Annotated in this window: 63 protein-coding genes and 4 pseudogenes (2 of these 67 only partly in view); 35 read left to right on the top strand and 32 right to left on the bottom strand. The window is 30.9% G+C overall.

The window, feature by feature from the left end:
* The 3 genes in view from MOV50_RS11425 to MOV50_RS11415 are tightly spaced (at most 36 nt apart) and all read left to right on the top strand, a layout consistent with a single transcriptional unit that may run on beyond the window.
* A protein-coding gene (locus tag MOV50_RS11425; RefSeq protein WP_321778028.1) for an anthranilate synthase component I family protein crosses the window boundary here: on the top strand, window positions 1–753 show its 3' portion. It extends 657 nt beyond the left edge of the window; 753 of the gene's 1,410 nt are visible here — the last part of the coding sequence; its start codon lies beyond the left edge, outside the window; the stop codon is at window positions 751–753.
* A 10-nt stretch (window positions 754–763) separates the two neighbouring features.
* On the top strand, window positions 764–1,558 hold the full coding sequence (locus tag MOV50_RS11420; RefSeq protein WP_321778027.1) for a shikimate dehydrogenase: 795 nt from the start codon (window positions 764–766) through the stop codon (window positions 1,556–1,558).
* 36 nt (window positions 1,559–1,594) lie between these two features.
* A complete protein-coding gene (locus tag MOV50_RS11415) occupies window positions 1,595–2,986 on the top strand; it encodes a chloride channel protein (RefSeq protein ID WP_321778026.1) in 1,392 nt (463 codons plus the stop codon).
* 10 nt (window positions 2,987–2,996) lie between these two features.
* Here MOV50_RS11415 and MOV50_RS11410 read toward each other — a convergent pair whose 3' ends face one another.
* Genes MOV50_RS11410 through MOV50_RS11385 form a run of 6 tightly spaced genes read right to left on the bottom strand, consistent with a single transcriptional unit; the run spans window position 2,997 to window position 5,976 of the window.
* Window positions 2,997–3,458 carry a phospholipase A gene (locus tag MOV50_RS11410; protein ID WP_321778025.1) on the bottom strand — a complete coding sequence of 154 codons (462 nt, stop codon included), beginning with the start codon at window positions 3,456–3,458 and terminating at the stop codon, window positions 2,997–2,999.
* 22 nt (window positions 3,459–3,480) lie between these two features.
* Window positions 3,481–3,879, bottom strand: coding sequence for a phospholipase A (locus tag MOV50_RS11405; protein ID WP_321778024.1), 399 nt, complete (start codon window positions 3,877–3,879; stop codon window positions 3,481–3,483).
* A gap of 1 nt (window position 3,880) precedes the next feature.
* The gene (recR, locus tag MOV50_RS11400) at window positions 3,881–4,450 is read right to left on the bottom strand and encodes a recombination mediator RecR (RefSeq protein ID WP_321778023.1); all 570 of its coding nucleotides are present in this window, start codon (window positions 4,448–4,450) and stop codon (window positions 3,881–3,883) included.
* On the bottom strand, window positions 4,447–5,514 hold the full coding sequence (locus tag MOV50_RS11395) for a murein transglycosylase A (protein WP_321778022.1): 1,068 nt from the start codon (window positions 5,512–5,514) through the stop codon (window positions 4,447–4,449). Before MOV50_RS11395 ends, recR begins: the two co-directional genes overlap by 4 nt.
* A 41-nt stretch (window positions 5,515–5,555) precedes the next feature.
* A complete protein-coding gene (locus MOV50_RS11390) occupies window positions 5,556–5,798 on the bottom strand; it encodes a type II toxin-antitoxin system RelE/ParE family toxin (protein WP_321778021.1) in 243 nt (80 codons plus the stop codon).
* The gene (locus tag MOV50_RS11385) at window positions 5,788–5,976 is read right to left on the bottom strand and encodes a hypothetical protein (protein WP_321778020.1); all 189 of its coding nucleotides are present in this window, start codon (window positions 5,974–5,976) and stop codon (window positions 5,788–5,790) included. The genes MOV50_RS11390 and MOV50_RS11385 overlap by 11 nt, the downstream gene beginning before the upstream one ends.
* A gap of 335 nt (window positions 5,977–6,311) precedes the next feature.
* On the opposite strand from MOV50_RS11385, the gene MOV50_RS11380 reads away from it, so the two are divergent.
* From MOV50_RS11380 to MOV50_RS11360, 5 genes are all read left to right on the top strand, one after another.
* Window positions 6,312–6,758: a tetratricopeptide repeat protein gene (locus MOV50_RS11380; RefSeq protein WP_321778019.1), complete on the top strand. Its 447-nt coding sequence runs from the start codon at window positions 6,312–6,314 to the stop codon at window positions 6,756–6,758.
* 36 nt (window positions 6,759–6,794) lie between these two features.
* Window positions 6,795–7,031 carry a hypothetical protein gene (locus MOV50_RS11375; RefSeq protein ID WP_321778018.1) on the top strand — a complete coding sequence of 79 codons (237 nt, stop codon included), beginning with the start codon at window positions 6,795–6,797 and terminating at the stop codon, window positions 7,029–7,031.
* A gap of 216 nt (window positions 7,032–7,247) precedes the next feature.
* A complete protein-coding gene (gene dnaJ, locus MOV50_RS11370; RefSeq protein ID WP_321778017.1) occupies window positions 7,248–8,378 on the top strand; it encodes a molecular chaperone DnaJ in 1,131 nt (376 codons plus the stop codon).
* Between the two features lie 15 nt (window positions 8,379–8,393).
* Window positions 8,394–8,984, top strand: a complete 591-nt coding sequence (locus MOV50_RS11365; protein ID WP_321778016.1) for a class II aldolase and adducin N-terminal domain-containing protein — start codon at window positions 8,394–8,396, stop codon at window positions 8,982–8,984.
* A 16-nt stretch (window positions 8,985–9,000) separates the two neighbouring features.
* Window positions 9,001–9,330 (top strand): thioredoxin family protein, encoded by a 330-nt coding sequence (locus tag MOV50_RS11360; RefSeq protein ID WP_321778015.1) that lies wholly within the window; start codon window positions 9,001–9,003, stop codon window positions 9,328–9,330.
* Here MOV50_RS11360 and MOV50_RS11355 read toward each other — a convergent pair.
* Window positions 9,325–10,622, bottom strand: a pseudogene (locus MOV50_RS11355) (adenosylmethionine--8-amino-7-oxononanoate transaminase). The gene MOV50_RS11360 and the pseudogene MOV50_RS11355 overlap by 6 nt on opposite strands.
* A 72-nt stretch (window positions 10,623–10,694) precedes the next feature.
* Between MOV50_RS11355 and MOV50_RS11350 the strand changes: the two are divergent.
* The 20 genes and pseudogenes from MOV50_RS11350 (at window position 10,695) to MOV50_RS11255 (ending at window position 28,688) form a co-directional block, all read left to right on the top strand.
* Window positions 10,695–12,161 carry a peptidylprolyl isomerase gene (locus MOV50_RS11350; protein ID WP_321778014.1) on the top strand — a complete coding sequence of 489 codons (1,467 nt, stop codon included), beginning with the start codon at window positions 10,695–10,697 and terminating at the stop codon, window positions 12,159–12,161.
* 1 nt (window position 12,162) lies between these two features.
* Complete coding sequence (ftsA, locus tag MOV50_RS11345) at window positions 12,163–13,518, top strand: cell division protein FtsA (RefSeq protein ID WP_321778013.1); 1,356 nt, start codon at window positions 12,163–12,165, stop codon at window positions 13,516–13,518.
* A 12-nt stretch (window positions 13,519–13,530) separates the two neighbouring features.
* A pseudogene (gene ftsZ / locus MOV50_RS11340) lies at window positions 13,531–14,650 on the top strand (cell division protein FtsZ).
* Window positions 14,651–14,753: 103 nt separating this feature from the next.
* Window positions 14,754–15,191 (top strand): hypothetical protein, encoded by a 438-nt coding sequence (locus MOV50_RS11335; RefSeq protein ID WP_321778012.1) that lies wholly within the window; start codon window positions 14,754–14,756, stop codon window positions 15,189–15,191.
* 7 nt (window positions 15,192–15,198) lie between these two features.
* Complete coding sequence (locus tag MOV50_RS11330; RefSeq protein WP_321778011.1) at window positions 15,199–15,855, top strand: Crp/Fnr family transcriptional regulator; 657 nt, start codon at window positions 15,199–15,201, stop codon at window positions 15,853–15,855.
* Window positions 15,848–16,837, top strand: a complete 990-nt coding sequence (locus MOV50_RS11325; RefSeq protein ID WP_321778010.1) for a hypothetical protein — start codon at window positions 15,848–15,850, stop codon at window positions 16,835–16,837. The genes MOV50_RS11330 and MOV50_RS11325 overlap by 8 nt, the downstream gene beginning before the upstream one ends.
* Window positions 16,838–16,942: 105 nt before the next feature.
* Window positions 16,943–19,540, top strand: a complete 2,598-nt coding sequence (gene nosZ, locus MOV50_RS11320; RefSeq protein ID WP_321778009.1) for a Sec-dependent nitrous-oxide reductase — start codon at window positions 16,943–16,945, stop codon at window positions 19,538–19,540.
* A gap of 176 nt (window positions 19,541–19,716) precedes the next feature.
* A pseudogene (locus MOV50_RS11315) lies at window positions 19,717–20,500 on the top strand (cytochrome C).
* A gap of 13 nt (window positions 20,501–20,513) precedes the next feature.
* On the top strand, window positions 20,514–21,425 hold the full coding sequence (gene nosD, locus MOV50_RS11310) for a nitrous oxide reductase family maturation protein NosD (protein ID WP_415846385.1): 912 nt from the start codon (window positions 20,514–20,516) through the stop codon (window positions 21,423–21,425).
* Window positions 21,426–21,740: 315 nt separating this feature from the next.
* A complete protein-coding gene (locus tag MOV50_RS11305; protein ID WP_321778008.1) occupies window positions 21,741–22,478 on the top strand; it encodes a 4Fe-4S dicluster domain-containing protein in 738 nt (245 codons plus the stop codon).
* Between the two features lie 8 nt (window positions 22,479–22,486).
* Window positions 22,487–23,098, top strand: coding sequence for a hypothetical protein (locus MOV50_RS11300; protein WP_321778007.1), 612 nt, complete (start codon window positions 22,487–22,489; stop codon window positions 23,096–23,098).
* A gap of 3 nt (window positions 23,099–23,101) precedes the next feature.
* Window positions 23,102–23,593 (top strand): c-type cytochrome, encoded by a 492-nt coding sequence (locus MOV50_RS11295; RefSeq protein ID WP_321778006.1) that lies wholly within the window; start codon window positions 23,102–23,104, stop codon window positions 23,591–23,593.
* A gap of 3 nt (window positions 23,594–23,596) precedes the next feature.
* The gene (locus MOV50_RS11290) at window positions 23,597–24,502 is read left to right on the top strand and encodes a NapH/MauN family ferredoxin-type protein (protein WP_321778005.1); all 906 of its coding nucleotides are present in this window, start codon (window positions 23,597–23,599) and stop codon (window positions 24,500–24,502) included.
* A 2-nt stretch (window positions 24,503–24,504) separates the two neighbouring features.
* Window positions 24,505–25,143 carry an ABC transporter ATP-binding protein gene (locus MOV50_RS11285; RefSeq protein WP_321778004.1) on the top strand — a complete coding sequence of 213 codons (639 nt, stop codon included), beginning with the start codon at window positions 24,505–24,507 and terminating at the stop codon, window positions 25,141–25,143.
* Complete coding sequence (locus MOV50_RS11280) at window positions 25,130–25,582, top strand: hypothetical protein (RefSeq protein WP_321778003.1); 453 nt, start codon at window positions 25,130–25,132, stop codon at window positions 25,580–25,582. The genes MOV50_RS11285 and MOV50_RS11280 overlap by 14 nt, the downstream gene beginning before the upstream one ends.
* Complete coding sequence (locus MOV50_RS11275; RefSeq protein ID WP_321778002.1) at window positions 25,579–26,406, top strand: ABC transporter permease; 828 nt, start codon at window positions 25,579–25,581, stop codon at window positions 26,404–26,406. The genes MOV50_RS11280 and MOV50_RS11275 overlap by 4 nt, the downstream gene beginning before the upstream one ends.
* A 60-nt stretch (window positions 26,407–26,466) precedes the next feature.
* Window positions 26,467–26,937 (top strand): nitrous oxide reductase accessory protein NosL, encoded by a 471-nt coding sequence (locus MOV50_RS11270; protein ID WP_321778001.1) that lies wholly within the window; start codon window positions 26,467–26,469, stop codon window positions 26,935–26,937.
* Window positions 26,924–27,463 (top strand): PAS domain-containing protein, encoded by a 540-nt coding sequence (locus MOV50_RS11265; protein ID WP_321778000.1) that lies wholly within the window; start codon window positions 26,924–26,926, stop codon window positions 27,461–27,463. Before MOV50_RS11270 ends, MOV50_RS11265 begins: the two co-directional genes overlap by 14 nt.
* 2 nt (window positions 27,464–27,465) lie before the next feature.
* A complete protein-coding gene (locus tag MOV50_RS11260) occupies window positions 27,466–27,954 on the top strand; it encodes a right-handed parallel beta-helix repeat-containing protein (protein WP_321777999.1) in 489 nt (162 codons plus the stop codon).
* Window positions 27,915–28,688, top strand: coding sequence for a NosD domain-containing protein (locus tag MOV50_RS11255; RefSeq protein ID WP_321779671.1), 774 nt, complete (start codon window positions 27,915–27,917; stop codon window positions 28,686–28,688). Before MOV50_RS11260 ends, MOV50_RS11255 begins: the two co-directional genes overlap by 40 nt.
* Here MOV50_RS11255 and MOV50_RS11250 read toward each other — a convergent pair.
* From MOV50_RS11250 to MOV50_RS11145, 22 genes and pseudogenes are all read right to left on the bottom strand, one after another.
* Complete coding sequence (locus tag MOV50_RS11250) at window positions 28,651–28,953, bottom strand: Dabb family protein (protein ID WP_321777998.1); 303 nt, start codon at window positions 28,951–28,953, stop codon at window positions 28,651–28,653. The two genes, MOV50_RS11255 and MOV50_RS11250, sit on opposite strands and share 38 nt — an antisense overlap.
* On the bottom strand, window positions 28,950–29,510 hold the full coding sequence (locus MOV50_RS11245; protein ID WP_321777997.1) for an SLC13 family permease: 561 nt from the start codon (window positions 29,508–29,510) through the stop codon (window positions 28,950–28,952). Before MOV50_RS11245 ends, MOV50_RS11250 begins: the two co-directional genes overlap by 4 nt.
* A 29-nt stretch (window positions 29,511–29,539) precedes the next feature.
* A pseudogene (locus tag MOV50_RS11240) lies at window positions 29,540–30,228 on the bottom strand (SLC13 family permease); the annotation flags it as partial.
* An 82-nt stretch (window positions 30,229–30,310) separates the two neighbouring features.
* A complete protein-coding gene (locus MOV50_RS11235; RefSeq protein WP_321777996.1) occupies window positions 30,311–31,201 on the bottom strand; it encodes an NAD(P)H-dependent glycerol-3-phosphate dehydrogenase in 891 nt (296 codons plus the stop codon).
* On the bottom strand, window positions 31,194–31,865 hold the full coding sequence (locus MOV50_RS11230) for a TrkA C-terminal domain-containing protein (RefSeq protein WP_321777995.1): 672 nt from the start codon (window positions 31,863–31,865) through the stop codon (window positions 31,194–31,196). The genes MOV50_RS11235 and MOV50_RS11230 overlap by 8 nt, the downstream gene beginning before the upstream one ends.
* Before the next feature lie 35 nt (window positions 31,866–31,900).
* Window positions 31,901–33,421, bottom strand: coding sequence for an ion transporter (locus tag MOV50_RS11225; RefSeq protein ID WP_321777994.1), 1,521 nt, complete (start codon window positions 33,419–33,421; stop codon window positions 31,901–31,903).
* A 7-nt stretch (window positions 33,422–33,428) separates the two neighbouring features.
* The gene (gene gatB, locus MOV50_RS11220) at window positions 33,429–34,853 is read right to left on the bottom strand and encodes an Asp-tRNA(Asn)/Glu-tRNA(Gln) amidotransferase subunit GatB (protein WP_321777993.1); all 1,425 of its coding nucleotides are present in this window, start codon (window positions 34,851–34,853) and stop codon (window positions 33,429–33,431) included.
* A 51-nt stretch (window positions 34,854–34,904) separates the two neighbouring features.
* The gene (gene mnmH / locus MOV50_RS11215; RefSeq protein WP_321777992.1) at window positions 34,905–35,975 is read right to left on the bottom strand and encodes a tRNA 2-selenouridine(34) synthase MnmH; all 1,071 of its coding nucleotides are present in this window, start codon (window positions 35,973–35,975) and stop codon (window positions 34,905–34,907) included.
* Between the two features lie 70 nt (window positions 35,976–36,045).
* Window positions 36,046–36,168 (bottom strand): hypothetical protein, encoded by a 123-nt coding sequence (locus tag MOV50_RS11210; RefSeq protein ID WP_321777991.1) that lies wholly within the window; start codon window positions 36,166–36,168, stop codon window positions 36,046–36,048.
* Window positions 36,169–36,256: 88 nt separating this feature from the next.
* Window positions 36,257–36,442, bottom strand: coding sequence for a hypothetical protein (locus MOV50_RS11205; protein WP_321777990.1), 186 nt, complete (start codon window positions 36,440–36,442; stop codon window positions 36,257–36,259).
* A 137-nt stretch (window positions 36,443–36,579) separates the two neighbouring features.
* On the bottom strand, window positions 36,580–37,233 hold the full coding sequence (locus MOV50_RS11200) for an SHOCT domain-containing protein (RefSeq protein WP_321777989.1): 654 nt from the start codon (window positions 37,231–37,233) through the stop codon (window positions 36,580–36,582).
* Between the two features lie 109 nt (window positions 37,234–37,342).
* Window positions 37,343–38,878 (bottom strand): SulP family inorganic anion transporter, encoded by a 1,536-nt coding sequence (locus MOV50_RS11195; protein WP_321777988.1) that lies wholly within the window; start codon window positions 38,876–38,878, stop codon window positions 37,343–37,345.
* Entirely contained in the window at window positions 38,871–39,134 is a 264-nt protein-coding gene (locus MOV50_RS11190) for a hypothetical protein (RefSeq protein ID WP_321777987.1), read from the bottom strand. Before MOV50_RS11190 ends, MOV50_RS11195 begins: the two co-directional genes overlap by 8 nt.
* A 16-nt stretch (window positions 39,135–39,150) precedes the next feature.
* Window positions 39,151–39,825, bottom strand: coding sequence for a F0F1 ATP synthase subunit A (locus MOV50_RS11185; RefSeq protein ID WP_321777986.1), 675 nt, complete (start codon window positions 39,823–39,825; stop codon window positions 39,151–39,153).
* 69 nt (window positions 39,826–39,894) lie between these two features.
* A complete protein-coding gene (locus MOV50_RS11180; protein ID WP_321777985.1) occupies window positions 39,895–40,923 on the bottom strand; it encodes a tRNA pseudouridine(13) synthase TruD in 1,029 nt (342 codons plus the stop codon).
* Entirely contained in the window at window positions 40,920–41,741 is an 822-nt protein-coding gene (locus MOV50_RS11175; protein WP_321779670.1) for a bifunctional riboflavin kinase/FAD synthetase, read from the bottom strand. The genes MOV50_RS11180 and MOV50_RS11175 overlap by 4 nt, the downstream gene beginning before the upstream one ends.
* Entirely contained in the window at window positions 41,731–42,438 is a 708-nt protein-coding gene (locus tag MOV50_RS11170; RefSeq protein ID WP_321779669.1) for a TlyA family RNA methyltransferase, read from the bottom strand. Before MOV50_RS11170 ends, MOV50_RS11175 begins: the two co-directional genes overlap by 11 nt.
* Window positions 42,438–42,980: an outer membrane beta-barrel protein gene (locus tag MOV50_RS11165; protein ID WP_321777984.1), complete on the bottom strand. Its 543-nt coding sequence runs from the start codon at window positions 42,978–42,980 to the stop codon at window positions 42,438–42,440. Before MOV50_RS11165 ends, MOV50_RS11170 begins: the two co-directional genes overlap by 1 nt.
* On the bottom strand, window positions 42,977–44,941 hold the full coding sequence (ligA, locus tag MOV50_RS11160; RefSeq protein WP_321777983.1) for an NAD-dependent DNA ligase LigA: 1,965 nt from the start codon (window positions 44,939–44,941) through the stop codon (window positions 42,977–42,979). The genes MOV50_RS11165 and ligA overlap by 4 nt, the downstream gene beginning before the upstream one ends.
* 1 nt (window position 44,942) lies before the next feature.
* On the bottom strand, window positions 44,943–46,163 hold the full coding sequence (locus tag MOV50_RS11155) for a hypothetical protein (RefSeq protein WP_321777982.1): 1,221 nt from the start codon (window positions 46,161–46,163) through the stop codon (window positions 44,943–44,945).
* Entirely contained in the window at window positions 46,163–48,322 is a 2,160-nt protein-coding gene (locus MOV50_RS11150; protein WP_321777981.1) for an EAL domain-containing protein, read from the bottom strand. Before MOV50_RS11150 ends, MOV50_RS11155 begins: the two co-directional genes overlap by 1 nt.
* Window positions 48,323–48,371: 49 nt before the next feature.
* Window positions 48,372–49,655 (bottom strand): MATE family efflux transporter, encoded by a 1,284-nt coding sequence (locus tag MOV50_RS11145; RefSeq protein WP_321779668.1) that lies wholly within the window; start codon window positions 49,653–49,655, stop codon window positions 48,372–48,374.
* Between the two features lie 146 nt (window positions 49,656–49,801).
* Here MOV50_RS11145 and MOV50_RS11140 point away from each other — a divergent pair, with 146 nt between their 5' ends.
* Window positions 49,802–51,217, top strand: coding sequence for a hypothetical protein (locus MOV50_RS11140; protein WP_321777980.1), 1,416 nt, complete (start codon window positions 49,802–49,804; stop codon window positions 51,215–51,217).
* A gap of 14 nt (window positions 51,218–51,231) precedes the next feature.
* Here the strand turns inward: MOV50_RS11140 and MOV50_RS11135 are convergent, their stop codons facing one another.
* Genes MOV50_RS11135 through MOV50_RS11125 form a run of 3 tightly spaced genes read right to left on the bottom strand, consistent with a single transcriptional unit; the run spans window position 51,232 to window position 52,947 of the window.
* Window positions 51,232–51,501, bottom strand: a complete 270-nt coding sequence (locus MOV50_RS11135; protein WP_321777979.1) for a hypothetical protein — start codon at window positions 51,499–51,501, stop codon at window positions 51,232–51,234.
* Window positions 51,491–51,742 (bottom strand): hypothetical protein, encoded by a 252-nt coding sequence (locus tag MOV50_RS11130; protein ID WP_321777978.1) that lies wholly within the window; start codon window positions 51,740–51,742, stop codon window positions 51,491–51,493. The genes MOV50_RS11135 and MOV50_RS11130 overlap by 11 nt, the downstream gene beginning before the upstream one ends.
* The gene (locus tag MOV50_RS11125; protein WP_321777977.1) at window positions 51,739–52,947 is read right to left on the bottom strand and encodes an MFS transporter; all 1,209 of its coding nucleotides are present in this window, start codon (window positions 52,945–52,947) and stop codon (window positions 51,739–51,741) included. The genes MOV50_RS11130 and MOV50_RS11125 overlap by 4 nt, the downstream gene beginning before the upstream one ends.
* A 98-nt stretch (window positions 52,948–53,045) precedes the next feature.
* On the opposite strand from MOV50_RS11125, the gene MOV50_RS11120 reads away from it, so the two are divergent.
* The 6 genes from MOV50_RS11120 to hslU all read left to right on the top strand — a co-directional run.
* A complete protein-coding gene (locus tag MOV50_RS11120; protein WP_321777976.1) occupies window positions 53,046–53,432 on the top strand; it encodes a flagellar protein FlaG in 387 nt (128 codons plus the stop codon).
* A gap of 104 nt (window positions 53,433–53,536) precedes the next feature.
* Window positions 53,537–54,754 carry an argininosuccinate synthase gene (locus MOV50_RS11115; protein WP_321777975.1) on the top strand — a complete coding sequence of 406 codons (1,218 nt, stop codon included), beginning with the start codon at window positions 53,537–53,539 and terminating at the stop codon, window positions 54,752–54,754.
* The gene (locus MOV50_RS11110; RefSeq protein ID WP_321777974.1) at window positions 54,754–55,491 is read left to right on the top strand and encodes a ferredoxin-thioredoxin reductase catalytic domain-containing protein; all 738 of its coding nucleotides are present in this window, start codon (window positions 54,754–54,756) and stop codon (window positions 55,489–55,491) included. The genes MOV50_RS11115 and MOV50_RS11110 overlap by 1 nt, the downstream gene beginning before the upstream one ends.
* 21 nt (window positions 55,492–55,512) lie before the next feature.
* Complete coding sequence (rplI, locus tag MOV50_RS11105) at window positions 55,513–55,959, top strand: 50S ribosomal protein L9 (protein WP_321777973.1); 447 nt, start codon at window positions 55,513–55,515, stop codon at window positions 55,957–55,959.
* Window positions 55,960–55,965: 6 nt separating this feature from the next.
* Entirely contained in the window at window positions 55,966–56,508 is a 543-nt protein-coding gene (gene hslV / locus MOV50_RS11100) for an ATP-dependent protease subunit HslV (protein ID WP_321777972.1), read from the top strand.
* A protein-coding gene (gene hslU, locus MOV50_RS11095) for an HslU--HslV peptidase ATPase subunit (protein WP_321777971.1) crosses the window boundary here: on the top strand, window positions 56,508–57,671 show its 5' portion. The gene runs 165 nt beyond the window's last position; only the first 1,164 of its 1,329 coding nucleotides appear in the window; it begins with the start codon at window positions 56,508–56,510; its stop codon lies off the right edge, out of view. The genes hslV and hslU overlap by 1 nt, the downstream gene beginning before the upstream one ends.

Genomic DNA, 57,671 nt, shown 5'->3' with positions numbered 1-57,671 from the left:
GATGTTTTTCAGATTTTAATGACTAACCGTTTTACAAGAAACATAAAAGTTGACCCTTTTAGTTTTTACAGAATTCTAAGAACAAAAAATCCCTCTCCATATATGTTTTTACTAGAATACGATGAGTTCAATATAGTAGGAAGTTCACCAGAAGTCATGGTTAGACTAACAAATGGAGAACTTCTTCTTCGCCCTATCGCAGGAACTAGAAAAAGAGGTGCTACAAAACTTGAAGATAAAGAGATGGAAGATGAACTTCTAGCAGATCCAAAAGAGTTAGCAGAGCATCTAATGCTCATAGATTTAGGTAGAAATGATGTAAGTCGTGTTGCAAAAACTGGAAGTGTAAAAGTTCAAGATATGATGCATATTGAACGATTTTCTCATGTTATGCATATAGTTTCAGATGTTACCGCCGAGCTTGAAGAAGGCAAAGATATGTTTGATTTGTTTATGGCAACTTTTACAGCAGGAACAATGACTGGAGCACCAAAGATTAGAGCGATGGAATTAATAGCTCAATATGAAGGTCTTAAAAGAGGTTTTTACAGTGGAAGCATCGGTTATTTTGGTTTTGATGGAAATATGGACAGTGCAATAACTATACGAACAGCGATGGTAAAAGAAGATAAAGTAATTCTTCAAGCTGGAGCTGGTATTGTTGCAGATAGTCAAAATGAGTTAGAATATTTAGAAGTTAAAAATAAGCTCGGTGCTCTCATTCATTCCCTAGAAGACCTAGACAAAGATTAAAAAAAATTATATGAAAAAACTATTTGCTATCTTTGGTAATCCCGTATCACATTCTCGTTCTCCACTTATGCACAATAGTGTTTTTAAAGGCTTAAACTATAAAGCTTGCTATACTCGTGTGCATCTACTAGATGGAACAAAATTAAGAGAAACCTTTTTCAACTTAAAACTATCTGGTGCAAATGTCACAGTTCCACATAAAGAAGCAGCTTTTAAAGCTTGTGATGAAGTTAGAGGTTTTGCGAAAAAAGTTGGTGTTGTAAATACACTCATAAATGAAAATGGTAAACTCATCGGTTATAACACAGATGCAGATGGATTTATGTTTGCAATTGAAGAGTTTGGAAAGATTAATAATGTTCTTGTTATTGGCGCAGGCGGAACTGCAAAAGCATTAGCATCTAGACTTATTCAAAACAATATAAAAGTTAGTGTTTTAAACAGAAGTGCTTCAAGATTAGAATATTTTAAAGATATTGCACATAGATGCTATACTTGGGATAATTTTGAGTTAGAAAAGTATGACCTAGTAGTAAATACAACAAGTGCTGGACTAAAAGATGATGAATTACCAGCTCCAAAAGATATGATTGATGATATTTTAGACAATACTTTGTTTGTAGCAGATGCTATCTATGGTAACCTAACACCATTCCTAAAACAAGCGAATGAAAAGGCTATAACCTACAAAGATGGAGCAGATATGCTTTTGGGTCAAGGTGTTTTAGCAAACGAATTGTTTGTAAATAAAGAACTAAAACTCAAAAAAATAAAATTTTTTATGCAAAAGAGCTTTAATCTGTAGTAATTAATAATAAATAAGAGTACAATATATTTACAGATGAAAAAACATACAATTGAACAAACAACTATTTTTTTTAGTGTCGCTAAATGGCTGCTTCTCTCCTCTTTTATTGGTATAATTATTGGAGCAACAGTTACCCTCTTTTTAAATATTTTGCAATTCTCTGAAAACAATCAACATGTAGTTGGTTTTCCACACTACTATCTTCTTCCCTTTGGTTTAGTTACAACTGTTTGGTTAGTAAAAACATTTGCTCCAGATGCGCAAGGTCATGGTACTGAAAAAGTTATAGAAGCAGTACATAAAAAAAGTGGGAAAATTGAAATTGCCGTTATTCCCATAAAGCTTCTAACAACTGTTGTAACCATATTTACTGGGGGTTCTGTTGGGAAGGAAGGTCCAGGTGCGCAAATTGGTGCGGGTATGGCTTCTTTTATTTCTGACCTATTTCACTTTTCAAAAGAAGATAGAAAAAAACTTGTTATTTGTGGAATTGGGGCAGGTTTTGCTTCTGTATTTGGAACACCAATAGCAGGTGCAATATTTGGAGTTGAAGTTTTAATAGTTGGACTAATTCGTTATGATGTTCTTCTTCCATCTTTCATTGCAGGTTTTGCAGCCTTTTCAACTGCTCAATACCTTGGTATTGACTACACTTATTTTGATATAAATTTTCATCAAACAGTTACTTTAAATCTACCGCTTATTCTTAAAGTTATTCTTGCTGGATTATTTTTTGGTTTGATTTCTGATATAACGATAACTTTTTTAAAACGAATAGAAAGAGCTATCACTAAAATACCTTTAAATGTTTATATAAAAGCATTTGGTGGTGGTCTTTTTCTTGTTGGATTATCATTTGTTTTTGGAGATGAGTATTTTGGATTAGGTATTGAAACGATTGATCAAGCCCTACGACCAGATGCTACTCTTAACGCAAATATACCTTGGTACGCTTTTATTTTAAAAACAATTTTTACTGCTATTACTCTAGGTTCTGGAGGAAGTGGTGGAATAGTTACACCAATCTTTTATATAGGAGCAACAAGCGGTAATTTATTTGGTACACTTATGGGTGACCATATAACATTTTTCGCAGCCATTGGTTTTGTTAGTGTTCTTGCTGGAACTACAAATGCACCAATTGCCGCGACCATTATGGCTATGGAACTTTTTGGGATTGAAGTTGCACATTATGCCGCCATATCAGTTGTTATAAGCTTTTTTATGACAGGACACAGAAGCGTTTTTCCATCTCAAATTTTAGCCATGAGTAAATCAGACATGCTAGATATAAAACATGGTGAAATCATAGGTAATGCTGATGTTAAAATGAACACTGCCGAAATAGATAGGCTAAAGAACTTTCGTGAACGACTTCAAAACAAACGAAAAAAAAGAAACGAACCTCATAATTCTAAAAAATAGTAACTACCTCTTATCTTGAAAAACTAAATCCAATAGAAAATTTTGTTACATAGTTATTGTAATCAATCAAACTCTCACCATATCCTGTAAAGGCTTTTGTATAAAAATAGGTATCTTTTATGAGTGGATAAGAGTAAGTGGCTTCAACTGCACCATTTCCTGTTTCTATATTCCCTCTTCCCATTAAAGTAAACATATGTTTTTGTAAAAAATAGTTGAATTTCAATGAGGTATATCCAATATACTCCATTATATCAGGGTTATCAGTTCCATGTATTGTTTCATAAAATGGTATCCAAATTTTAAATTCAGTAACTAAAGTATCGTGTTGAAATGAAAATTCTGTATAAAAGGTATTCATACTCCTAGATTGATTTCCTGTGTTATAGTTTTGATTTGTTACTATAACTTTACCTTCATTTGTTCCTTGTCCATTTGAGCGATGAGCCAAGGCTACTTTTATAGACTTCATATTTAAAAAAGAATCTTTATCTTTAACGGGAAAAAACTACAAAAGCTTCTGGATTATATGTTGTTTCTCTAAAAGGAGAAGATTCCATATATATTTGCCAAAAGGCTTTGTGAGTATAAGATAAATAATATTTTTCATCTAATCCAAAAAGTCCACTTCCAACATTCAATTTCAAACTAATTTGTAGCTCTGCTTCCATTTTTTTATAATCACCCGTAGGAGAATAATTATCATATGTACCATTTGTTCTATAACCAAAGGGTAAGAGATAGTTAGTTCTATATGGCTTTAAACCAAAACCACCATCTATCCATGTTTTCATACTATTTTTAGCATCTTTATCTTCTATCTCTTTCGTTTGTATATTTTCTAAAGCATAGATGCTAGTAAAAAAAATAAAAAATAAATATATATATCGCACTTTAAACCTTTACTCTATCTTCTAATGCTCTTGTAAGAGATAGTATATCGACATTTTCTAAACTTACTCCAGTTGGAACACCTTGTGCAATTCTTGAAAAATTTATATCAAAAGAATTTAGTTTTTCTTCTATATATAAAATCACAGCATCGTTTGAGATAGATGGAGTAATAGCAAAAACAACTTCTTTAACTCCATTTTCTACCATTTTCACAAGATGTGAAACAGTTATCTCTTCTAGAGAATCTAGTACAAAATATTTACCATCAAATAGACCATTTTCTTCTAGTAAAAGTACATCTTTTGCATTTTCTATTATACATAGTAGAGTTTGGTCCCGCCTTTCATCACTACAAATCGAGCAAAGTTCATCTTCACTCATTCCACCACATACTCTACATTTTCTCAAACTTCCTAATGCATCCTCTATTGCTTGAGATATTTTCATACCAACAAAGGTATCATTTATTGCCATATGATATGCTAATCTTGTTGCAGACTTTTTTCCTATTGTTGGAAGTTCTTGCAGAGCATCTACTAAACGGTTAAACTTATCTAATGAACCTCTCAATTATCTTCCTTTGGTAGTAATATCCATAATTTTAAATCTGATTTTAATTCTCCAGCAACTCTACTAGCTCTCTTTGAAGAACCAAAAAACATATCTACTCTTACTTCGCCTTTTATTGCCCCACCTGTATCTTCTGCCATCACTATTTTATCTACCTTCTTTCCATCTATCATAGCATCTAAGAACAATATGCTTCCTAATTTTATGATATTTTTATCTACTGCAACAGAACGCTCTGGTGTTAAAACCAGACCAAGGGAACCAGATGCAGAGTGCTTTTTTTCTTTAAAAAAGACTACTGATTTGTTATAGTTTAAAACTTCATCAATTCTACTAGGATTTTTTTTAAACCACTTTTTAATACTTTGTAAAGATATAAGTTGTTGCTCTATCTCACCCTTTTCTACCAAATATTTACCAATAGAACTATATTTATGTCCATTTTGATTTGCAAAACCTACAAAAATACTTTCTTCATTTTCAAAACTTACCATTCCAGAACCTTGAACTTCTAAAAAGAAAAGGTCTATCTTTGAGTCTGTATAACAAATAACTTTAGCATCTATCTCTTGGTTTTCAATTTGTTCTCTTGTGTAATATGGAACTAATTTATTACCTACAACTCTTCCTCGAAGTCTATAATTTTTTAAATCTGCATAGATGCTAGTTAAATCAACACTTATCAAATCATTTGGTTCATTATAAAGTGGGTAAATATATGGTTCTTTTTTTATAAAAGAGCCTCTAATAGTAGGTTCATAATAACCTGTCAAAAGTCCTTTTTTGTTGGCATCTAGACTTTGGATTTTAAAAACATCAAATTCTGTTTCAAAAAAAGTTTTTGGATTTTGACTTAAAGTTGCTTTTTGACATAGATGCGAGTAGAGTTTTTGAGTTTTTTTACTTTTACAACTGTTTATAAATGAGTTAAGAGCTTTTTTATGATTTTCATCTTGCCATCTTGGAAGTTCTTCAAAGCTACTGCTTGAAAATATTGATTTTTCTTCTTTCGCACACCCTAAAAAAAGTATAATTATAACAAATAGCATCAATGTATTTTTCATAAAAAGAATTATACTCATATTAAATTTAAAATAAGTACAAATCAATAACTATTTTGTCTATGTAAAACTCTACCAATTGTTATAATATCATCTAATACATCAAATAAAACTCTATAATTTCCAACTCTTAATCTGTATGCTGGTTCAAAATTTGTTAATTTTTTAATATTTTGTATATTTGGAAAATCTTTTAACTCTAAAATTTTATTATGTATATTATCTTTAAAAGGCTGGGAAATATGCTTTAAATCTTTTATAGCACTTTTTCTAATTTCAATCTTCATTTTTTAAATAATTTTCAAAAGATACAGTTTCTTCTTTTTTTGTAGATTTTAAAAGCTTTAAATCTTCAATATCTTCTCTTGAAGTAATTTCTAATCCATCATTTTTGAAATGTTCCAATAACCAAACAACTTTTTCAACTAAAGTATCATTTTGTATATTTACTGTTAATGTTTGCATTTTAATCTCCACTATTTAAAATATAAGTCATTTTATCAAAATGATATATACTTTTTAATTAAACTAATAAATTACTTTATATTCTCACAATATTTTACACCGTCGGAATCATACTTTTAAATCAAAACAACTAGTTTCAGCATATAAAGACATAAAATAAATGTAAAAGATGATTTGTCATGAAATTAGCTATATTTTCAATTTTATGGTATCTTTTAAGTGTTCCTTGAATATTAAAATTAATAGTTCTTTGTGCTATACTGTTCTTTAAATAAATAGTTGTATTTTCACTAAAAATTATGAAAAATACAATAAAAAAAATCAAAGGTTGAAATGTGAATAAAATATTTATTGGTGTAGTAATCTTAATTATTGGAACAATACTTTTTAAATTTTATTATAACGATTACAATAGAGCAAATAGTGCCTATGAGAATGGAGATTTTCATAAAGCAATACAATTATATGAGAAAGCTTGTGATGATAACAATATGGATGCTTGTCGAATAGCAGGATACTGCTACGATGAGGGTTTAGGTAAAAGGCTAAATTTACAAAAAGCAATACAGTTATATAGCAAAGCTTGTGATGGTGAAGATATGGTAGCCTGTCATAATTTAGCAATGATGTACTTAGAGGGAAGAGGAGTGAAAAAAGATGGAAAAAGAGCATTTGAAATGTTTGGAACTCTTTGTGATAATGGATTAGATATAGGATGCTATTCATACAATGAGCTTAAAGAAAGAATAATGCTTATGAGAAAAATAAGAAACAAGAAATAAAAACAATAAAATATTGTAATAAATTAAGGATATAATTTGGTAAATTGTAAGTATAGTAAATATAACAGAAGTGTAGAAATCATTATAAATGAAATATACAAAGTTGAACCTTTAAATCCATTGAAAAAGAAATATAGAGATGAAAAAGTTAAATTAATTAAGTATGAGCCATTTGGAGAAGGAACATTTGTTTTACGACTTGATTCAAAATGGCATGTGTCAAGAAATAGTTATACAGAGATAGATGTTTGCGATTTAGTACTTATTAGGTAGCACAAACCTAACAAAATTTTGGAGAGAAATAAGAAACCAAAGCGCGGCTTCGTATTTCTCAAAACAGCCGTTATTAAGTATTCAAAAAAATTGAGTTTTTTTATTCTCTCAGCCTCGAATTCATTCTAGGAAAAGAGCTTATGCAGAACACTTATACTCATATTAAATTTAAAACGATATAATTGCAAAAATTTATTTGTAGGATATTAATATAGTATGCAAGAACTAAGCTATTATGAGATATTAGAAGTAACACAAAGTGCTGATAAAACAACTATTAAAAAAGCGTATAGAAAAATGGCTAAGATGTATCACCCTGATAAAAATCAAGGTAATGAAGATGCTGAACATAAGTTTAAACTATGTAATGAAGCCTATCAATGCTTAAGTGATGAAAAACAAAAAAGCATCTATGACCGTTACGGTAAAGAAGGACTTCAAGGCATGGGTGGCGGAGGTCGTCGTTCATCTGGTGGTTTTGATGATTTAGGCTCTATGTTTGAAGATATGTTTAATGGTTTTGGTGGTGGTGGAGGCAGAAGTCGCCGTCAAAACCCAGAGGATATGGAAAAATATCAACTAGATTTAGAAGTAGAGATGTACTTAACTTTTAATGAGGCTATTTTTGGCTGTGAAAAAGAAGTAGAATTTACATATAAAAAAGCTTGTAAACCATGTAAGGGTACAGGTGCTAAAAACGCAAAACTTTCAACTTGTAAACAGTGTAAAGGTCAAGGTCAGGTTTTTATAAAACAAGGTTTTATGACTTTTTCTCAAACTTGTCCAGTTTGTAATGGTGCTGGAAATGCTCCTTCAGATGCTTGTACAAGTTGTCATGGGAATGGTTATGAAGAAACAAGAGAATCTGTAACTATAAAAATTCCCCAAGGTATCGATGAGGGTAATCGCTTAAGAGTATCTGGCAAAGGAAATATTGGTAAACGCGCTTCAAGAGGGGACTTATATGTTACCTTTGGGGTAAAACCTGATAAACACTTTCAAAGAGAAGGAAATGATGTTTATATAGCTATACCTGTATTTTTCACTCAAGCAGTTGCTGGAGAAACTTTAACTATTCCATCTTTAAGAGGAGAGTTAGCGTTAAAACTAGATGTTGGTACAAAAGACAAGCAACATTTCACTTTTAGAAATGAAGGTATAGAAGATGTTCACGGACACGGTAAAGGAAACTTAATCGCTCAAGTAAACATAACTTATCCTAAAAAACTAAATGATGAACAAAAAGAACTTTTGACAAAACTTCAAGACTCTTTTGGCATAGAATCAAAACCTCATGAAGGTGTTTTAGACTCTGCCATCGATAAAATGAAAAGTTGGTTTAAATAGTATAAAGGTTGAAACATGAATAGAGGGCACTTAAAAAGTAACTTATCGATATTGGCATTATCTATGTTTAGAAAAGATTTTTTTGGCATCTATCATGGTTCTATTTCTGCTAAAACAGAGTCAAACCGTTTTATTATTAACACTAAAGAAGCCATCTTTGATGCTTTAGATGACAACTCCTTGATTGAGCTTTATTTTAAAAAAGATTATAGATGGAATAGAGCAAGTATTGACTCAAGTATTCACTTTAGCATCTACTCTCAAATCTCAGATGCTAAGTTTGTTTCCTTTAGTATGCCTCCATTTACAACTGCTTACTCTCTAGAACACAATATTATAACGCCTAAGGATTACTTTGGATTTAAAGAGTTAGGCTCCATAGAAATAATAGACCCTAAACAGTTTGAAGATTGGTATGAGAGAGCTCAAAGTGAAATCGCTTACTATTTTCAAACAAAAAAAATAAATATCATGGTTATTCGCGGTTATGGAGTTTACTCATTTAACCGAGATTTACATGAGATGGCAAAACAGTTAGCAATACTAGAAAAAAGTTGTAGACTTTTACTACTTGACAGTTCTAGAAGTGATTATAATTTTGATTAAAATAAGGAAGGTATAAATGGCAATATTTGAAGTAGATGAGAATAGTTTTCAAGATACACTAGATGCCGAGTTTCAAAAGAACAACATAGTTATTTTAAAGTTTGGTTCTGATTTTTGTGATGCTTGTATGGCGCTTGACACTGAGCTTGAACAAGTCGATGAAGAAGAGTTAAACATTTCAATAATCTTAGTAAATACAGATGACTTACCAGAGATTGCTGAAGCTTACAATGTATATCAACTACCAACCATGATAATATTTACAAATAAAAATCATATCTTACACGAGGGTCAAGGAGTTATACTCTCCGATGATATATTAAAAATCATAAACCCTTCTTTATAAGGTTTTGATAGCCTCATAAGCAACTTCCATTACTTTATCTATCTCTTTGTTTGTTATAACATAAGGTGGCATAAAGTATATAACATGTCCAAGTGGTCTAAGTAAAACTTCATGTTTAAGAGCATACTGGTAAACCTTTAAACCTATACGCTGTGATGAATCATAACCTTTTAGCTCAATCGCACAAATCATACCTGTTTGTCTTACAGATGCAACATTTTGTAACTCTAAAAATTTTCTAATTTTTTACCTATATATTTTGAAGTAATTTTATTTTTTTCTATAATATTTTCATTTTCAAAAATGTCTAATGTTGCGTTTGCGGCAGCACAAGCAAGTGCGTTGCCTGTGTATGAGTGAGAATGTAAGAATGCTTTATGTTCATCATAGTCACAGTAAAATTTTGCATAAATTTCATTTGTTGTTAGTACGACTGAAAGAGGTAAATAACCTCCCGTTAAACCTTTTGAGAGAACTATAAAATCAGGTGTTATGTTTGCTTTTTGACAAGCAAAAAGTTCTCCTGTTCTCCCAAAACCAACCATTACTTCATCAGCGATTAAATGCACATTGTATTTATCACAAATTTGGCGAACTAAGACTAAGAACTCCTCATGATACATATGCATATACCCTGCCCCTTGAACTAAAGGTTCTAAGATTATTGCACTTAGCTCATCTGATCTTTTTTTACATAACTCTTCAAATTTTTGGGCAGCTATTTTTGCAGACTCTATACTCATGTCAGAAGGAACAGGCGTTTGTATTGTTTTTAACAAAAGTGGCTCATAAGTTTGTTTGTATAACTCAACATCACCAACACTAAGTGCTCCGATAGTTTCACCGTGATAAGAGTTTGTTAGTGAAACGAAAATATTTTTACCATCGATGCCATCATTTAGATGCGCATGATAACTCATCTTTAAAGCAACTTCTACCGCACTTGAGCCATTATCTGAGTAAAAACATTTCTCAAGTCCTTCTGGTGTTAGTTTTACTAAACGCTCAGACAACTCAACAACACCCTTATGTGTAAAACCTGCTAATATCACATGTTCTAATGTGTCTAACTGCTCTTTTATTTTCTCATTTATATATTTGTTTGTATGTCCAAATATATTTACCCACCAGCTACTAACAGCATCTATAAACTTATTTCCCTCAAAATCTTCAAGCCAAACGCCATGAGCTTTTTTTATAGGAATAAGAGGTAATGTTTCATGGTCTTTCATCTGGGTACATGGATGCCAAAGGACTTTTAAATCCCTATTTTTAAGTTCTTCATTTTTCATATCGAGATTTTATCAAGTTTTAATGCGAATTTACCTAAAATTACGAAAATAACGCATATAAGGTAATATTAAATGATTCAATGGATGCAAAGACATAAAAAATATCTCATAATTACTATCTGGATTTCAACTATCGCTTTCGTTGGCGCAGGTTTTGTGGGCTGGGGACAATACAGCTATGGAGATAAAGCAGGTTCAGTAGCAAAAGTTGGTAATGTAACTATAACAATGGGAGAACTACAAAAAACTTACTCAGATTTATATTCTCAATATAACAAGATGTTTCAAGGTAATTTTGATGAAGAAAAAGCAAAAAGTTTTGGTTTACAAAAACAAGCACTAAAACAGCTACTAAATCAAGCACTTGTTTTAAACCTCGCTTTATCTTACGACTTAGAAATCAGTGATGCTGAGGTACTTGCCGAGATAAAAAGTCAAGACTTCTTTTATAAAGATGGAGTTTTTAACAAAGAAATCTATAAAGAAGTTCTTCTAAGAAACAATAGAAACATTAAAGAATACGAAACAGATGTAAGAAAAGAGTTACTAATACAAAAAACACTCAAACTACTTCCTGTTGGCGTTAGTAAAAATGAAGAAATAATAATAGATACTATCGTTAGTATTGCCGATAAGATTGACTATAAAGTTTTAAATGACAAACAACTAAAGATTGACACTTCAGATGCTGCACTTAAACCATATTGGGAAACTAGTCAACAAAATTTTATGAGTGAAGTTGAATATGAAGTTGCGTATATAAAACAAAAACGCATATCAAGCAAGTACGAAGAGGGTAAAATACTTGAGCATTACAACGCAAATAAAACTCATTTTAAAGATGTTGATTCAAAACTTCTTCCACTCGAGGGGGCAAGAGCTTCTGTTATCATAGAGTTAAATGACAAAGCAACAAAAGATGCTGCACTAAGAGGATATATAGCTTACAAAAAAGACAAACTTAGAGATGATGTAGAAGTATTAAGTACTACTATCTCAGCATCTAATAATACTTTTGGTTTAGAGGCATTTGATAAAATCACTAAACTATCTCTTTCTTCTCCATATTTAAAACCTGTTATAGTTAATGATGAATATTTTACATTCAAATTAATTAAAGTAAATCCTTCAAAAATCAAGTCATTCGAAGAAGCGAAAAAAGACATCTTATCTATTTATATAAATGAGCAAAAAAGAGTTAAACTAATAGAGTTAGCAAAAAGCTCTATTGCTACATTTAAGGGGACTACAACGGACTTTATAACTAACTCAGATGCTATAAAATTAACACAACTAAAAACAGCACAAGCAAATGAATTTCTTATCTCTTTATTCTCATCGAAAGAAAAAAGAGGTTTTGTTACATTAAAAGATGGAAATGTAGTTTTATATAATATTTTGGAACAAAAACTGCTTAGTAATACTAACACTAATCCAAACAATTCTATTGTTAGATTAAAGAGTGCTTTGTTTAATGAAGGTTTAATTAAAAACCTACAAAACAAGTACAAAACAGAGATATTTATAGAAGGACTCTAAGTTGAGTAGAACTGTTTTAGCCATAGATATTGGCTCTACAAAGATATGTGCAATCATCGCCGAAATAGCTGACGATGGTTCCATAGCTATAACAGGTGCAGGAATTTCTAAAGCACAAGGCTTAAAGAAAGGAAGTATCACTAACATTGAGTTAGCTTCTAAATCTATAAAAGTCGCTCTTTTAGATGCTAAAAGAGTTTCTGGAAGTGATGTAAAAACTGCTATCGTTTCCATCTCTGGAGCATACACAAAAAGTTTAAATTCAAATGGAATAGTCAATATTCAAAACAAAGAAATAAGTTTTAAAGAAATAGAAAGAGTTATGCAAACTTCTTTGTATAACGCTAATATACCAAATGAGTATGATGTTCTTCATGCTTTACCTTTTAACTTCAAAGTAGATGATCAAGACTATATAGAAGACCCATTAGGAATGAACGCATCTAGACTTGAAGTAGAAACTCACATTATTACCACTCAAAAATCAAATCTTAGCAATTTCAAAAAAGCTGTTCGTGGAGCTGGCGTAGAAGTAGAAAATATCGTCTTGAATGGTTATGCTTCTTCTATCGCAACTCTAAATACAGATGAAAAAGAGTTAGGAGTAGCTGTTATAGATATGGGTGGAAACACAAGTAATATTACTATTCATTCTGGTAATTCCATAAGATATAATGACTTCTTAGGAGTTGGCTCAAACCATGTGACAAGTGACTTATCAATGGCCCTTCATACTCCACTAAATATTGCAGACAGTGTAAAACTAAGTTATGGCTCACTTTTAACACCAAGCAATGAACTTATAGAGCTTCCAATTATCGGTGATGAAACAACTTCTCATGAAGTATCTCTTGAAGTAGTACATAATGTTGTTTATGCAAGAGTTGAAGAAACTCTTATGATTTTAGCTCAGTTTATTGAAAATAGTGGTCTTAAAGATCAACTTGGTGCTGGTATTGTACTAACTGGTGGATTTTCAAAAATGGAAGGAATCAGAGATTTAGCCATAGCTACTTTTGGCTCAGTACCTGTTCGTCTTGCTCGTCCCATAGAAATGGACGGACTTTTTGATAGTCTAAGAAGTGCTGAGTATTCAAGTGCAGTTGGACTCATCATGTATAGTTCAAACTCATTTACTCCTTATGAGATAGATGTAAATAAGCGTGTTCGACATTCAAACGAAACACCAATGGCACAAAGTAGTATAAACTTCTCAGAAGAGCCAGAGATTCCTGTTGCTCCTTCAGAAGATGAGAAAATAGATAAAATGGTTACTCTACCATCTAAAAAAGAGAAAAAAAGTGATGAAGCTGGAGCTTTAGCTAAGTTTTGGAACTGGGCTACCCAGTTATTTTAAAGGAGTGAGATAATGGAACCATTTAATATACAAGAAGCAAAAAATTTAAACGGTGCAAGAATTATTGCTGTTGGCGTTGGTGGCGGTGGCGGAAATATGATTGGGCACATGATTAAAGAAGGTGTTACTGGCATTGAGATGATTATGATAAATACTGATGCACAAGTATTACAAGAAGCAGAAAGTGCTTCTAAAATTCAAATCGGAACAAAACTTACCAAAGGTCTTGGAGCTGGGATGAAGCCAAATATTGGTAAAGACTCAGCATTAGAAAATTATGATGAAATTAGAAGTGCCCTTGAAGGTGCTGACATAGTTTTCATCTCTGCTGGACTTGGTGGAGGAACTGGAACGGGGGCTGCTCCTATTGTTGCCAAAATAGCAAAAGAAATTGGTGCTCTAACTATCTCAATAGTTACTAAACCTTTTGGTTTTGAAGGAAAAAAAACGTCTTAAGATTGCTGAAGCTGGACTTGATGAGTTAAAAAAAGAAAGTGATTCTATAGTTGTTATTCCAAATGATAAACTACTTTCTATTATTGATAGACGACTTGGACTAAAAGATAGCTTTAAAATTGTAGATAGTGTTTTAGCCCAAGCTGTGAGTGGCACATCTGGTGTTATTTTATCAAGTGGAGAAAATGATATCAATCTTGACTTCGCAGATTTACAAACAGTAATGAGTCATAAAGGTATGGCGCTTATGGGTGTTGGCGAATTTGAAGGTGAAAATGCTGCTTATGAAGCTATAAAAGCAGCGATAGAATCTCCTTTACTTGACAATATGACTATAAATGGTGCTATGGGTGTTTTAGTTCACTTTAAAATGCATCCTGAATTTCCACTTATGGAAATTTCAGATGCTATGAATGTTGTACATGAAAGTGCACATGAAGATGCAGAAGTTCTTTTTGGAACTTCAACTGATGAAACAATAGAACCAAACTATGTAAAAATCACCATAGTAGCAACAGGTTTTGAAAAAGACTTAAACACTGGAACAAATGACCCTGACTTTGTTGGAGAAACTCCAGCACCAAGAGCTATTCTTCGTCCAAAAATAGTTGTTGGTGGGAATTTTGATGATAACTATCTAGATATTCCATCTTATATGCGACAGCAACAAGACTAAATCTCTTTGAGACCTTTTTGGTCTCACTCCTATGCTAAAATACTAACAATTTAAATACTTATCAACTTTACTTGTGTATAATACATTAAAAAAGAGTCAATAAATGAAAAAAATACTTCTAAGCCTAGTCTCAATCTTTATTTTAACTTTGGCATCTGATATACCAACAAGAACAGGTACTTTTCCAGATAAAGAAATGAAATCACAAAACAAAAAAATAGCTAAATTAGTTGCAGAAGAAATCTCTTCAACTCTTCCACAAGTTGTTGATAAATATACAACATTAGTATCTATAAAAGCAAACAATTCAACTCTTGTTTATAAATTTGAAATTAAGACTGGCTCAAAAAGTGATGAAACTATCAGAAAAGAAGATCATAGCCGAATGAAAAAAGCTATAACAATAGGCATATGTCAATCATCAAGTAAATTTTTAGAAGCTGGAATAAATACCTCTTATATTTATATAAGTGCAAAAACATCTGCACAATTATTTAAGTTTGAAATTTCTCAAAAAGATTGTATAAAAAGTAAAAAGTAGGATTCTTGTGTCACTTAAAAATACTCTAAACTCTTTAGAATTTTTTAAAACTCTTAATGAAAAAGATATTGACTTATTATGCTCGATTTCTACTATCCAGTCATTAAATGCCAATTATATACTTCATTATGAAAAACAAAAAAGCAGTTCCTTACTCTTTTTAGTAGAGGGTCTTGCAAAAGCATATAAAATAGATAAACATTCAAATGAAATATTTTTATATTATATTTATGAGAAATCTCTTCTTTCTGATATAACTGATATAAATAACAAAGATATAACTGCTTATTCAAATATCGAACTTGTTGAAAATTCTACAATACTAAGTATTGAGTACAATCAATTTAAAAATCTTTTTTTACAAAAAAACCTTTTATGCCTAGAACTACTACAAGAGGTTGCTATCAAGTCACAAAAATTAGACTCTTTAGTTAATCGTGAATTTATTTTTGATGCAGTACAAAAAGTTGCACAAATGCTTGAATCTGACTTAGAAATGTTCAATAAGCTAAAACGACATGATATTTCACTAATATTACATATTCAACCTGCAACGCTATCTCGTGTTTTAAATAGACTAAAGAGAAATAATATTATCGATATAATACAAGGCAAAGTAAATATACTAAATAAAGATGAACTTAAGGAGATAGGAAATGACTAAGATTAAAATAGTAGGAGTTTTTATATTTTTATCTTCAATCGCTTTAACATTTATATCAAATTACATCTATCATGAAAATAAAATCAATAATAATCTTCTAGATGTTATAAACAATCAAAAAGCCTTTACTCAGGAAATATCAAAAAATATTTTTTATATTTACAAAAATAAAAAGAACAACAATCAAATATCAATAAAACAATTAGATGACTCTATAAATAAATTTTTAAATAACCTTCATAACAAAAATGAAGTATTAAAAGAGATTGATTCCTTAACAATCAAAAATAAAAGTGAAGAGATTGTTCTTTTATGGAATCAATTTTACCTTGAAGTGCAACATTTTAGAAATAATTCTAAAATAATTACCCCATATTCTAGTATATTACTTGAAAAGTGTGTAAATGACCTATATAAAGTAAATATAAATTTAGTAATAAAATTCAATGAATTAATACATATACATAATTTATATTTTAATAAAACTATAAATAATTATAAAAACTTGCAATATACACTTTTTGCTTTTTTAGTGTTTTTACTTTTATATCTTTTTACTCAACTTCAAAGTACTATGGAGTTTATTCAACAGTTTAGAAAAACTTCAAAAAATATTATTAACAATTCCAGTATCAAAGAGCTTAAACCTATTAAAATTAAGAATAGTTCTCAAGAGCTAACTGAGGCATCTGATAACTTTAATTTTTTAGTAGATAAAGTAAATAGTTCACTTAATTATTCAAGTGACTCTATTAAAAATTCTTATGAATCGTTAGAACTTGTAGAAAATAATATTGAAGATATACTCACCTTACTTTATGCAATGGACAATAGTGATTCAATAGACAAAGAACTGACAAAGAAAGAAGATATAATTATCCAATCTTTAGAAGAATTAACTACTTCAACACAAAAATTAGAAAATCTAAAAATTAATTTAGATAATTTAATTTCTCATCATAAACTTAAAAAACAAAATTAATCTTATATTTTGACCTTAGTCAAATTATCTACTTCTTGAATGTAATAATATTACATATCATTTGGGTGTATTTTTATATTCAAAAGAATTTTAAGGAGAAGAATTATGAGCAAAACTTTTAATAAGCTTACTTCACTTCTTGTAGGAACTGCATTAGCTGCAACAGTTGCATCTGCTGGTGGTGGTGAACTACAAAAAGTTATGAAGGCTAGAGGCTTAACGGAAAACGATGTTATCCGAGCTGCTAAAACTTATCTACCTACTGGTGGAAGAGATGAGTTTTTAGTATTTAGTTCTGGTGGACAAAGTGGACAAATAATAGTTTACGGTGTTCCATCTATGAAAATATTAAAATACATCGCTGTATTTACACCTGAACCTTGGCAAGGTTATGGATTTGATGAAGATTCATTAAAAGTGTTAAGAGAAGGTAATATTCGTGGTCGTGAAATAAATTGGGGAGATACTCATCACCCTGCACTATCTGAAATAGATGGTAAATATGATGGTAGATGGTTAGCTATAAATGATAAAGCCAACCCTCGTATCGCTATTATTGATTTAGAAGATTTTGAAACTAAACAAATTACTGTTAATCCAGTATTTAAATCAGCTCACGGTGGTGCTTTCTTTACTCAAAATAGTGAGTATATTATTGAAGCTGCACAATATGCTGCTCCATTTGATAATAGCTATCACCCAATAGAAGAGTATAAAGAATCATACCGTGGTGGTGTGACAATGTGGAAATTCAACCATAAAAAGGGTAGAATTATTCCTAAAGACTCATTCACTATTGAAATGCCTCCATATATGCAAGATTTAAGTGACGCTGGTAAAGGTGTTAGTCATGGTTGGGGTTTTACAAACTCATTTAACACTGAAATGTATACTGGTGGAATCGAAGTTGGTATGCCACCAAATGAAGCTGGTATGAGTAGATATGATACTGACTTCTTACATGTTTATAACTGGAAAAAATTAGCAAAACTTGCTAAAAACAAGAAAAACTATAAAAAAGTTAATGGAATGAAAATTATTCCTATGAGTGTTGCTGTTGCGAATAATGCTCTATTCTTAATTCCAGAACCTAAATCACCTCACGGTGTTGATGTTTCTCCTGATGGTGAATATATCACAGTTTGTGGTAAGTTAGACACTCACGCTTCTGTTTTTAAATGGAGTAAGATCAAAAAACTTATCAAAAACAAAAAATATGTTGGTAAAGACCCGTATGGTATTCCTATCTTAGATATGAAATCATCTCTACATGGTCAAATAGAATTAGGACTTGGGCCTTTACATAATCAATATTCAAATGTAAAAGGTGAGATTTATACCTCTCTTTATGTTGATTCACAAATTGTTAAATGGAACTATTTAACTCTAAAAGTTCTTGACAAAGAAAATGTTCATTATAATGTTGGACACCTTTGTGGTATGGAAGGAAAATCTGCTGACCCACAAGGTAAGTATATTATCTCTCTTAATAAACTTGCGATTGATAGATTCCAAAATGTTGGTCCTCTACACCCACAAAATCATCAGTTAATTGATATTAGTGGTAAAACAATGGATTTACTTTATGATATGCCAATCCCTTTAGGTGAACCTCACCAAGCGGTAGCTATTAGAGTTGAAAAGTTACATCCTCTTGTAAGATACCCAATGGGTACAAACTCTAAAACTGGTAAGATTCATAAAGGAAAAACTCTTGCTGGTCAAGAAAAAATTGTAAGAAAAGGTAATGTAGTAACTGTTTATGGAACTATGGTTAGATCTCACATCAATCCAGAAAGAATTACAGTTAACAAAGGTGATACAGTAATTATGCACCTTACAAACCTTGAACGTGCTCAAGATGAAACTCATGGTTTTACAGTTGACCACTTTGATGTACACATGTCATTAGAGCCAGGTGAAACTGCAACTATTAAGTTTGTCGCTGATATTGAGGGAGTATTTCCTTACTATTGTACAGAATTTTGTTCTGCGCTTCACTTAGAAATGATGGGTTACCTAATGGTTAAAGACCCTAAGAAAACATATGTTTCTGCTAAAAAACTTAAAATGAAAACTATGACTACTGCTGAGTTAAAAGCTGAATACAAAAAAACTATTGCAGTTAATGATGCTACTGACGCTGTAATCCAATCAGTTGTTGCTTTCTTAAAAGAAAACAAATTTGGTGAGCATAAAGTTGTTGCTGACCTTGTAACTGATGCATTTGACCAATATGGACAAATCCCAGCACAGAAAAAACTAGCTGATGCTGAATACAAAAAAGGTAATATTGAAAAAGCTATCCTTTTTGAAAATATGATTTGGCAACTAATGGTTAAAACAGCAGATGTTGGAATCAGAGCAAAAGATACACTAGTTAGTTTAATAGCTACTAAAAAAAGCAACTCAGCTCTTAGAGGCGAAAGAGCATTTGACGAAGGCGGATGTTCAGGTTGTCATGTTATTGGTAAAGTATCTTCAGGTCCAGACCTTACAGGTGTACTTTTAAGACATGAAAATGGCGAAAAATGGGTAAGTAATTTTATTATGAATCCAGAAAAAATGATGCACGATCCATATGTTAAAGCAATGATAGATGTATATAATCTAAAAATGCCTAATCAACATATGAATAAAAAAGAAACTAAAGATATCATCGAATACCTTAAATGGATAGATGTAAATGCAAACTTATTTTAAAAAATAAGTATCTTTTTTCTTAAACAGTAAAGAGCTTTTCAGCTCTTTACTACCTCTCGTTAACCCAACATTTATAAGTTTTTAGTATAATTTTCTTAATCAATTGATATAAATCAACTATATTATCTATAATTAATATTATAATAATTTAAATTTATCTTTATAAGGTTTTTTGTATGCATCCAAGTATAATAAAAGCAAGAGTCTTTGCTACTTTAGCTCTACTTATTTTAACTTTCTCTTTCACTTTTCCAATGTTAGCTTTCAATGGTGTTTTAACTCAAATTGATAAACAAGAGAATGATAAAATATCTTCTTTTAGTGCTAAAGTTTGGAATGTTTATAGTAATGGAAGATACAAAAGTGTTTCCACACCACAAGAAGCTCATAACAATTTAAAAGAAATGATAAACTCTTCATCAGAAATTGGTCCAGCATCTCTACCTATATGGGCAGTATCATTAGAAGCACCTAACTATCCGAAAGAAGCTTTTCCTGAAGGCATTCCTGTATATTTTCACTTTGACGGATATAGTGGAGAAGTTCATGAAATGAACACAATTAATCACTATGTTGGTATGGACCCTATGTGGGTTGGTGGTACTTTTGAAAGAGAAATTGGCATCTATGCATTACTTTCACTATCTTTGGGTATGATATATTTTATTGCTTTTAACAATAGGATTTTTAAATTATTTTATGTTAATACCAGCCTCTTTACCTATACTTTTTATGGCTGATTATTCATATTGGCTATATTGGTTTGGTCATAACTTACATGATTGGGGAGCATTTAAGATAAAACCTTTTATGCCAACTGTTTTTGGCGATGGAAAAATCGCTCAGTTTGTAACTCATTCATATCCATCTATTGGTTTTTATATGATTGTTGCTATTGGATTTCTTAGTTTGTTAGCATTCTTTGCAAAACAAAAAGCATTCAAAGAGATGCGACTATAAATTAAATGCTTAAATTCTTTGTCTTTTTTATTTTATTTTTTCTAGCTTCTTAGATGCTAATATACTCCAAGATGCAATAGACAATGCTCCTGAAGGTTCTATCTTAAGACTTCCAGCTGGCATATACAAAGGAAATATAAGTATTACAAAACCTTTAACAATTATAGGAAAAGAAGACGGTGTGGTTATAGATGCTGAAGGAAAAGGCACTGTAATTACCATTAAAAGTTCTTATGTGACTATCAAAAACTTAAGAATCACTAATAGTGGCGATAGACATGAAAATTTGGATTCTGCAATATCTATAGCAGAAGGAAAACATTGTGAAATAAGTAATTGTGTTATTGATGATTGTCTTTTTGGTATAGATATGCAAATGGTAAGTAACTCCATCATTTCAAATAATAAAATAACTTCAAAAGATTTGGATTTAGGGCTTCGTGGAGATGGGCTAAGGCTTTGGTATTCAAATGATAATATTATAAAAAACAACTCTTTAGTGAAATCTAGAGATATGGTCGTTTGGTATTCTCATGGAAATGAAATAGTTGACAATAGTGGTGAACATGGAAGATACTCTCTACATTTTATGCACGCTGGAAAAAATATAGTAAAAAATAATCATTATAAATTTAATAGTGTTGGTATATTTTTTATGTATTCAAAAGACACTATTGCAACTGGAAATACTGTTAGAAGTTCACTTGGTGCAACAGGAATGGGCATAGGCTTAAAAGATGTTTCAAACTTTACTCTAAAAGACAACAGTATTATTTACTGTGCGCAAGGCATCTACATAGACAGATCACCTTTTGAACCAGATGCGAAAAACTGGTTAATTGGAAACAAGTTTTTATACAATGCAGAAGCTATACATTTTCATTCATTAAGTGAAAATAATATTCTTAAAATAATGTTATTTTAGGAAATATTGAAGATGTTGTAAATGATAGCAGAGGTGCGAAGACTGATAAAAATGATATATCAGAGAATTATTGGGACAACTATGCTGGATTTGACAGAGATGGAGATAATATAGGAGATACTCCTCATAGAGTATATCAATATGCAGACCAACTTTGGGTCTATAATCCTAATGTAAAATTTTTTTATGGAAGTCCTGTTATATCTTTATTAAATTTTTTAGCAAAATTAGCTCCATTTACAAAACCAATCTTTTTGTTTGAAGATGAAAAACCATTGGTAAATTTACAATAAAACTATTGAGAAAAGGATAGATATGGCAAAACTACAAACAGACAGAAGAAAGTTTGTTAAATATTCTACGCTCGGAGTATTGGGGCTTGTTTTAGGTGGGGGGATGTTGTTTTCTCCTTATCCACTTCAAGCAGAAAATAGACTTCGACCTCCTGGAGCTGTAAGTGAAAAAGAATTTTTAGCACTTTGTATTAAATGTGGTCAATGTCTTCAAGTATGTCCTTACCATTCCATAGAACTAGCGGACTTTGGTAAAGGTCATGGTGTTGGGACTCCATTTATAGATGCTAATGTTAGAGGTTGTTATGCTTGTGAAGCTGTTCCATGTGTTCTAGCTTGTCCAACTGGAGCGTTAAACCATGATTGTGAAAAAGCAGAAGATATACATATGGGCATAGCTGTTTTAGAGTTTCCAGATACCTGTATAGCAATGACAAACACCCCTATTCCATCTGGCTATAATAATAAAATGCATAAGTTTCATAACTCTGTAAATAATCTAACAGAGTATGAAGAAAAAATGATTGAAAAGTTTGATGAGTTTGAAGGGAAACAGTGTACACTTTGTGCAGATATGTGCCCCATTCCAAATCCAATGAATGCTATTTCTATGATTAACGATGGAAATGGAAAACGCCCAGAAATTTATGACGGTTGTATAGGTTGTGGAGTTTGTCAAGAAGTATGTCCAACAACCATACCTTCAATTGTTGTAAAACCAAGAGTTACATATGAACAATACTACGAAAAAAGAACTTAGGAAAAATAATGAAAAACAATAAAATAAACACTTTAATATATGCAGTTAGTCTATCAACATTACTTATGATTTCAGGTTGTAGTGATAGTGATGAGAGCAAAAGCAAAAATAGTTCATCAAATGTTGTTAAAACTTCTAAAATTGAAGTTGTTAAAAATGAAAATGCGCACGCTATAAAAGTTGAAGAAAAAGAAGTAGATAAATCTATAAATAAATCATACTACTATGATTATAATATCAAAAGTGCTTATGATGAAAATGCACAACCAGCAAACAAAGATGCATCTGTGCGTGTTAAACCAAGAACTAGCGTTGAAGCAAATATGAACATTAGAAGTCCTTATCAAAGTGTACAAGCATCTAAAGTGAAAAGCAACCTAAGTTTAAACTTTAGAGTTAAATGTTCTGCTTGTCATAGTGACTATGCCAATGGTGTAGTTGGACCTTCACTTCTTGGCAAAAGTAGTGAATATATATACAAAAAAATTATAGAATTTAAAACAGATAAAGATAAAAATATTTTAATGAGTGATTTGGTAAAAATGATGGATGAAAAAGAGATTCGTCAAATTGCAAATGAAATATATGAGTTCAATAAACAACTAAATAGCGGGAAGTAAATTATGAAAAATATAATTGTAGGATTTTTAACACTTATCATCGTTGCACTGGCTGTGTTTACTGCTATGGATGACCCTGTTTATCATGGTGGAAATCATGCTAAAGTTATTAAAGATTTTGGAGATATAGATAATGGTTTTACTAAAGTAGAAGAAAAATCTAATAGAGAAAAAGAAAATGACGCATTAAGTGCTCTTAGAGATAAGGCTGGAAATGTGGGTGGATTTAAAGTTAGTAGAGAGTATAAAAGTAGATGTTCTGCTTGTCATGGGGTAAATGGCTCAGGTTTTCAAAACGGTAAAGCTATGATGGGACCTAAACTTTTTGGACAAAGTGAAGAAAAACTTTATAAAGATTTATCAGATTTTAAAGCTGGAAGAAAACAAAATATTATAATGAAAGGCCTTCTTATCAGACTACAAGATGAAGATTTAAGAATATTAGCAAAAGAAATCGGGGAATTTCCAGCAAGAGCCAAAGAGCTAAAGAAGTAAAAAATGGATAAGTATAATAATAAAGAAACTATAAAAAATACCTCTTTTTGGTCTACATTTTTTGATGTAACTAAAGATGGAAAATCAAAATTCAGTTACAGAATGAAAAGATGGATTCTTGTTATTGGTATTCATCTTCTGTTTTTCTTATCATTTTTTATCGATTTACAAATTCTTGAGGGAACACTTAGTGGTTCTAGGTTCTTAGGTTTTCACATGATTGACCCATATATGACAATGGAAGTATTTTTAGCAACTTTTCATATGCCTATAAATATCATCATTGGAACAACAACTATTGTAATTGTTTATCTTTTAGTTGGTGGTAGAAGTTACTGTTCTTGGGTTTGTCCTTATGGCATACTTAGTGAAATTGGTGAAAAATGGCACAATACTTTAGTAAATAAAAAAATCATTAAAAGTAGAAAATTTGACAATCGGGTTAGACATATTTTTTGGGCAATATTTTTAATTTTATCTTTTACAAGTGGATTTATTGTGTTTGAAACCATAAATGTTGTTGGAATTTTGAGCAGAATGATGGCTTATGGTTGGAGTTTAGCACTTATTTGGGTTCTTGTAGTATTTTTAATGGAAGTTTTCTTCTCTCGTCGTGCTTGGTGTACATACATTTGTCCTATTGGAACTACTTATGGATATATCGGTAAGGTTTCTGCTCTAAGAATAGAGTGGAATGACAGCTGCGATAGTTGCATGGTTTGTCATGATGTATGTTTTGAACCGCAAGTCTTAGAAATAACTAAAGCTAAGTATAAAAAACAAATAGATGAAAAAGATATAACAAATGCCTATATAACAGGTGCGGACTGTACACTATGTGGAAGATGTGTTGATGTTTGCCACGAAGATGCACTTAAATTTGATTTTAGATTAAAAAGTTTGGTATAAATATGATAAAAATAAATAATTTAACAAAAAAGTTTGCTTCACATATCTCTCTAGATAATATTAGTTGTGAATTTAATAAAAATGAGTCTATCGCTTTGATGGGTGCTAATGGGGCAGGTAAAACTACTTTAATTCGTTGTATTTTAGGTTATTATCACCCAAATGCAGGTGAAGTTCTTATAAATGGACTAAACCCAATAAAACAAAGAATTGAAGTTTTAAAAGAGATTAGTTTTGTTCCACAACTTCCACCTCCGATAAAACTTAGCATAAGTGAACTTATACACTACATTTCAGTAAGTGCTAATGTTGATAAAGAAAAAATTATACACTATGCAAATGAGATGAAACTAGATATTAAATCAAATATGCACAAATCATTTTTTAAACTTAGTGGTGGAATGAAACAAAAATTATTAATCGCAATTTCTATCGCAAAAAAAAGTAATATTATCATTTATGATGAACCAACAGCCAACTTAGACCCTGTTGCAAGAGATGATTTTTACAGACTTTTAAAACAAAATGAAGATGAAAAAGTTTTACTTTTTGTTACTCACAGATTAGAAGAAGTAAAAGACTTAGTAAATAGACAAATATATATGGACCTTGGTAAAATAGTATCAGATGAAAAAGTATAATTTTTTATTTAGTTTTTTATTGCTATTTTTTACTGCTTGTAACTCAACTCAGAGTTCATCAAATAAGGTACAAAATGAGCTAAAGATTTGCCCAAAATGCAATATGGAAATAGATAAATCAAAAGAGTATAGTTCAACTTTAGTAAAAAATAAAAAGACCTACTACTTTGATGATATTGGTTGCATGATTTTATGGACAAATGAAAACAAAATTAAAAAAGTAAAAATGGATGTTTACTCAAAAGATACACAAAAATATATAGATGCTAAAAGTGCTCACTACACAATAGGCGAAAAGACTCCTATGTCTTATGGATTTTGTGCCTATGAGCATAAACAAAAAAGTCAAATCAATTTTAAAGAAGTTAGCGTAAAAATGTTAAGGGGTGAAAATATGACAAACCCAAAAATTAGAAAACAAATATTAGGAAGCAAATGAAAAATTTATATTTAATCGCATACTTAGACTTAAAAGAGTCTATACGAGCTAAATGGTTTGTAGTTTACTCACTGGTTTTTGGTGGCATGATTGCTCTGTTTTTTATAGCAGGAGTAACAGAGTCCCAAGTCATGGGCTTTAGTGGATTAAGCAGACTCTTATTAATGTATATACAAATCACTATTGTTATACTACCAATATTTATACTCATCACAACTGTTCGTTCTATATCAGGAGATAGAGATAATCATATACTTGAGTATATGTTATCTTTCCCTATTTCACTAAAGCAATATTATTGGGGTAAAATCATAGGTCGTTTTATTACTGTTTATCTTCCTGTTATTTTTGCTATGGTTATTGCTATTGTTTATGGTTCTATAAAAGGTGCTTCTATTCCTTGGGATATTTTCTTTTTATATACAGGCTTACTTTTTGCTATGAGTGGAGCATTTTTAGGTATCGCATTTTTTATATCATCTTTTGTAAAATCAAGTGAAGTTGCTCTTGGTATTGCTTTTTTTATATGGATATTTTTATTAGCATTTATAGATATAGCATTAATTTCACTAATGATGCAAAACAGATTTAACGAAGAACTTATTATTTTTATAGCATTAGCAAACCCTATGGAAATATTTAGGGTTGCTGCAATCTCACTATTTGACCCTGAGTTGACAGTTATGGGGCCAGTTGCTTTTTATATACTTGATTCTATGAGTCAAACAGTTTTTGTACTTCTGTCCATAGCTTATCCATTATTTATTGGTCTATTTTTTGCCTTTTTTGGGTTTAAAATTTTTGAGAAAAAAGATTTAGTTTAACACCCCACTTAGGCTTTAGCCACGGGGGTATCGGCATTTAGTGCCAGAAAGGAAATGAAAATGATAAAAATTATATTAGCCATAGTATTAGCATCTAGTGTTTTACTCTCTTATGAGATGAATTTTACAAAAGAAACAAAATGTTTAGTAAGACATATAGAAGTCTATAAAGACCCGAAATGGGTATCAAAAATTGAACTAACTAATTCAAAAGTTCTATTTTTTTCTAGCCCTAAATCAATGATAGAGTTTTATCATCAACCTGGAAAATGGTTTGATGTTGGGGTGAAGAGTGAGGCTGACTTTAAAAATATTTTAGTTACAGACTTTATAACACTAAAACCCATAAATGCAAAAGGTGCTTTTTATGTTTATGGAGCAAATATCATATCTCCGGCTGGAGATGACTTACCTGCTTTTTCAACCTATGCATCTGCTCAGAAGTATTCTAAAGAACATAACGGAAAAAGAATCATGAACTTTAAAGATATATCTGATGCTCTTATAAGACTTTTAAATGGACGAATATAAGATGAATAAACCAACTCCACTTGATATTGAAATTCTTTTAGATTCTAAAAGATATATTGTTAGTGAAACAGATGAAAATGGTAAAATTACATTTTGCAATGATTACTTCATTGAAGTATCTGGTTATTCTAAAGAAGAACTTATTGGAAAACCTCATAATATTGTAAGACATCCCGACATGCCAAGTGTTGTTTTTAAGCTTCTTTGGCAAACAATATCATCTGGCAATAATATAAATGCTGTTGTAAAAAACTTGGCTAAAGATGGAAGATACTACTGGATATTTACAGAATTCGAAATTAGAAAAGATACTGATACAGGCAAAATTATCGGTTACCATGCTTCAAGAAAAAGTATCTCTAAACATGTTATAGAGATTATTGCTGATTTATATAAAAAACTTTTAGAAATAGAAAAAAATGATAGTATTGAATCTAGTGAAAAATATTTAATAAATTTTTTAAAAGAAAAAGGCGATGATATTGAATTCTCAAATATCATGGAAGAGATTCATCACTTTTACTAAAAATGAAGATATTTTTATTTACGCTATTTATTGTAACATCTTTATATTCTAATATCCTCCAAGTTGCTATAGACAATGCTCCATCTGGTTCAACTCTTAAGTTGCCAGATGGCATCTATAGGGGCAATATAATCATAAATAAACCACTCACTATAATAGGTAAACAAAAAAATGCTGTAATAGATGGAAATGGTTACAAAGATGTTATTACCATCACAAGTTCAAATGTCATACTTAAAAATTTAACTATTATAAATAGTGGTGATAAAATGTATGAACTAAACTCTGCTATTTTTATAAATAAAAGTAGAAATTCTGAAATAAGCAACTGCAAAATTCTAAATTCTCTTTATGGAATAAATATGCTAATGGTTGAAGATTCTATAATATCAAATAACTATATTTCCTCAAAGAAAAAAAGAGATAAGCCAAAGAGGGGATGCTTTAAAAAATATACTACTCCAACAATAATCTTATACAAAACAATATAATTGATAAATCAAGAGATGCAACCTTTAGTTACTCAAATAATAATATCATTTCAAACAATACTTTTACAAACAATAGATTTGCTCTTCATCTAACTAACTCTCACAATAACACCATTGAAGAAAATAGTTATATATATAATTCTGTTTCAATAATGTTAATGGGTGCAAAAGATACAAAAATTTTAAATAATTCTATAAAAAGTACAAAAGGGGCTGCTGGAATAGGAGTTATGATAAAAGGTGTATCTAATCTTACACTTAAAAACAATATCATTAAGTTTAATGCAAAAGGTATATACATAGACTCTGAAGCAACCGAAGTAGGAATGAAAAGAGATATACAAAATAATGAAATATCTTTTAATAAAGAAGCTATCCGTTTTCATCTTGTCATAAGAAATAATACAATTTCAAATAATCAATTTATTGGAAATATTGATGATATTGTTAAAAGTACAAGGGGTTATAAATCTGATTCAAATATAGTTGAGTATAACTACTGGGATAGATATAGCGGATTTGATAAAAATGGAGATAATATCGGTGATAAACCTTACTATATTTATCAATATGCAGATCAACTTTGGCACTACAATAATAAAGTAAAGTTTTTTTATGCTTCTCCCATTATGTCCTTACTTAATTTTTTGAGTAAATTAGCTCCATTTATAGAGCCTATCTTACTTTTACAAGATTCTAAACCTTTGATTCAAGAGTATAATCAACCACTTTAGACTCAAGCGTTACACTTTTTATAAGCTCTACTACTTTTAAATGTTCACCGTGGACTGCGTAAGTTTTTAAATCTTCTTTTGTATCAAAAGTGCTATACAAAGACAAGTCAAAAGCTCTATCCGTTTTACTAAAATCAACTCCAACTTCCATAGATTTTAAAAATGAGATTAAATCAACTAAAGATTCTAGCTTTTTAACAACTTGAGCAATATTTGACTCTTTATTTTCACTCTTAAACTTAAACATAACTATATGAACTATCATAAAATACCTTTGAAGAAAAATTCTGCGATTAACACGATTAGGATTATACCTATAAAATTTAAAACCACGCCATACCTAACCATACTTTTAACATCAACTGCTCCACTACTCATAGCAATCGCATTTGGAGGAGTGGCAATAGGCAACATAAAAGCATAACTTGCACAAAGAGTTGCGACCATCATAAAAAGAGTGGAATTTATGCCAGTTTGCTCAGCAACAGAGTAAATTACTGGAAGCATAATAGATATCAGTGCAGTATTTGATGTTATCTCTGTTGTAAATGTGATTAGCATCGCAACTGATAAAAGTAGTAGCATCGGAGGTAAAGAGGTCATAACTATCAAGTAAGAAGCAACTTCATCTGCTAAACCTGTCCCGCTAAAAGCCTTTGCAATGGAAAAACCTGCTCCAAACAAAAACATAATCCTAAATGGGATTTTAGCTTTATCATCAGTCCAATCAAGAACATTAAAAGGTGGCATAAATAAAAGTAAACCCATACTAAGAAGTATTCCCGCTTCACTAAGTCCTAAACCTCCCCAAAAAGGCTTCATCGGTGCATTTACAAGAAGCAGAAGAATTAAAGCACCATCAAATACAAAATCTTTTTTTGAGTAGCATCTAGAGTCTTGGCATTTGTTTCTCTTTTTATAGGTGTATTATCAACACCAAAACTAAGAAGTAACCCAACTGCTATAAACATTAAAATAACAAGCGGAGAGACCATCCACATCCACTGAAAAAATGCAATTGGCTCCATACCTTTTTCACTCATAATCCCCAAAAGTATAAGATTTGGAGGTGTACCAATAGGAGTTAAAATCCCTCCAACACTAGCACCATAGGCGATAGCTAAAGCAAATCTAAGTTTTAATTTTACATCGTTTGTAATAAAAAGAGCTATCGAGATAAGTAAAAGTGTTGTAGTAGTATTTGAAAGAATTGAGCTTAAAAGACCAGAAGTTATTGCAAGAGAAAAAATAATACCTCTTGGAGTACTTGGAATAAAGAGAGCATCTTATCTGCTATATAAGTGTGAAGATTACTTTTCTCAACAGCGATAGCCAACATAAATCCACCTAAAAATAAAAATATTATTGGATGAGCATAATTTACAGAGGTTGCTTTTGTACTTAAAACTCCAAAAGCTGGAAATAAAACGATCGGAAGTAAAGAAACAACAGCTAAAGGTAAACCCTCGTTTGTCCAAAGTGCAACTAAAAATGCTATAAGACCCAAAAGAAAAGCTTGAGTTTGGTTAAATAAAATCATAGAAAGTGCAAAAGTAACAATTCCCACAAAAAAAGCTAAGGCTATCTTTTTTATTTGTTCTTTATTTTGAATCATTTATAATTCAACTTGACAGTAAATCTTTTAAAGATTCTTGTGGATTTTTTCCCTCTAACATCTTATAAACTTCTTTAGCTATTGGAAGGTATAAACCTTTTTCATTTGCAATTTTTTCTAAGGCATAACTTGTTCCTATACCCTCAGCAACTTCACCTAAATCATCAAGTATCTCTTGTTGAGATTTGTCCTTTGACAAGCCCAAACCGACACGAAAATTCCGACTCATAATAGAAGACGCGGTAAGAAACAAATCTCCCGCTCCACTTAGTCCAACAAAGCTCTCATCTTTTGCTCCATACTCATACCCAAACCTTTGCATCTCAACTAAACCTCGAGAGATTAATGAGGCAGCGGCATTTTTACCAAGTCCTAAACCTTCACATATCCCAGCCGCGATTGCTATAACATTTTTATACGCTCCGCAAACTTCTGCACCCATAACATCAGTTGAAGTATAGGCTTTTATAAAAGAGGGGAATAAAGAAGCAAATTTTTCACTTAACTCTTCATTTTTAGAGTTTACTACTAAAGCTGTTGGAAGAGATTTTAAAACCTCAGATGCAAAAGATGGACCAGATAAAAAAGCGATATTTTTATCAGGAACGAACTCTTCATATATCTCATTTAAAAATTTACCACTACTTGCTTCTATACCTTTAGATGCTACTAATATTTTTTGGTTGTTAAATACAAAGTTTTCTTTCAACCAAGAAGATACTTGCTGAGCAGGAACAGTTACCACTAAATACTCGCACTTTAAAATCTCTTTCATTGAAACAAAATTTTTAAGATTTCTTGGAGTTCTTGAACTTATGAGAACTTCATTTTTCTCACTTAAAGCAAAAGCCAATGCCGAGCCCCATTTACCTGCCCCTATTACGCCTATTTTATTCACTTTTATTTCCTATAAGTTTTTCAAAATCTTTTATATCTTGCTCATACCCAATAACAACAAAAATATCTCCACTTTTAATGATATGATGTTTTGCTTTTGAAGAGTATATAAACTTTCTTTTCATATCATCCTGCACAATAGCAATAACGATGATACCATGCTCCCTACTCCACTCTATGTCAGATGGGTACTTTCCATCAAGCACAGTATGTTCTTGTACTTTTATCTCAGCAATTTTTAAAGCACTATCTCCATAAAGAATATCATGAAAAATCTTAGTAACTATTGGTTTTTCTAATATCTCAACAATTGTATTTGCTGTTGTTTGAGTAGTTGGTAAAATTCTAGTTGCTCCAGCTAAAAGAAGTTTATCTGAACTCTCTTTATCTCGTGATAATGCGATTATGTTTAAATCTTTAAAAGAATCACGAAGAGAGATAGTCAAAAAAATATTTTCAGCCATATTTTCTAGGTTACAAAAAACTATACAATCATTCATATTATACTTTTTACTTAAATCATCCCAATTATCACTTAAATCAAAACTGTATTCATCATCAGAGTTTAGTTTAAATACTTGAATATTTTTATAATGCTCAGCTATATTATTTTGTATCTCTGAAGTAAATTCATTATCTCCAAACAATAAAGCATTATTTTGCATTAGAAGAGCCTCTTTTATTTAAGTATGTGCTAAATTCATGTAAAAAACTGAGTATTTCCTATAACTAAAAGATAATCTCCAACTTCTAAAACTATATTGTCCATAGGGTTAAAGAAAAATCTATCTTTTTCTTTTTTATAAATTCCTAAAAGAACTATTCTATACCTTTTATTTTCTAGTTCACCAACGGTTGAAATATTGTTAAATATTCTATCATTTATCAATATCTCATCAATATCAATACCATTATAATTTGTACGAAGTTCATGGATAGCTTCAAAAGCAACGGGCTGACCTACGAACTCTTTTGCTATTATACCTACTAATTCTTTTTCATAAAAAACTTCATTTGCTCCTGCAAATGTCAGCTTATTTTTATTCATCTTATTCATTAAAATTGATAAAATAAAAACATCTTTGTTGAATGAGCGAATAGTTAACGCCGTATAAATATTTTCAATATCACTATGACTTAAACAGAGTATTGCTTTGACTTGAGTTTGTATATTTATGCGAAGTTTTTTATAACTTTCAATAGAACCAGGATCATAATTAAGAGCTACAAAACCATCTTTAGTAGCATTTTGTGCCTTTATGGGGTCTTCTTCTAAGATAATGACTTTATTCTTTTTACTAAGTTTTTTAGCTACTTCTTTTGCCACATTTTCATATCCACAAATAAGATAAAACTCTTTTATTTTAGATATGTCATCTATAAATTTCTGGTCTTTTATCTCATCTAGTTTTTCTGTAAAAGCAGTTACAATAAGTGAAGTTGTAAAAGAAAATACACCAATACCTGCAACTATCACAAACATTGCAACGACTCGTCCTTCTTGTGTCACAGGAGTAATATCTCCATAACCAACAGTAGAGATAGTTACAATAGACCAATAAACTGCTTCAAAAAGAGTATCTATTGGCGAGTCTGGATTATTTGCTTCCATAACATAAATCAAAACAGATGATACAAAGATGATGATAGATGCAAACATTAAAAGTGTAAAAAATTCAAACTTTTTAGCTAAGATTATTGAAGTAAAAGTTTGAATACTTTTTGCATACCTAAACAGCTTAAATACTCTAAAGAGTATAAAGATACGAAGAAGTCTTAACTGATGGAAAAATGGAATGATTGCAAGTAAATCAACCATAGCTTTAAAAGAAAATATATACCTAAACTTATCATAAGATATGTTTTTTAAAGCCTTGAAAAGTCTAAACTTATCTCCAAGCATACTATCATGCTCACTTTGTTTTATGATAACTTCACTAACACTACTGCTTATCCAAAGCCTTAAAATATACTCAATAAAAAATATAATAGAAATAATATAGTTGTTGAAAAAAAGTAGATTATCATTTACATGAGATTTTACTTCTCTAATGAGAATTGCTACACTTATAAAAATAAGTGTTATCATAAAAATATCAAAATATTTTTTATATTTATAGTTACTGTTTTCTAATAGATCATAAATAGAGCGTTTAGAATTTTTATAAGAAGTTGATGTATTTAAATAATATGCAAAATCAACAACTAAACGCTTAATCATTTTTATTTTATCCTAATTTTACTTTTAAAATTTCATTTACTGCTTGAGGGTTCGCAGTACCTTTAGATGCTTTCATCACTTGACCAACAAAGAAACCAAAAAGTTTTTCTTTTCCGCCTTTGTATTGTTCAACTTTCTCTGGATTTGCAGAGATTATTTCATCACACATAGACTCTATCGCTCCACTATCACTTACTTGTTTTAAACCTAGTATTTCTATAACAGCATCTATATCTTCATCTTTATTCATTAAATAATCAAGAACTTCTTTAGCAGCTTTTCCACTTATGGTTTTATCTTCTATTCTTTTTACTAAAAAGCCTAGTTTATTTGCATCTACTGGAGAATTGGTTATATTTATATCACCTTTAAAACGAGCAAGAAGCTCAACTGTAAGCCAAGTAATAGCATTTTTTGCCGTTATGCCTTCTTTCATCATAGTTTCAAAAAAGTGTGCTATTTCAACGCTTGAAGTAATAACTCCTGAGTTGTATTCATTCATACCATACTCTTTTACAAACCTATCTCTTTTAGCATCTGGGAGTTCTGGAATTTTTGAGTATTTTTCAAACATTTCATCAGTAACTACTACTTTTAGTAAATCTGGCTCAGGAAAGTAACGATAATCAGCTGCTTCTTCTTTTCCGCGCATAGAACGAGTTTCTTGTTTTACTTGGTCAAAAAGTCTAGTTTCTTGACTTATTTCTTTTTCATAAACTCCATCTTCCCAAGCTTCACTCTGTCTTGTGACTTCTACTTCTATGGCTTTTTGAATAAACTTGAAACTATTTATATTCTTAACTTCAACACGAGTATAAAGTTTTTTATCACCTTTTGGTCTGATGGAAACATTTACATCAACTCTAAATGAACCCTCTTGCATGTTCGCATCACCTATATCTAAGTAACGAATAATAGAGTGTAGTTTTTTAAGATATGCCACAACTTCATCACCATTACTTAAGTCTGGCTCTGAGACTATTTCAAGTAGTGGCGTTCCCCCGCGGTTTAAATCTACTTTAGATATATCGCCTTCATGTATATTTTTACCGGCATCCGCTTCTATATGAGCACGATTTATTCGGATAGTTTTTTTACTACCATCTTCTAAGTCAATCTCTAAAGTTCCTCTCTCAACTATAGGAGTATATAGTTGCGTAATTTGAAAAGCAGATGGAGAATCTGGATAGAAGTAAGACTTTCTATCAAAAAATGATGTTTTGTTTATTGTAGCATCTATGGCTGTTCCAAGCATGATAGATTTATGTAGAACTTCTTTATTTAAAACTGGTAAAGCACCAGGAAGAGCAAGACAAGTTGGACAAGTATTTGTATTTTGTTTGTGGTTAAAACTCGTAGGACACGAGCAAAAAAGTTTAGTTTTAGTGTTTAGTTGTACATGAACTTCAAGTCCTATAACGACTTCAAACATAGATTTCCTTAGATAAAATTATTAATTACTTATTTTATCTAATTTTTGCTTTTAAGTGTCATATTTTGATAAATACTCAAAAATCTCTTCAGCCGAACCTCTAAACTCAACTTGTTGACATCGTTTTTGAATTTGATAATTATACATAGGATCATAATACTCACTTAAAAGTAATTCAATCCACTCTTTATGCGCATCCATAGAGCCTCTTTGTATCTGCTCATCAAGGGCATTATCAAATATTTCACAAAGAAGTTTATATCGCTGACCACCAAGTCTTCGCCTTATTCTATGCATTGCGCCAAGTATCACATCACTCCATTGCTCAATATTATTTTTATATAATTTTTGTGCTTCTAGTACATACTCAACGAAGGTTATATCTACTCTTTGAATCATAGGTGTTTCAAGTATGATAAGTGGAGCTTTTGAAAGATACTCTGCAAAAATATTAGGTATATATACTCTACCAATATGCTTGCCCTCATCTTCAAAAACTAAATATTTAAAGCCTCTATCAAGTTTTTTGATAAGTTCATAAGCCATATCATTTTCAAAATTTATCTGTGAAGGCTGTGGAGTGGTCTTTTTACCAAAAGATGAGCCTCTATGGTTTGCCAAACTCTCAAGGTCTATAGAATTTTCTAGTTTTTTAAGTAAAATTGTTTTTCCAGAACCAGTATGACCGCCAATAATAATTGGCTTGAAATGATTACATGACTCTTCTATTTCATTTAAAAGGTAATTTCTAAATGCTTTATAACCACCTTTAAATCGCTCAATATCATATCCTAACTGACTCAGCCATTCTTGCGATATTTTAGAGCGTTGACCGCCTCTAAAACAAAAAAGTTTGGCATCTGAATTGACTTTGATAAAATCCGACCATGCTTTAACACGCTTTTCTTTCACTTCGCCGTTTATTAGCTTATGTCCAAGTTTTAATGCCTCAGTATTACCTAGTTTTTTATAACATACTCCTATCTCATGTCTTTGCTTATCATTGATAAGTGGTAGATTTACAGAGTGTGGGAAAGAGCCTTTTTCAAATTCTGCGGGAGCACGAACATCTATAAGTGGCGTAGAATTTAAAACGATAGATCTGAAGTTACTATTTAACATTATTTACACTTTCACAAATATTTTCATTTATATAATCATAGTCATATATAGCTAATAAACTCAAAAATCATTATCCTATCGCTTCTCTTAAATATTTATACATCGGTATTTCATCGAAGACTTTTATCTTATCTAGTCTTTTGAGTTTTGCCATGTATCTTTCTCTTAAAACAAGAACAACTAACGACTTCAAACATAGATTTCCTTAGATAAAATTATTGATTATCTATTTTAACAAATTTTTGCTTTTATATATCATAAAGCAGATACACTAAAGCATATTAGAGAGCAGCTTTTATCTGATTGTGCATGTATTGATGCACTAATGATTGTATAATATTTTGATAACTTATTCCAGTTACTAAAGCTCTTTGCTTAAGTAAGTATATGTCACTTTCGGGCAGTCTTATACTTATAGCTTTCTTTTTTGAAATATGCTCTTTTGCCATCTGAGTATATCTTATCATTTCTTTTTTTACATTAGGTACACTTTTACTTCATCGCCCTCAATATACTCAAGTATTTCTTCTTCTTGTGTTAATTTTACATTTTTCATAATTCACCCTTTGTATAGATTTTATGATATTTTCTATAGTATTAATTTTTAAATACCTTCTAAGATTTTTTTTCTTTTTTCTAAATATTCTTCATTAGTTATATGACCATTTTCATATAAAAATTTGATTTTGGATAATCTATCTTCTATCTTTAATGAAGGCTTTGTAGCTTTATATTCATCTTCTGTAACTTTAGGGGGAGTATAATTTTTATAATATGCTACAACTGAAGCAACTCCATCAGCACATTCCTCTGCTTTTTCGAGGCTCCTTGTTCTGTAAACATAATAGAATGATTCATCCGTTATTAATTTTACTGTATACCATTGTTTAAATTTTCTACTCCAAAGGTCTAATTTAACATCTTTGATTGCAGAATAATATATTCTTGTTTCTAAATTCTTAGTTCTTGATGTACCACCGGAAGAACCAATAGCAACACCATTCAAACTTGTTGCAATACCACTTGATGAGTTTCTAGTTATAGTTCCATCACTAAATATAAGGCACTTGTCTGTTATTATAAAATCACTGACTTTCCATTGACGATGTTGTGAGAAAACACATTTCTCAGTATTTTCTCTAGCTTTTTTAATAGGAAGGCTTGAATTTATTTCATGCGAAATAACAACTTTTTTTCCACATCCAATAAATATAATCAACATAAAAAATGCAGATATATTAAATATACTTTTTGTCATACTAATTCCTAATAATTTTTTTATTTATATCTAATCTAAACCAACATTCGCTTGTGTCTCGTTCCATACCTCGATATGGAACTTATGGTCTTATTTGACTTTTTCTATGCTACTCTATCGCTTCTCTTAAATATCTATACATCGGTATTTCATCGAAGACTTTTATCTTATCTAGTCTTTTGAGTTTTGCCATGTGTCTATCTCTTAAAACAAGTACCACTTCTATCTCTAAGTCTTTGAGTTTTAGCACCATCTCTTCTAAAACAAATATCGCAGATATGTCTATAAAAGGGACATCAAGACAGTTGATAACTATCTTTTTAGTATCTATTATTTCAGATATTTTATCTTCAAACATACTTGCTGAACCAAAGAAAAATGCTCCATCAATGTTTACTATGCGTATATCTTTGTTTATAACATCATCTACATCTTTATGAAAATCAATCTTAACTTCTGACTCAACTGTAATCCTATAAACAATAAGCATAGATGCCAAAACAACACCAACACCAACTGCCATAATTAAATCTACAAAAACTGTTAATACAAACACTACAATCATAACTACTAAATCATGCTTTGGCACTAAGTTCATCATCTTTAATAGTTTATAATCAAGTATATCCACCCCGACCTTCATCAATATTCCAGCAAGAACAGCCAAAGGAATTTGAGAAGCAATAGGTGCGAAAAATAAGATTATAACAAGTAATGTAGCGGCATGTATCATTCCTGAGAGTTTTGTAGTTCCACCACTTTTTATATTTACAACTGTACGCATCGTAGCACCTGCACCTGCAATTCCACCTATCATAGAAACAAAAGTATTACCAATTCCTTGACCTATTAGTTCTCTATTTGAGTCATGTTTAGTCTTTGTCATGGAATCTGCTACTAGTGAAGTTAGGAGTGTATCTATTGTTCCTAAAAGTGCTAATGTAAAAGCCATTCCTATTATATTTTTAACTTGATTCATCTCAAAAGATGGAAAAGTAAACTCTGGTAAAGAACTAGGAATTTCACCTATTGTTTTTATATCAAGATTAAAAATGATTGCGATGACTGTCATAAAAACTAAAGCCATTAAAGAAGTTGGAATAATTTTAGAAACTTTTTGAGGAGTAAAAAACATAATGATTAAAGTACCAAAAGCAACAATAATGGAGTTAAAATTTACATGAGTTAATGTTGAAGGAAGATTTAGCAAAGTTTGCATAACAGAACCAAAGCCATCAAGTCCTAAAAATGGGTTTATTTGTAAAATAATAATAATCATACCTATTCCACTCATAAAACCAGAAATAACAGGATAGGGAATATACTTTACATACTTTCCAACCTTTGCAATACCAAATACTATTTGAAAAATTCCTGCTAAGAAGATAACACTCATAACCGCTTTTATATCGCCATGAAAAAGTACAACAGCACTAGCAATTACAACAGTCATCGGTCCTGTTGGACCTGAGATTTGTGTAGAAGTTCCACCAAAAAGTGAAGCTAAAAATCCTATGACTATGGCTCCATATATACCAGAAATGGCACCAACTCCACTAGCTACACCAAAGGCTAAAGCTAAAGGAAGAGCTATTACAGCAGCTGTAATACCTCCAAAAATATTGCCTTTAATATTACTAAACATCTTCTTTCTCACAAAGTTTTTCTAAGAGTTGCGTCTGTTTTTTTGATTCTTGAAGTCTTTTTCTATTAACAGTAAAAGCATCAAGAGCTAAAATCATAAATAAAGAGAAGAATATAAAAAGGAATGTTAAAAATAAAGAGAAGTAAAGACCAAAAACTATAAAGGTTTTAAAAGTAAGTAAAGCACCAAAAAGAACTACTGCCCATGAAGCTCCAAGCAAAAAGCCTATAATTCTATCGAATATATCTTTTTGCATGATATTTATGGAAGGCTTAGTGATCTTCCATAACTACTGCTGAACCAAGGTAAACAGTTGTAAGCATCATAAAAATAAATGCTTGTAAAAATGCCATAAAAGTAAGAAGTGCAAATGGAATCATTGGAAGTAACCAAGGAGCTAACATCAAGATAACCATCAAGAACATATCGTCACCCTTTACATTTCCAAAAAGACGGAAAGATAGAGAAACAAGACGAGAAAAATGAGAAACTATCTCTATTGGGAACATTAACCAATATAACCACCAAACTGGACCTAAAAAATGTTTAAAGTATTTGATAACACCTTGACGACGGATACCTTCAAAGTTATAATAAACAAAAACAACAAGTGCTAAAGTAAGTGCAAATTCTAAAAATGCAGTTGGAGCTTCAAAACCTGGAATAACACCAATAAGATTAGCGATACCAACAAAAAGACCAATAGTTGCGATAAGGGGAAGATAACGGCGTGCGTCTTCTTTTCCCATAACATCTATTCCCATTTGAAGAACGCCACCAAGATATGCTTCCATTAAGTTCTGTGTACCCTTTGGAACAAGTTGTAAGTTTGACATTGCAGATTTTACCAACATTAACGCTAAACCTGCTGATAATAACATATGTGTAATGTAGATAAATTCCTTGTTGTGAGAAATAATCCCGAAAAATGTAAACAAATCTGGCATAAAAAAGCTCCCTATTCTTAAATAATTACGGGATTATAGTCTAAGTTGCATTAAACTTTCATAAATTAATTATTTTTTTGCTTTAAGTTTTACATCTTTTGCACTAAAATTCTTTCCAGCGATTGATTCTAAAAAGACAGTTGCATAGGAACCTTTTGGCAAAGAAAATGAAATATTTAATAATGTTTGTTTTTTTACATAACTACAAACTATATCTTTTGGATAAATAAGAGCTTCTCTTCGATAACCTTTATCTTGTAAATATTCATCATCAAATCTATTTTCTATCTTCCCTGCTTCATCTCTTGCACGAAAAACATCTCTTCCACAAAGCAGACCGGTTGGAACAAGTTTTTTACTCTCAAACTCTTTTGTAGGCATAATTTTTGGAGTAGAAAGTTTAGCATCTAGAGATTTGTAAACATCTCCCTCTAAAAGTTTAAATACTGTTTCATCATTATCTAAAGTAATATTCACTCTTTCTCGTAACCAGTCATTAAAATATGTACTCTGATAGATGGAAACCAAAAATTTCTTTACCTTGGCATCTTCGATAAATAAATCCCCTTGAATCATCTCTTTTGCTTGATTTATGCTATCAGCATCCCTACCAAATCTTTGATAACCGAAGTAATTTGGTAAACCATTTTTAGCTATCTTTCTTGCCACTTTTTCAATTTTTCCAGCATCTATGTTATCTACAAAATGTAAATTTATACTAAATCTATTGCCAGTCAAATCACCCATACGAATAGAGTGAGAATGTCTAGTTGCACTCAAAATCTTTATCTGTTTATGATAAAATTTCTTTAACATCTTCTCGTAAGTTGCATCTACTGAAATGTACTGAGTTGTTGTTGCATGTTTGTCTTTTAAACCTGCGTAACCTATTTTTTGTGCCAAAACACCCATATACTCTGCAAAAATAGCCACCATATCCCAAGTTGTTAATTCATACTTTTGAATATGCAGTATTAAGTAGTTTCCTTTGCCTTTAAACTTAGTTGAAATAATCTCATCAACTATAAAATCTTTAGGTGTTTGATAAAATTTAAAATCAACACCCTCAACACTTTGTAAATATTCTCTTTTTCTCATAATGCTAAAATCTTTAATTTATTTAAAGCGATATTTATATCTTTTTTTATCGCTTGTTTTAACTCTTGTATTGAGTCAAATTTTTTATTATCTCTTATAAAAGAAATAAAACTAATGCTGGCTTTTGTATCACAAACCACCTCACCATCTAAAATATGTGATTCTATCGCAAAAGAACCATCTGTTGTAACTCTATGACCTATAAAAGATACAGAAGGATGATAATGTTCTTCATCATCGATGCGTGTTAAACTTACATAGACACCTTCTTTAGGAACTAAAAAGCCTTCTGTTTCTATATTTATGGTTGCTACAAGCTCTTTTTTACCGATGCCTTGACCTGTGATATGATGACCTCTTATTGTGTAATTATGCCCTAAAAAGTTATTTGCACCTTTGATATCACCTATTTGTATTTTGGCTCTAATCTTGTGAGAATGAACAGAGTCACCTTTTAAAGTTACCTCATCAACAACTTTAACTTCTCCACTAAAAAGTATCTTTAAATCATCAAAAGAATACTTTCTGTGCTTTCCAAAATGAAAATCATATCCAACTACAATTTTTTTAAGTTTTGGAAATTTGCTTTGAAGTAGTGATACAAATCCTTCTCCATCTAAATGGCGAATATTTTCTAAGTTTAAATACAAAATTGAAAAATTAGAAAAATTCTCTCGCTCTTTTTTTGGTGTAAGGTTTGCATAACCCGTTTCAATAACTACAATAGTACCATTTTCACCCATCTCTTTAAAAAGTTGTTGATGACCTATATGCATACCATCAAAGCCACCTATTGCTATTGCTGTGCTATTTTTCATAGTAGTAGCAGTATTCAAGATTGCCTTCCTTTCCAGTCAACTTAGAAGCAGATTTCAAAATCAAATCCCATCCTTTTTTCTTACATGCATCTTCAAAGCGTTCCATCGCTAGTAAGATTGCTTTTTCATCGATAACAACTCCATGATTATCTCGTTTAGCTTCTCGACCCACTTCAAACTGTGGTTTAAAAAGTAAAATAATTTTTTTAGTAGCCAATCTATCTATATCATCTAAAATATTTAAAAGTGATATAAAAGCTACATCACTAACTACTATATCAAAGTTTTTATTGCTTTTAAACTCTCTTATATCACAACTCTCATAAGAAAGAACTCTTTTATCATTTAATAAGCTTAGATGCAACTGCTCACGACCTACATCAACAGCACTTACTTCTTTTACTCCACGCTCTAGTAAAACTTGAGTAAAACCACCAGTAGATGCCCCTATATCTAAAGCTACCATAGCATCTACACTTAAGTTTAACTCATCTAAAAAAGCCTCTAACTTAAAAGCTGAACGAGATACATACTTTTTATGTTCTTGTACTGTTACCTCATCGCTACCTTGAACTTGAAATGAATTCTTTAGTATTACTTTAGAATCTACGCTTACAAGACCCTCTTTTATAAGTGTTTGAGCCTTTGTTCTACTTCCGATAGATAAATTTTTAACAAGATAATTATCTAGTCTGATCAAAATTGAATCTCAATAGCACTATATACAACACCTAAATCAATCCTTTTATCAAGGTTTCCTTTTTTATAATCAGTTTCATACTTATCATAAGCTATTTTCATACTCCACATCTTTGAAAATCTATATCCTATGCCACCACCATAAACAATACTAAAACCACTTGAACCCTCACTAGCACTCATGTTACCAACGCCTATTTTTGCATAAAAATCTAAGCTATCATCAAAAAAAGCATAGTGAACTAATGTACTTACATGCATTGCATTAAAAGCTATAGATTTTTCTACATTACTATCGTTTACTGCTTTATAATCACCACCTTGGTTAAAGTTAACATAACCTAACTCCACACTTAGATGCTTATTAACATATGCACCAGCATACAATACAAGAGTATCAGAATCCGACTCAGTAACCTCTTTATATATTCCATCATCACCATAAGAAGATAAACCATAACCTATACCAATATATGGTCCACCATCTCTATCTGCCAATAAAACACTACAAAATATTAATATTGCTAAAATTATTTTCATTTATTTTTCTCACTTAAATTATTTTTCATATCTAGCTCTGTTAAACACTTAACACCAAGATTTATTGCCTTATCATACTTACTTCCTGCATCTTCACCATATACTAAAAAATCAGTTTTTTTAGAAACTGAGCCTGATACTTTAGCACCAAAAGATTCTAACATCTCTTTAATAACACCTCTTGATTCACTCATAGTCCCTGTTAAGACAACTATTTTTCCTTTAAAAGGATTTTCTTGTGCTTCTATTTTCTCTACTGGCTTAAGAGGCTTTAAAATAGCTTCTAAATTCAGTATGATTTGTCTGTTTACTCTTACAAACTCTAAAACTGATTCTGCCATCTCTTCTCCGATGCCATCTATCGAAATTATATCTTCTTTAGATGCATCTACAAATGATGAACCAAAAGCTTCACTTAAACTCTTAGATGCTACCTCTCCCACATGCTCTATACCTAAAGAATTTACAAATCTCCAATACTCTGAACCTTTTGCTTTTTCTAAAGAGTCTAAAAGGTTTTGAGATTTTTTATCTTTAAATCCTTCAAGAGCTAAAAGTTTTTCAAGTGTTAAATCAAATAAATCAATAACACTTTTAACAAGACCTGAGGTAAAAAGAGCTTCCACTATTTTATTGCCAAGTCCATCTATATTTAAACATGGTTTTGAAGCAAAATAAATAATAGAATTAACTACTCTAGCCTCACATTCTAAATTTTGACACTTTAGTAAAACTCCCTCATCTAAAAGTTCACTCTCACACACAGGACAAAGTGTTGGTCGTTCATATTTCAGTTGAGTATTATCTCTTTCATGCGTTAAAACTTTTATAATTTTAGGAATCACATCACCACTTCTAAGTATGATGACTTTGTCGTTAATACGAATATCTTTTCTATCTATCTCATCAAAATTATGAAGAGTCGCTCTCTCAACTATTACACCTTCTATATTTGTTGGCTCCACTACTGCAACAGGAGTAACTGCTCCACTTCTTCCAACTTGAAGCACTATCTCTTTTACTCTTGTTATCTTTTCAACTGCTGGAAATTTATATGCAACTGAAAAGCGAGGGTTTTTAACAGTGTAACCCATATCTATTTGAGAAGCTATTTCATCTACTTTTATAACCATACCATCTAGCATCATAGAGTAGCTATCTCTGTCGTTTTTCATTATTTTATATATCTTTTGAATATCCTCAAAATCTTTGCAAATTGCACTTTGAGGAGGCTTTCTAAACCCAAGTTCATATATGTACTCCATCTTAGAACTTAACAACTTTTGATTTAAAGAATTCTCACCTACACCATAAGGTAAAAATACTAAATTTCTTTTAGCCGTTACAGATGAATCAAGTTGTCTTAGACTTCCCGCTGCTGCATTTCTAGGATTTGCAAAAACTGCTTCTTGCTCTTTTAATCGTGCTTCATTTATCTTGTAAAAATCATCTTTAAAAATCACAATTTCACCACGAATTTCTATGCGTTGTTTATGTTTTATACTTAAAGGGATAGAGCGAATGGTTTTTACATTTTGAGTTATCAACTCCCCAACACTTCCATCTCCACGAGTTATGCCTTTAAGCAATTCTCCATTTTCATAGATTAAATTCAAACTCGCACCATCAAATTTCGGTTCGCAATAAAACGAAATATTTTCATCAAGTTTATATATTTTTTTCAGCCATTTTTCTAAACCATTAGAATCAAAAATATCTTCTAAACTCCACATACGAGATAGATGCTTTGCTTTTGTAAAACCACTTGCAACTTCATCACCAACTCTTTGTGAGGGAGAGTTACTAAGTATTTTACTCTCATTGTTTTCTTCATACTTTTTCAACTCTCTATATAAGTTATCATAAACCTCATCTGTTGTTAAAGGGTCATCTAAAACATAATAATGCTTTGAGTAGATATTTAACTTCTCTACTAATTCTTCATACTCATTAAAATTCATTCTACACTCTTTGTTTTTTTGATATTAAAGCTTTAACTATCGATTTTTTAATCAATAAAAAAGAAGTTTCATTTTGAGATAAAATTTTTTCTTCAGCTTTTTGTTCTCTTAACATATAGTCTAATTCTCTTTCATATCTAACATACTTATCTAAATCACTTCTGTTTACTTCTTTTTGCCCAAGCAGTTCTAAACTTCGTCTTACTATATGGAAATCTTTTTTTATTTTCTTTATATCTTTTGTTAAACTTACTTTGTCATTTTCTTCTTTTACTATTTGAAGCATATCTAAACTCTCATCTAATCGTCTTCTCTCTATACTTAAATCTTCATCAAGTTTTTGTTTTTCTTTCAAGTATTGATTGTTGTATTCCACTGGCGAAATTTCATTAATAAATAAATCTACAATTTTATCATCAAGCAAATGTATCTCTTTATCTAATTTTTTTAATAATTTTTTTGTTCTTGTGTATATCTTTGCTATTGATAACATTGAGATAACATTCCATTTCAAACCATCTTTAGTTTCAAGAGATGGAACTCTATATTTTTCTCCATTTACAATAACGATATCTAAAGAATAATATTTTAAAAAATCTATCATGTAGTCACTTGAAAAAGCAATTTCATTCAATATAAAATCTGCTATATACTCAAATACTTCAGTAAAATGTATTCTAAATATATAACCTGAAAAACCTTTAAAAAATTCATCACTATCATCAAACTCAAAGATTAGTTGCTCTATTATTATATTTTGAAGAAGAGGAAATACATTATTTTCATATATATTATTATCAATTTTTTCTTCTATAAAATACCTCTCAACAAATTCTTTAACAATAATCTGAAAAAATTCTCTACTCTCTTCTTTTGAAAAATACTCATCATAAAAATCATCTAATTCATCTTCTTCGATGCCATTAAACCTATTTGCAATAGTATTTTCCTCTTCTTTTGGAACTTTTTTTATCTTTGATTTATTAAATATTTTTATAAATATTTGCTCTTTTTTTATAATGATAATATCATTGTGTTTAAGTCTAAGTGCCTTTCTTACACCAAATCTCATAAGATCTTTTATTTTATCTTCATCTGCTGATATAGTTGTGGCAAAAGAAAAGAGTTGATCTCGGAGTTTTTTATCTAAAATTATTTGAAATTTTTTATGCTCTATATGCTCTTCATTCTTTTGAATAAGATTTAAAAAAATTTCATTCATCAGCTATTGATTAAATCTTGTGGACGACCAAAGTAGTAACCTTGAAATTCATCTACTCCATATTCTTTAAGAAGTTCAAATATTTCTTCATTTTCAATGTACTCAGCGATAGTTTTTATACCTAAATCTTTTGTAAAATTTATAATACTTTTAACCAAAATTTTAGACTCTTCATCTTCTAAGATATTTCTAACTATAGAACCATCAATCTTTAAGTAATCTGGTTTTATTTTTAAAATATGTGCATAGTTAGCATATCCACTTCCAAAATCATCTATTGCTATTAATACACCTATTTTTCTTAGTTTTTGAACTACTCTTAAAAGCCTGTCAAAATCTTCTACACCTTCTTGTTCTGTTATCTCAACTACAACTTGCTGTGGTGAGTCAAATTTTTCTAAGAGTTCTAAAAATGTATCCATTATGGATGCATTAAAAAAATCATTTGGCAAAAAATTAACTGAAATTTTTTCATCTCTTAAAGCAAAAAAGGTCAAAGCTCGAGTAAGCATCTCTTTGGCAACACTCATATAAAGTCCACTTTTCATAGCTATTGGTAAAAAGTCATCTGGAAATATTATATTTTTTTTGCCATTTACTAAATTTACTATTCTTACTAAGGCTTCATACTTAATAATTTTTCCATTTCTATCGGTTATAGGTTGAAAAAATGGGATAATCTCTTTTAAAAGTATGGCATCTCTTATAAGTCTTTTCATGCTTAGGACATTTTTATTATGCTCTTTTGTATCTACATTTTGAGAATAAGCAAGATATGGAAGTGATTTTTCTTTTGCTTTTTTTAGTGCCATCTGTGCATCTAGGAGAGAGTGTGCTTCTCCAAAAGCAATTCCTGAGTATATCTCTACACTTATGGTTTCACCAATACTCTGTATATTAATATCCAAGGAATTTATCTTTTCATGTAGTTCTTGTAAAATATCATCATATTCTTCTGCTTCAAAACTTTCTTCTTCTTTTAAAAGAACATACTCATCTGATGAAATTCTATATGCTGAAAGTTTATATTTTGTTGCAAATTTTTCAAAGGATTGAGCTACTTTTTGTAAGACTTCATTTCCAATATCTACACCATATAGTTCATTTAAAAGACTAAACTCTTTTATATTACTTAAAATTAAAACATATTTTTTATCTTCAAATAACTTTGAATTAAGTGCTTGTCTATTTTTTAGTTTTGTTAACCTATCAGTATTGGACTCTTTTTTATAATATTTAAGTATCGCCTCAAATCCTTGATAAAGTACAATTATCAATACTAACGCTACGCTAAGACCAAGATAAAGCAACTTATTCATAAACTCTTTGTTGGCTTGTTCTATTGATGATATATCAAACCCAAGAAGTAAAACACCCACTTCAGTAGAGAGATGATTTTTTAATAACACATTCGTTTTAAGTTTAAAATGAGAATTTTGTTTTTTTTCTTTTAATTGTTTTTGCAGATGTTCACTGCCTTTAATTAAAATATATTTTTCATTTATATAGATGCTATTTTTATCTAACATAGAATCAGCAAATGTTTTATTTATTGCTAGTCCTATTTCAAAATCAAAAACTAAGCTTAAATCTTGAATAAACTTATTAGGATCTACTCCTATCTCAACACTACCTACAAATTTATTTTTATAAAAAATTGCTTGTGTGCTTCGATACATCAAGTCTAACTTAGTAACTTCAAAGCCACTAAAAGATTTTTCTTTTATATTTGTATCTACTATCAGTCTTCTATTTTCATTTAAAAAATCTCCGTAAAAGTCTGGTCTATGAGCCCTAAAAAGTATCACTCCATCTTTGGAGCGAAAGGTAAGAATATTTACATCAGCATTTATATTTGTTATATGCTTATAATGAGGTGTAATAATAAAAGATATTTTTTTATAATTGTTTTGAGATACTGCTTGAGTTAAGCCATCAAGAGATAATAACTCATCTATAATATTTATTAAATTTTTATTTTCTTGAGTAACTTTTAAAGTGAATAGTTTCTGTGTTGAATCTACTATTTTTTGAAGTTCTTTACTTGTAGAGTTTTGAAACTGATAGTTTAAAAATATATAACCAACACCCCAAGAAAACATTAAAACAATAGCCGCTAAGATAAGTGTTTTTTGTTTTGTACTCTCTGGATTTTTCAAATATTACTCTTTTTACTTGTTAATTTTTATATATTATAACATTAAAGTTTTAAACTTTTGTATTTAACCACTCTTTTTTGTGATAGATATACCAATAGACTATCCCTTTAATCAATGTTTCAATATTCATAATCACAAATATAACAACAAGCCCATATCCCATTTTATAAGCAATATAAGAAGGTATAACTCTTAAAAACCATAAAGATAAAACATTTACTTTTAATGTAGTTTTTGTCGCACCTGCTCCTCTTAATGCTCCCGAATAAACAAATACGATGGCTAAAGGAATTTGAGCAAGTCCAACTAAAACAAGATAGTTTGATGCCACTTTTATAGTAGCTAAATCTCTTGTGAAAAAACTAACTAAAACCTCAGGAAACAGGATTAATACAACACCAACGCTTCCCATAAATATATAAGCAATTCTTCCGCTAATTATTCCCATTTTATAAGCTAATTCTTTATTGTTTGCTCCAAGATTTTGTCCCACTAAAGCCATAGCAGCTATCGCAAAACCAAAACCGGGCATAAAAGCTATACCCTCTATACGAAGTCCTACTTGATAACCAGCAAGTCCTGCTGTTCCATAAGCTGTGATAATTGAGATAAAAACTAAAAAGGACATACTAGATATTCCCCTATCTAGTGCTGCACTCCAACCAACATTCCAAACTCGTTTCATATCTTTTATACGAATAATTGGGATTAAGTTTAACTTTGCTTTTGGTTTTTTTAATAAGATTAGATAAGCAATCACATTAAAACAATAAGCAATTACAGTAGCATAGGCAGCCCCCTCTATGCCATAAGCCTCAAAACCAAAATGACCAAAAATCAAAACATAGTTTAAAAAGGCATTTATAGATGCTGAAATAAGTTTTATATAGAGGGAACTTTTTGTATCCCCAGCGGCAGAGAGAGCATTGTAAAGAAGATTATCTATAAATATAACGACAATACCAAGTGAGAGTATTTTAAAATACATTGAACCTTGCTTTACAACCTCTGCTTCCGCCCCCATCAAAACATATATCTGTTCACTCGCAAAGTATCCACCAATAGTTACAAATATAGAAAGAAATATAGCAAAGATGCCAAGTGAATATAGAAGAGCAGACGCTCGTTTTTTTCTACCCTGCCCTATAAACCTAGATATAAGAGCATTCCCACCAACAACATATAGAGTCATTAAAACATTTATGACCATCATAAATTGCATACTCATACCAACAGCAGCTAAAGCCGATACGCTTATCATACCTACCATAAGCATATCTATAATGATTTGAAGTATATCTACGAGATGCTTTAGTGCAGCAGGAAGAGCTATCGAAAAAACTCTTTTTGTATCATTTGAAATAAGTCTAGTAAAAATTGTGATACCTTTGAAATTTATTATTTCGTATAGTATCTAAAGGATATTTAATAAGCTTAGTTTTGATACAATTACACAGTAGTTATATACCAAGGATTATAGTGAAAAAATTATCAATAAAATTTAAAAATATTGCTTTAGTAAAAGAAATTGAATCTCCTGAAAACCCAGCTGGCTTAGAAAAAAGAGTTGCTTTAACACCAAAAGATGTTGGACAGCTCACAGATGCTGGCATTAAAGTATTTGTAGAATATGGTGCTGGTTTAGGCGTTGGTTTTGAGGATGCTGAGTATTTAGAAAATGGTGCTTTGATGCAAAATGCACATGAGATATATGTAAATAAAGATATGATTATTAAGTTTAAAGGTCCTTCTTTAGACTCAATATCACAGATGAAAAAAGGTTGTACTCTCTTTTGTATGGCACATTTTCACTCTTTTCCTGATCGTGCAAAAATGCTTGAAGACTCAAATATAAATGTTATAGCTATGGAAGAAATTGTAGAATCTCCAAAAATTCAAACAGATGAACAAATCTTGGCAAGAGCCGCAATGGCTGAAGCATTAAAGAATTTCATTGAAGATAAAAGCATTAGTGATTTAAAAATATTTGTAATTGGTCGCAATGAAAGGTTAGCAGGTGCTGTTAGACGGGCAGGAAACCGTAATCCATCTTCACTAAATATGCTTCATACTGATGTAAAATTTGAAGAATTAAAAGATAAAGGAACTGGCACTCTTTACTTTTATGATAGTGAAAGTTTTAATGATAAGAATAAGATTATTGCAAAATTAAATGGTGTCGGTTCTCATGTTTTTGACCTCCATGAATTTGAATTAACAAATGGTAAAACAGCCATTAGTGAGTATAGAGATTCTCACACACCTTTTGAATTTGGACTAAGAAGAATCCAATGTCTTCATGAAACAGGACAAGCTGGTGCAAGGTATGGAATCAAACTACTTAAAGAGAATAAACCTGATTTAGATATTCGAGAAGCAAAAGTTGTAGTTCTTGGTTATGGAAATGTAGCACGAGGGGCTATGCATGAAATCTACAACCAAGGCTTTAAAAACATCAATGTATTAGGTCGAACACAAACAGCTAAAGAGAAGATAGACTTCTTTCTTAGAGGTGTTGACTTAGTTGTAAACGGTGCAGAACTACCACGAGAAATAAGAGGTATAACTTATCTTGTAAGTAACGATCATCTCAAACAAATTATTCCTAAAGGTTCAGTTGTGATTGACCTTGTTGGAGGAAGTGAAACAAACAGAAGTGCTGTGGAATCCGTTCTTTCATGCACATTTTTAACCGAGCCTCATTTCGTTCAAGATGAAGTTACAGTTTCAGCATTATGGGGCTGGCCTATGCTTGGAATGATGAGAGAGAGTGCCATAAAATATTCTTCTCAAATTGTAGATGTTTTAATTAGAAGAGAAAAAGTAATAGAAGGCTTAGATAACTTAACACCTGGAGTTAAAAGAGCTTTAGTATGTGGACCTTTTACTCACTAATATCTCACACTATACTAAGCAAAGAGTTTAGCAACTTCTTGCATCTCTTTCATTAGCTTTTCTTTTATATCAAAATGTAAAACTTTTTTATCTTTTACTTCTTCTTTTGGAGGAGTAAAATCAAAAACCAGAATATACTCTATTAAGTTTACTTTACCTTCATTCATTTCCATCCATTCTAAACTCATTTCAGCCATTTCGCCATCGAGTTCTATAAGTGCAGCAGGATATAGCCTTTTTACTTTACTTAAATCTATTTCTTCATTTTGATATTTATAAATCATGTTCTTTCTTATTTAAAGTTTTATTCATTTCGCCACTTCTCATTTTTAAGTAGGCTAAAAAACCTAGCGCTGTTCCAATGATTATAAAAATACTACCGACATAATCATCTTTTTCATAAGCCATTATTATCCAACATACATCAGCGAACAGATAAACAATTACTGCTTGATAAATTTTACCTTTATATGTAAAATATGCACCAATATTTAAAAGCAAACCACCTAAAACTGCAAAACTCATTGTGAAATATCCTTAATATTTTGGCTTTTTAATATCCATGAAAAGTATAAGCCACCCAACATAAAACCAATACCGATAAGTATCGTAATTAATTCTAGAGAAAAATCATTAGTAGCTAAAAAACCTATCATAAAAGATGTAAAAGCAGCAGCACTTAAAAAGAGCATATCATTATATGCCACAATTCGTCCATAATATTTTTCTTCTATATTTTTTTGAAGTAGTGTATAAGTATATGACCACAGCGTAGTTGTAAAAAAACCAACAAAAACGCTAGCTAGTAAAGAAAGGTAAAAATTATGCATCATAAAAGCCCAAAACCAAACACAAATACCTTGCATTACAAAAATATACACTATTCTTTTATTATTAACCCACTTACTAATTATTATAGGTCCTATTACCAAGCCTATCGCGCGAGAAGTGTGCATTAGTCCCAAAGCTAAAGAGGTTGCTATCACAGATGCATAATATTTATCTACCATCAAAGCTACCAAGGCATCAAAAGCAGTTAAACCAACAAAAGCATGTATAAGCATTAGATGCAAGGCTTGTGGAGTTTGCTTTAAGTAGCTAAAAGTTCCCTTCATCATTTGCAGTAAATTTTCACCACTTTTTATGATTTCTACTTTGATTTCTAAATTATAAAGAAGAAAAAATCCAATAACAAACATACAAGCATCTAGGATAAAAGCAACCTTTACACCAAAAAGATAAACAACAAATCCACTTAATGCCATTCCTAAAGTATAAGAAAATGACCAGATAATGGAGTGAAGTTCATTTGCCTTTTGTAATTTATCTCCATCTAAAATTTTAGGAAGCAGTGACATCTCTGTTGTAAAGTAAAAAGAAGCTGCTGCCATTTTTACAAAAATGAGAGTATATAAAAGCCATAAATCTTGCAAAGAGTTTACTAAAATCAAAAACAGTGTTGCAAATATTTCTATACAAATTAAAAAAAGCATTAATTTTTTTGGTTTAACACTATCAATAATTACTCCAGAAAAAGGTGCTTGAACAACTCCTGCTAAAAAATGAAGCATTGCTGTAAAGGCTATAACCCTAGCATCTACACCCATCTCTAGCAATAATGTATAAATTGCCACATTGCTAAACCATGCACCAAAATATGCAATTAACTGTATAATTGATAATCTTCTTAATGTCTGATGTGATTGCAATAATTTTATATATTCGTTCATAAATGAAAGATTATCATAAAATTTAACATTTTAATTAAAGTTATTTTTTTATTAGTCGATATGGTGTGTATTAGTATTCTTTAGACAAGGAGTAAGTCATGGATGGCATAGCAAATGTTGCAAGGCAACAACAGTCACAAGTAAATACAGAAGCTCAAGGAAGAGCAACTCAAGCAGTTCAACAACAGGTTGAAGAACCAAAACAAGAAAATGTAGTAAAAGAGTTGCAAAAAGAAGTTTCAGCTACAAGTACTGAAATTAATTCAAAAGAACAAGTTCAAGATTTAGTAAATCAACTAAATGACGCAATGGCTCCAATGAATACAAATTTAAAATTTGGTGTTGATTCACAAGATATATTTTTTGTATCTGTTATTGAAGCAGCAACAAGTAAAATGATTAGAAGATTCCCAGCAGAGCAAGCTCAAGACTTTCTTCCAAAAATGCAAGAAGTAACTGGAATTTTATTTGATTCAAAAGGGTAATCAAAATACCCTTTTGAATTTATTTTCTATACTCCTCTAAGCAAAAACTCACAAATATTTAGATATAATCGCGACTATTATTTTACTCATAAAGGGTTTTTCATATGAAAAAAGAAGTTAAAAAAGTAGTTCTTGCTTATTCTGGCGGACTTGATACTAGTGTTATCTTAAAATGGTTACAAGATGAATACAAATGTGAAGTTGTAACTTTTACAGCAGACTTAGGTCAAGGTGAAGAACTTGAACCAGCAAGAATCAAAGCTCTTGAACTTGGTATAAAACCTGAAAATATTTTTATTGATGATTTAAAAGAAGAGTTTGTAAAAGATTTTGTGTATCCTATGTTTAGAGCAAATGCTATCTATGAAGGAGAATATCTTTTAGGTACTTCTATCGCTCGTCCACTTATCGCAAAAAGACAATCTGAAATCGCAAAGCTTACAGGGGCAGATGGCGTTAGTCATGGTGCGACTGGAAAAGGAAATGATCAAGTTAGATTTGAGATGGGTTATTTAGCACAAGATTCTACTCTAACTATCATCGCTCCATGGAGAGAGTGGGACTTAAACTCTCGTGAAAAACTTCTATCTTATGCTGAAGAACATGGAATCTCTATTGAGAAAAAAGGTAAAAAATCTCCTTACTCTATGGATGCAAATCTACTGCACATCTCTTATGAAGGTGGAATACTAGAAGACCCATCAGCAGAGCCCGAAGAATCTATGTGGTTGTGGTCTAACTCACCCCAAAATGCTCCAGATGAAGCTGAGTATATTACACTTGAGTATAAAAATGGTGATCCAGTTGCACTTAATGGAAAAAAGTTGAGCCCAGCAACAATGCTTAAAACTTTAAATGAAATTGGCGGAGAACATGGCATCGGTCGTGTTGATATAGTTGAAAATCGTTTTGTAGGTATGAAAGCTCGTGGCTGTTATGAAACTCCAGGTGGAACAATTATGCTAAAAGCTCATCGTGCCATAGAGTCTATAACTCTCGACCGTGAAGCAGCACATCTAAAAGATGAGATGATGCCTCGTTACGCAAAACTTATATACAATGGATTTTGGTTTGCACCAGAACGCGAAATGCTTCAAGCTGCAATTGACAATACTCAAAAATATGTTCAAGGAGAAGTTCGTCTTAAACTTTACAAAGGAAGCATAATTGTTGTTGGAAGAACTTCTGATGTATCACTTTTTAATGAAGAATATTCAACATTTGAAGAAGATGAAGTCTATAACCAAAAGGATGCTGAAGGTTTCATAAAACTAAATGCTCTGCGTTTTATAATCGAAGGTAAAGCGAGAAAAGGCAAATAATGGCTATAAAAAAAATCGATATGAACTCTCCTGAGTTTATAAATGAGATGAAAAAAACAATTGCATTTACTGATGATGTTGTAAAAAATCTAGGTTTAGAATACAACCCAGAACTCACGGTTAATGAGGGTGTTCAGATGGGTCTTGCAAGAAACAAGATGATGTATAACGAAAGATTCTGTCCATGTTTTATGGTTGAGGAAGTTGATGGAGTTCATAAAAGTGTAGATGCTAGGACTTGCCCTTGTGAACCAGCCAAAACAAAAGAGATTCCTCAAACTGGTTCATGCCATTGTGGGATATTTTGTACTCCTGAGTTTGCAGCAAACAAACGATTAGAGATGCAAGCAGAAGAAGTTGTACATACTCACTCAAGAGGTCTTACAAAAGAAGAATGTGAGCTTTTAGTAAATCAAAATGAACTTGATAGTGATGAACTTTTGGCTCTTTTAGAAGCTAGAGAACTTGATATGGTTACTTTTAAACTTGTAGATGTTCGTGAAGATATGGAGTGGCAGATGGGGCATATAAATGGTGCTGATAAGTTAGTTCCAACAAGTAGTTTTTACCAAGCGATAGAAGAAGCCAAACTTGATAAAAATGAAAACATTATACTCTACTGTCATGTTGGAAGTCGTTCTGCTCATGTTGCAAGAATCTTACCAGATATGGGCTATACAAAAATAGGAAACTTAACTCATGGCATAGTTTCTTATAGTGGCAAGATAAATAGATAAATAAAATTTAAGGACTATAAAATGAAAGTATTATTGATTAAAGATGTAAAAAGTTTAGGAAAAAAAGGCGAGGTTAAGGAAGTTAAAGATGGTTATGGAAAAAACTTTTTAATTGGAAAAGGTTTTGCAAGACATGCAACTGCTGAGATACTTTCTCAACATGCACAAGATGAGATAATAGTAGCTCAAAATCTTGAAAAAGAAGTAAATATTCTTAAAGAAATTGCAAAAGATTTAGATAAAGCAGAAATAATCATAACTAAAAAGCTAGGTCAAAATGGTCACCTTTTTGGTTCTGTAACAAAAGATGAAATAGCTAATGCCCTTAAAGAACAACATGGTATTGAGATAGATAAAAAACATATAAATGAAAAACATGCTATCAAAACTATCGGTGAACATGATTTAGATTTTAAACTAGGTCACGGTCTTCACGCGGTACTTCATGTGGATGTTCAAGGAGAATAATATACTATGTTTGATGCTACTACTATACTTGCCTATAAGGGCAAAAACAAAGCTGTAATAGGTGGAGATGGACAAGTTACTTTTGGGGATTCTGTTCTTAAAGGTAATGCTACAAAAATCAGAACTCTTGGTCATGGCAAAATTTTAGCAGGTTTTGCAGGTAGTACCGCAGATGCTTTTAATCTTTTTGATATGTTTGAAGAGTTTTTAGAAGATAAAAAAGGTGACCTTTTAAAATCTGTCATAGAGTTTTCAAAAGCATGGAGAAAAGATAAAGTTCTTCGCAGACTTGAAGCTATGATGATTGTCTTAAACAATAAACATATTTTTATACTCACAGGAAATGGTGATGTTGTTGAGCCTGAAGATGGAGAAATTGCATCTATTGGAAGTGGTGGGAACTATGCTATTTCAGCTGCAAGAGCCTTGAAAAAACACTCTGCACTTGATGATGAAGAGTTAGTAAGAGAGAGTTTAAGCATAGCCGCAGACCTCTGCATCTATACAAATCACAATATCAAAACACTTATACTAGAAAAAGGCAAGTAATGAACCTTACTCCAAAAGAGATAGTTAAATATTTAGATAATTATGTCATCTCTCAAAGAGATGCTAAAAAAACTATTGCTTTAGCACTTAGAACAAGATATAGACGCATGAAACTAAGTCCTGAACTTCAAGATGAAATCATGCCTAAAAATATTTTAATGATTGGCTCAACTGGTGTTGGTAAAACAGAAATTTCAAGAAGACTTGCCAAAATGATGAAAGTTCCTTTTATTAAAGTTGAAGCATCTAAATATACAGAAGTTGGTTTTGTTGGTCGTGATGTTGAGTCTATGATTAGAGATTTAGTTGTTAACTCTATATCTATCGTTAAAGCTGAAAAAGAAGAAGAAAACAAAGAGAAAATGGAAAACTATGTTATTAATAAAATAGTTGAAAAACTTATTCCTCCCCTTCCAGATAGTGCAAGTGAAAGTAAACAGGATGACTACCAACGACTCTTACTTGTAATGGAAAAAAGAGTAATTAACGCAGAGATGGACGATAAAATCATAGAACTTGAATTTGACAAGGTTCATGTAGAGTTTAACGATACAAATTTACCTCCAGAGATGGCAAAAGTTCAAGAAAGTTTTTCTAAAATATTTGACACCATGAACAAAGAAGATAACAAAAAAGAAGTTACAGTAAAAGATGCTAAATCTATACTAAAACATGAAGCAAGCAGTAAACTTTTAGATATGACAAATATCAATACAGAGGCTCTTAAAAGAGCCCAAGACGGTGGTATAATATTTTTAGATGAGATAGATAAAATTGCTATTAGTGCAAAATCTCAAGGAAGAAATGACCCGAGCAAAGAAGGCGTTCAAAGAGATTTACTTCCAATAGTTGAAGGCAGTAGTGTTACTACAAAATATGGAGTTATAAATACTGACCATATTCTTTTTATAGCTGCTGGAGCTTTTCATCTAACCAAACCAAGTGACCTAATCCCTGAGCTTCAAGGTAGATTTCCACTAAGGGTTGAGCTTGAATCATTAACAGAAGAAACACTATATAAAATTCTTACTCAAACTCAGAACTCTTTGTTAAAACAATATGAAGCTCTGTTGAGTGTTGAGGGTTTAAAACTAATATTTGAAGATGAAGCGATTAGAGCAATCGCCCACTTGGCTCACAAAGCAAATGAAATCACAGAAGAC

It is taken from the genome of Sulfurimonas sp., from assembly GCF_029027585.1.
Taxonomy (GTDB): Bacteria; Campylobacterota; Campylobacteria; order Campylobacterales; family Sulfurimonadaceae; genus Sulfurimonas.
This window is presented reverse-complemented; position numbering and strand designations above follow the sequence as displayed.

Coding starts and splice junctions, on each gene's coding strand:
- MOV50_RS11420 (WP_321778027.1), top strand. CDS start 764: ATGAAAAAACTATTTGCTATCTTTGGTAATCCCGTATCACATTCTCGT.
- MOV50_RS11415 (WP_321778026.1), top strand. CDS start 1,595: ATGAAAAAACATACAATTGAACAAACAACTATTTTTTTTAGTGTCGCT.
- MOV50_RS11410 (WP_321778025.1), bottom strand. CDS start 3,458: ATGAAGTCTATAAAAGTAGCCTTGGCTCATCGCTCAAATGGACAAGGA.
- MOV50_RS11395 (WP_321778022.1), bottom strand. CDS start 5,514: ATGAAAAATACATTGATGCTATTTGTTATAATTATACTTTTTTTAGGG.
- MOV50_RS11390 (WP_321778021.1), bottom strand. CDS start 5,798: ATGAAGATTGAAATTAGAAAAAGTGCTATAAAAGATTTAAAGCATATT.
- MOV50_RS11385 (WP_321778020.1), bottom strand. CDS start 5,976: ATGCAAACATTAACAGTAAATATACAAAATGATACTTTAGTTGAAAAA.
- dnaJ (WP_321778017.1), top strand. CDS start 7,248: ATGCAAGAACTAAGCTATTATGAGATATTAGAAGTAACACAAAGTGCT.
- MOV50_RS11365 (WP_321778016.1), top strand. CDS start 8,394: ATGAATAGAGGGCACTTAAAAAGTAACTTATCGATATTGGCATTATCT.
- MOV50_RS11360 (WP_321778015.1), top strand. CDS start 9,001: ATGGCAATATTTGAAGTAGATGAGAATAGTTTTCAAGATACACTAGAT.
- MOV50_RS11350 (WP_321778014.1), top strand. CDS start 10,695: ATGATTCAATGGATGCAAAGACATAAAAAATATCTCATAATTACTATC.
- MOV50_RS11335 (WP_321778012.1), top strand. CDS start 14,754: ATGAAAAAAATACTTCTAAGCCTAGTCTCAATCTTTATTTTAACTTTG.
- MOV50_RS11325 (WP_321778010.1), top strand. CDS start 15,848: ATGACTAAGATTAAAATAGTAGGAGTTTTTATATTTTTATCTTCAATC.
- nosZ (WP_321778009.1), top strand. CDS start 16,943: ATGAGCAAAACTTTTAATAAGCTTACTTCACTTCTTGTAGGAACTGCA.
- MOV50_RS11305 (WP_321778008.1), top strand. CDS start 21,741: ATGGCAAAACTACAAACAGACAGAAGAAAGTTTGTTAAATATTCTACG.
- MOV50_RS11300 (WP_321778007.1), top strand. CDS start 22,487: ATGAAAAACAATAAAATAAACACTTTAATATATGCAGTTAGTCTATCA.
- MOV50_RS11295 (WP_321778006.1), top strand. CDS start 23,102: ATGAAAAATATAATTGTAGGATTTTTAACACTTATCATCGTTGCACTG.
- MOV50_RS11290 (WP_321778005.1), top strand. CDS start 23,597: ATGGATAAGTATAATAATAAAGAAACTATAAAAAATACCTCTTTTTGG.
- MOV50_RS11285 (WP_321778004.1), top strand. CDS start 24,505: ATGATAAAAATAAATAATTTAACAAAAAAGTTTGCTTCACATATCTCT.
- MOV50_RS11280 (WP_321778003.1), top strand. CDS start 25,130: ATGAAAAAGTATAATTTTTTATTTAGTTTTTTATTGCTATTTTTTACT.
- MOV50_RS11275 (WP_321778002.1), top strand. CDS start 25,579: ATGAAAAATTTATATTTAATCGCATACTTAGACTTAAAAGAGTCTATA.
- MOV50_RS11270 (WP_321778001.1), top strand. CDS start 26,467: ATGATAAAAATTATATTAGCCATAGTATTAGCATCTAGTGTTTTACTC.
- MOV50_RS11265 (WP_321778000.1), top strand. CDS start 26,924: ATGGACGAATATAAGATGAATAAACCAACTCCACTTGATATTGAAATT.
- MOV50_RS11260 (WP_321777999.1), top strand. CDS start 27,466: ATGAAGATATTTTTATTTACGCTATTTATTGTAACATCTTTATATTCT.
- MOV50_RS11250 (WP_321777998.1), bottom strand. CDS start 28,953: ATGATAGTTCATATAGTTATGTTTAAGTTTAAGAGTGAAAATAAAGAG.
- MOV50_RS11245 (WP_321777997.1), bottom strand. CDS start 29,510: ATGAAGCCTTTTTGGGGAGGTTTAGGACTTAGTGAAGCGGGAATACTT.
- MOV50_RS11230 (WP_321777995.1), bottom strand. CDS start 31,865: ATGCAAAATAATGCTTTATTGTTTGGAGATAATGAATTTACTTCAGAG.
- MOV50_RS11225 (WP_321777994.1), bottom strand. CDS start 33,421: ATGATTAAGCGTTTAGTTGTTGATTTTGCATATTATTTAAATACATCA.
- gatB (WP_321777993.1), bottom strand. CDS start 34,853: ATGTTTGAAGTCGTTATAGGACTTGAAGTTCATGTACAACTAAACACT.
- mnmH (WP_321777992.1), bottom strand. CDS start 35,975: ATGTTAAATAGTAACTTCAGATCTATCGTTTTAAATTCTACGCCACTT.
- MOV50_RS11205 (WP_321777990.1), bottom strand. CDS start 36,442: ATGATAAGATATACTCAGATGGCAAAAGAGCATATTTCAAAAAAGAAA.
- MOV50_RS11200 (WP_321777989.1), bottom strand. CDS start 37,233: ATGACAAAAAGTATATTTAATATATCTGCATTTTTTATGTTGATTATA.
- MOV50_RS11195 (WP_321777988.1), bottom strand. CDS start 38,878: ATGTTTAGTAATATTAAAGGCAATATTTTTGGAGGTATTACAGCTGCT.
- MOV50_RS11190 (WP_321777987.1), bottom strand. CDS start 39,134: ATGCAAAAAGATATATTCGATAGAATTATAGGCTTTTTGCTTGGAGCT.
- MOV50_RS11185 (WP_321777986.1), bottom strand. CDS start 39,825: ATGCCAGATTTGTTTACATTTTTCGGGATTATTTCTCACAACAAGGAA.
- MOV50_RS11180 (WP_321777985.1), bottom strand. CDS start 40,923: ATGAGAAAAAGAGAATATTTACAAAGTGTTGAGGGTGTTGATTTTAAA.
- MOV50_RS11175 (WP_321779670.1), bottom strand. CDS start 41,741: ATGAAAAATAGCACAGCAATAGCAATAGGTGGCTTTGATGGTATGCAT.
- MOV50_RS11165 (WP_321777984.1), bottom strand. CDS start 42,980: ATGAAAATAATTTTAGCAATATTAATATTTTGTAGTGTTTTATTGGCA.
- ligA (WP_321777983.1), bottom strand. CDS start 44,941: ATGAATTTTAATGAGTATGAAGAATTAGTAGAGAAGTTAAATATCTAC.
- MOV50_RS11155 (WP_321777982.1), bottom strand. CDS start 46,163: ATGAATGAAATTTTTTTAAATCTTATTCAAAAGAATGAAGAGCATATA.
- MOV50_RS11135 (WP_321777979.1), bottom strand. CDS start 51,501: ATGATTTATAAATATCAAAATGAAGAAATAGATTTAAGTAAAGTAAAA.
- MOV50_RS11130 (WP_321777978.1), bottom strand. CDS start 51,742: ATGAGTTTTGCAGTTTTAGGTGGTTTGCTTTTAAATATTGGTGCATAT.
- MOV50_RS11125 (WP_321777977.1), bottom strand. CDS start 52,947: ATGAACGAATATATAAAATTATTGCAATCACATCAGACATTAAGAAGA.
- MOV50_RS11120 (WP_321777976.1), top strand. CDS start 53,046: ATGGATGGCATAGCAAATGTTGCAAGGCAACAACAGTCACAAGTAAAT.
- MOV50_RS11115 (WP_321777975.1), top strand. CDS start 53,537: ATGAAAAAAGAAGTTAAAAAAGTAGTTCTTGCTTATTCTGGCGGACTT.
- MOV50_RS11110 (WP_321777974.1), top strand. CDS start 54,754: ATGGCTATAAAAAAAATCGATATGAACTCTCCTGAGTTTATAAATGAG.
- rplI (WP_321777973.1), top strand. CDS start 55,513: ATGAAAGTATTATTGATTAAAGATGTAAAAAGTTTAGGAAAAAAAGGC.
- hslV (WP_321777972.1), top strand. CDS start 55,966: ATGTTTGATGCTACTACTATACTTGCCTATAAGGGCAAAAACAAAGCT.